The organism is Paenibacillus prosopidis (assembly GCF_003337375.1).
GTDB lineage: Bacteria > Bacillota > Bacilli > Paenibacillales > Paenibacillaceae > Pristimantibacillus > Pristimantibacillus prosopidis.
On sequence record NZ_QPJD01000009.1, the window covers coordinates 57672 to 115342 of the forward strand.

The window sequence follows — 57671 nt, forward strand, 5'->3', positions numbered from 1 at the left end:
GCCGGCAGTACGATGGAAAACTTCACGGTGCAGAATTCCGCTTTTCCGAACAAAGATACCAACGGAGTGAAGGGAGTAGGGCAAGCCCTAGCCTTGTTTGTATCAGGGGATAAGATGGTCTTCCGTAACATAAATCTGTATGGTTTTCAAGATACGCTATACGTGGAAAGAGGGCGGCAATACTTCCATAACCTGTATATTGAAGGGACCGTGGATTATATCTATGGTAACGGAATCGCCTATTTCGACCGATCCGAGATGAAGCATGTCGGCACGTTCGGCGGCTATACGACGGCGGCTTCACACGATCAGACGGCGGAAAACGGATATGTTTTTTATCAAGCGAAGAAAACAAGAGGAACCACCTCGCTCAAACCGTACATCCAGAAATACGGGCAGGCCGGAACGTATACCGGTGTTTGGGATGACGTATGGGATCTAGAGCTGCAGGGGGTCTCCAAGACGAACAGTACGGTATATCTGGGAAGACCTTGGCGGCCGTACGGGAATGTGAAATTCGTAGACACATGGATGGATGCGCATTTCTACTCTGTTGGCTGGCATAACTGGGGCAAGGTGGAGAATGAATCCACGGCGGTTTACGGAGAATTCGGAAGCACAGGGCCCGGGGCTAATGCCAAAGCCCGTGTGCCTTGGAGCAAGCAGATGACCGTAGAGGAAGCAAACGCCTTAACGGTGCAGCGGGTATTGGGCGGCACGGACGGCTGGGACCCTACGTTGACTGGAGTCTTCGCAAAACCAATTTCTGTACCGGGTGAACATAATGACTTCTAACTAGAGTGCACGGATCATTTGTACCGATCAAACAGGAAGGAAGTGTAATCAGTGAGAAGATTCATGAATGCGGCACTTTCGTTTCTTCTTCTTACAGCTATTCTGACACCTGCTCAGAGCATTGCTGCAGAAACCTCTATTAACGGATTGGCAGAGGAGGGGACTCCCGTTCAAGTGGAAAGCCCTTATAAGTTTAACTTTACTAATCAGGCAAAAACCGGATACCGGACTGTCGTGTATGATGTCTTTAACGGTGCGCCCTTGTATGACTCCTCGGTGGGCTATGGTTTTGTGAATCAAACCAGTGCTTTAAGGGAAGTGCATCCGGCTTCCATTACTTCCGATGGCACAGGCTTTTACATCAAAGAGCCTGGCTTCTATGCCGAACCGAAATACGAGAAAGATAATTATAATAACTACGGCATGGCTTTCCGTATTCAAGCTCCTCCCGGTGCCTATAGTATTTATGTGAAAACCACATCCGATGCTGCGGACACAACCGTATCCGTTTCGGGAATGCAGACCAGCCGCTTGTTAAAGGCCGGGTATTGGGATGCGGCTAAGCTGATACCTATGAAGTATACTATATCGGCAAAAGGCAAAGAGTGGATCTATACGTATGCAAACGGACGCAACTATCTGGACATTGAAATTGAGCCGAATAAAATCAATACCACGGTTGGTATTGAGGAAATTGTTTTGCAGCCTATTGCCCCGCGGATGCGAGCAGATGAAACGCTGCCGACTATGTATATACTCGGAGATTCAACCGTTAAATCTTACACCTTCGACGAAGCGCCAATGAGCGGCTGGGGCCAGATCATTGACTCTATGTTTCATCTGAACAAGGTGAATGTGATTAACTACTCCATGGGTGGACGCTCGTTTAAAAATGCGTATACGGAGGGCCGGCTAAACGATATTTTAATGACCGGAAGCATCGGTGATTATGTGTTTATTCAGTTCGGACATAATGACGAAAGTACCGATGAATTCAGGCGTTATGGCAGAGGGTCGACGGAAGCCATGTATGAAACCTATATAAAAGAGGTCTATCTGCCGGCCATCCAGGCTAGGGGCATGATACCGGTACTAGTAACGCCGATGTCTAGAGTGAAAGGGGATGCAAGTCCGGGTTATGTCTACACCAACTCTTTCAAAACCCGAAAGTTCCCTGATATTCTGAAACGGATTGCTGAGGAAAAAGGACTTACGCTTATCGATCTTAACTCCGAGAGTTTGAAATATTATAACGAAATCGGTGTTGAAGCGACGACATCCATCTTCATGTCCATTGAAGCGGGGGAAACCCCTGGTAAGACGAACGACGGAAGCTACGCCAACGGACACCCATCGAAGAAGATTGACGGGACTCACTATAAAGAAGCGCTGGCCAAACAATTCGCACGAATCATTGTTACCGAGCTCATGAAGAAGGAACTTGCCGGCGATCCTACTGCCGCGTCGATCGTGTCGTATCTGAAAGGGAATGTGAAGCAGGCAGCCTTAACAGGGGATTGGTCGAAGATTTTCCCTGAAATGGCTAATGACATCATAACCGCTGATGGGGCTTATTACCGCAATCAGATTGAGAAATTGCTTCAGCTGGGTGTGATGAACAAGGACCATCATGGAAACTTTCATCCCGTTGCGGCGATGACCGTTGATGAATTTATTCGAAGCCTTTCTGTGCTCATGGATTTGAAGAAAACCATTTTCGATGGATACCCGGATGGGGAGCTCTCCCGTGAAATGATGGGCGCCATTCTGGTTGATGCGTATCATGCGAAGTTCACCAGCAAGCCGAAATACATGACGGATTATAACGGCACATCGGTGGTACCTGGTGATCCGGGGTATGATCCGAATCTGGATTCGGGAGCCAGAGGGGCGATGTACTATCCTCTCGTTTCCTGGCAGCAGCTGACGGATACGGCGGATATCGCACCACATTTGGTTTCTAAAATAAAGGATGCCTATGAACTGGGGCTCATCCGATCCGAGAATGGCATTGCAAGAGGCAAAATGGTTAACGGAACAGAGTTGGAACCGAAAGTGTTAGTCACCCGAGAGAAAGCAGCCAAAGCATTATATTTTATGTGGGTGCTCGATCATCAGGTCAATATAGAAAATGATGTGTCTTCTATGAAATAGGTCTACTTTCAAAGCGTGGTTGGGATCTTCGGATCCTGACCACACTTTTTTTGCATGCAAAGCATCGCAAGGGCGGTGCGAGCATAATAAGCATCCATGCACACAGTGTCTTCGATGCTTGCTTTCTGCTGGCCGAGGCCATGAGGCGAAGCGTCCGTCCGTCTTTTGGCGCAAGGGAATTAATGTAACGAAAACCATGTTTAAAATAGACAGTGCTAACGCATGTACGAACATCAATTGGCGGGGTGGTTTTCCGAAGACGATCTCAAAGGATTGAGATGGTTTAATAAGAAAACGGAACGCGTCCATGTTAATATTCCTGATAATAAAAAACCGGCAGGAACGTTAGTGTTAACTAAACCTCATCATAGGATATAGCTGTTAATTGAACAAGATGAAGCACGTTTTACTTATACGTATGAATTTGTTTGGAGAAATTTATAGAAACGGATCCCCTAGCTTGGCATCGCTTCAACGATGGAGACCATTTGGTATTAAAAACAAAATTGATGTCAAAGTGAAACTTATGCAAACCGGAAAATATAAAGGCAGAGTGCTTCCTGAGTAGTAGATTCTTTATTCATTTTAGAATTCTACAAGCCGCGTGGATAGCGAAAATGAGTGAGGGGAAAATAAAAAACAATTGATGTCACACATTGAAGTCGCCAATTGTCTTATTAGTATCAAAACAACAGGAGGCACAGCACAACATTTGTGATTTTATTCACATTGATTTTTAATATAGGGGTTACCGACCGATTAAGATTATTAGCAGAATAAAGGAGGAACATTGATATGTTGGAAACAGCCGATCAGAATACAGAACAAGCTGAATTATCTGAATTAGAAAACAAAAAGACGGATGTATTGGAACAATTGTTAAAGCCCGAAATCCATGAGGCTTTAACAGCGTTGATAGATCAACTGCCAAAGCTTGTTGAAATGACCGCACTGCTTACGAAAACTTATGAATTTACTCAAAAGGTAGCAACAGACCGCGTGCTCATTCAGGATACTGTTGGCGCTATTATGGAAGTTATGATGCCTTTGGGAGAAAAAGCCAAGCATTTTGCCTCGATAGCTATTGAAGCGAATGATCGCGCGGAAAAGGAAGACAAGACGATCGGTCTGTTCGGGATGCTAAGATTGTTGAAGGATCCGGAACTTCAAAAGATACTTCGTTTCGGTCAAGCTTATTTGGAAATTCTGGGTGAAAGAAAAAAATAAGAATTACTTCTTCAGTAAAACTTCCAGGCATTAGAAAAGGAGGATGGACATGAGTAAACAAATTTTGATTTTAGGGGCAGGATATGGTGGATTACTGAGCGCGATTTCCGCACGTCATCATTTATCGGCGGAAGAAGCTACGATTACAGTTATTAATCGATTTGAATCGCATCAAATTATTACCGAGATGCATCGTTTGGCGGCAGGTAACATTGATGAAAAGGCAGTGGCATTGCCATTAGAGAAAATGTTTAAAGGTAAAGACATCAATTTGAAAATCGGTTCCGTCAGCCAAATCGACATTAACGGTCGCAAAGTCGTAATGGTAGATGGAGCTTCGTATTCTTACGATACCTTGGTGTTGTCCCTGGGCAGTGAATCGAACTATTTTGGCATTCCGGGACTTGAGCAATATAGCCTCAACTTAAAATCTGCAGCGGACGCGAAACGGATTTTAAGTCATATTAAGGAACGATTAAACATATACAGCAAAACGAAAAATATAGTGGACGCAACATTTGTTATTGGCGGCGGAGGTCTGACGGGCGTAGAGTTAATCGGTGAGCTTGTGGACGAACTTCCAGGTCTTTGCCGCAGGTATAGCGTTAACTTTGATGAGGTGAACTTGTATCTGGTGGAAGCAAGTACAACTATTCTTCCTATGTTCTCTTCTGATCTGAGCCAGCGTGCATTGACTAGTCTCGAGAAACGCGGAGTTAAATTCCTATTAGGGACGCCGATTACCGAAGTGAACGGTACAACAATATCCTTGAAAGAAGGCAGAACGATCGAGGCCGGTACTTTGGTATGGACGGGCGGAATTAAGGGCAACACTCTTGTGGAAAACTGTGGCATTGAAGTCAATCGCGGTCGCGCAACTGTAAACGAATTTATGCAATCGACTTCGCATCCTGACGTTTTCCTTGCCGGAGATTGCGCAATTTTATTCGGTCCGGAAGGCCGTCCTATCCCTCCGACTGCTCAACTTGCTTGGCAAATGGGAGAAATTGTCGGATACAACATTGCTTCTCAATTCAAAGGCGTTAAAATGGAGGTTTTCATTCCGGTATTCTCCGGAACGCTTGCTAGCTTGGGTCGAAAAGATGGAATCGGAGAGATCGGGGAAAACAAAATTGAATTGAAAGGTGTGTCGGCAACCTTAATGAAACATGCGAGTAATGCTCGTTATCTATCTCACATTAATGGTTTGTTTACACTTGCGTATTAGTCTTTATTCAATGGAAAAACCATCCATTTGTTGAGTGGCTTTTTGATATGCGTGTCCAGAGTGCGGCACGCATTAGAGAAAAAATTGCGACTCTCAGAAAGCGGATTAAAGGATATCCAGATAAAGCCCATTGAGGAAATTGAATATCTTTCAACGCGTTGATAAATTAAGATAACAATGACACATTCAGCCATTAAGTGACAGCTTTTGTCTGCTATTTTAGTCTCAATTATAGAACAGCAGATAATAGTGAAAGGTTATGCGTAGAACGCATGCATGGGTAATGTCCCGGCTGCGTTCTTTTTTATTTTCTAGCCGCACGACGAATCCATCTGCTCCCAGGAAGGAAGAGGCGATGTTCAGGAAGCGTAATTTGTATATCGGTCTGATGGCTGCCGTGCTATCGGCATTGCTCCTTTGGAAACCTATTTGAAAAATCTCTTTCTGAGCTTGATACCGAGTGGTACGCCGTATTCAGAAGGACAAAGTTCTGACTCCACACCAAGACAATGTACCAACGACGTAGAACGGTACCGTGCTTTGATTCTGAATAATTATCCGTTTGAAGTGAGAGAATGAACTTGAGAAATTGAAAATAGGAAAAGAGTGATTAGAATTGAATTCAGTCCCTCGGTTATGGGAGGAGCTTAGTGAATCATCGGATTTCGTTTGCTACGAACATCAAACGAACACTGCCCCTTTTTTCATCGGTTATTATAAATCTCTCACGGAGTCAAAAGTCTTGCACCAGCATATCCTGGGCTGCCTGAGCAACAATTCGGAAATATCCTTCGAGGATCTTTACCACTTGATCCCCGTAGCGGAAAAAGAAATATCCTTTGATTGGGACCAAATTCATAACAATATTTTGCGAGGAAATGTCGCTATTCAATATGGTCATGAAAGCCATCATTGTATTTTGGTCAATGCAGCCGCATCCAAGGGTCGCAGCGTAACGATACCCGAAATCGAGTTCACTGTGGAAGGACCGAAAGAAGCCTTTGTTGAATCATTGGACATCAATCTCAACTTGATTCGCAAGCGAGTTCCCTTTCCCGAGTTCCGTATAAAAGAGCTCACTATAGGGAGTATATCCAAGTCGAGAGTTGCGATTTGTTACATAAAGGGAGTAACGAACGAACAATATTTAAATACATGCATTCAGCGCATTGAGGATGTGCAATTCGATCAAGTTACGGATAACACTTTGCTTCAACAGATGATCGAAGATAATTCCAACTCCATCTTTCCACAGACGATCGGGACCGAAAGGCCTGATTACGTTGCCTGGGCCGTATCATCGGGGCAAATATGCGTTTTGAAGGACGGGTCCCCGACTGCGTTTTTTGCGCCGGTCAGCTTGGGGTCGTTTTTCATTACTTATGAAGATTATTATTTGCCATGGATTATTGCCTCAATATTACGGCTGATTCGCGTGTTCTCCGTACTGTTTTCCGTCTTTGCCTCACCATTATATGTTGCAGTTATGACCTATCACGGTCATGCCATTTCAAATGTTTTTTTGCCCACGATCGTTTCTTCGAGGATCAATGTACCTTTTCCTCCTGTCGTGGAAGTGCTCATTATGGAGCTTGTCATTGAATTGTTACGGGAAGCGGGCGCCAGATTGCCTACGAAAATCGGACAAACCATTGGTATAGTTGGGGGTATTGTACTCGGTACGGCCGCCGTTGAAGCCGCGCTTACAAGCAACTTTTTATTGATTATTGTGGCTTTATCGGCATTAGCTTCTTTCGCTACACCTATTTTTCGAATGAGCGCTACCATCCGAATTCTTCGTTTTCCATTTATCTTCGCAGCGCAATTATGGGGGTTACTGGGTATTTTTATCGGCACCCTTGCCTTGGTTGCGCATCTGCTGCGATTAACGTCTCTCGGAATGCCTTACCTGGTTCCTTTTTATCCTTTTCGCACTTCCGACTTATATGATACTGTAATTCGTCCTCCATATTCCAAATTTCATCATAGATTTAGCTTTTTCAGATCGCCAAAACCCGTAAGATTCGATAATGAAAACGCAAACGCTAAAAGAGACATAGACGAATGAATCAGCTTTGGGAGTGATATAAGATGAAGTCAATGGAACATCCGCGTTTTACCATATCGCCTTTTCTAGTTTTCGTATTGATTCTAACGATGCAGTTCGGACCCGAGTATATCGCCATGTCGAACAAGCCGATTCAATTGGCTGGCACAGATACTTGGATCTCTGTTATCCTTTGCGGTATCAGTTTCCACATCGTCATTTGGATGATGTATCGAATTCTCAACCGGAATGAGACGGATCTTATTCATATTCATCAACAATTTTTCGGGAAATGGGCGGGCGGGGGTCTTAACTTTATCTTTATTGTTTACTTCCTGCTCACTGCAAGTTATCAAATACGGCTATTCATCGAAATTATACAAGTATGGCTATTTCCTGATCTTGAAACATGGCCGTTGGCTTTGGCTTTGCTCCTGCTTGTTTATTACATCGTTGCAGGAGGTTTTCGAGTTATCGTGGGCATTTGTATGTTTAGCTTACTAAGGAATCTTACATTAATTACTTTGATTTTTACAGCAGATTATTTTCATTTTAACAATTTATCGCCTATTATGGATCATTCGCTGAACGATATCATCAGAGCAAGTAAGGAGTTTACATTTCCCTATTTAGGCGTGGAGACGCTCTTTTTCTGTTACACTTTCATTAAAACACCGAAAAAATCTCAAAAATGGGCCCATTTGGCTAATTTTGTTATGATACTATATTGTCTTATGGGTATTTTCATTTCATTGTTATTGTTCAAATCCGAACAATTATCAAATGAAATTTGGGCGCAATTAACCAAATATAAATTTGTTCATTTTCCTTTTATTGATCGATTTGAGTTTATCGGCGCTGTTTCACAGATATTATGGGTAATTCCTATCATATGCTTCTGTCTTTGGGCTTCAAGCCGAATGTTTAAATTCCTTTTCAATGTAAAACAATTGACAGTCCTGCCGATATTATTAATTCTGGTCTTTACCGCCGTATGTCTGATTCCAGGTCGTAGTCTTGTCGAGGCTGTTCAAATCATGTTATCTAAGATCGGATTTTACATTATTTATGCGTACATCCCATTTTTATTTATCCTCGACATTGTCAGATTGAAAGTGAGAAGAACAGTATGAATCGGTTATTTTTCTTACTATTGGTTACCTGTTTCCTGTTAACGGGGTGCGTAAAGCAACAAGTTTTGGACAAAGTTACCATTCCTATTGTCTGCGCCTACGACGAAGCACCAAACGATCAAATCGAATTAACGATCGCGGCGCCCAAGTTTCAAGCTGGTAAACCAGGTTCTGTCTCAACTATATTGTACTCAAAGGTTGGCCACACAAGTTGGAATATCATAGAATTAATGAACATGCGATTAAACAGGCCCATTAATCCAGGAAAATTTTCTGTGGCATTATTTGAAAAAAATTTGGCAGCAAAAGGGTTGGCAGACGTATTGGATGTAACTTTTCGTGACGCTCAATCTTCGCGAAGGAAGTATATGGCTGTTGTCGATGGAAAAACAAAGGAGATGTTGCAAGCGAATTTCAGTTCAAATGAGGAAAAAGGAATGTTTTTATTTAATTTACTCGATACGAACGTGCGGACCGGGCTTGTTCCCAGACAAAATCTTCACGAGTTCGAGTACTCCTTTTTGGGTAAAGGAATGGACCCTTTTTTACCTCTCCTTAAATTGCAAAACGATCAAGTTGTGATTTCCGGTTTAGCTTTATTTAAGGATGACAAGTATGTAATGTCACTGAATGAAAAGCAGATGCGGGTCATGAAACTTCTTCTGCAAAATGTAAAGCACGGTACTCTTGAAGCAAAGCTGGACAATGGATCTTACATCGCAGTAGTAAATGTCGGTTCAAAAGTGAATTATCTAGTCGGGAAAGATGCGAAAAGTCCAAAAGTCACGATTTACCTTATCCTAAACGGTGAAATTCTTGATTCAATGGGGATTCACTCTCCAAAACAAGAGCAGCAGAGAATAAAAGACCGTTTCGAAAAGGATCTTACCACAACTGGAATGGATCTTATTCAATTGTTTAAAAAAGAAGGGATCGACCCGCTCGGATTAGGGGATTTTGTTAGGAGTAAAACGCGAAATTGGAACGAAGAGGAATGGAAAAAAGAATATCGAACGTTGAACGTTAAATTGAACGTTAAGGTGAATCTAACGGAAACGGGAATCAGGAAATAAAGGTCTATTGCACACAGGCGCTATGGCAATATTCACAGTCAACCTAAAGCGAATATTGTAACTGATAAAGTAAGAAACCGACTATACTGACTTGCTTAGACTATGAAAAGACGACCCTATCACCTTGAACCACTTTAACGAAGCAAAAGTACCCGCTAAATATTTGACGATAATGTCGTAATTTCATTCGTGCTGCGCTTGATCACGAACGCAAAGCCGAATGGAGAGCTGTGGAGCGATCTGGAGAATTCGCTGGGCCGGCTTGATTTCTTTGAACTGGACCTTTATTTGTCCGAAGAGGACGATCGGAATGGACATAGCGTAGGAGGGAATGACAAAACTCGAAATTCCCGTAATGGCAACGATAATAACCATTGCTGCAGATTCACCCCTGTGCCTAAATATCTCTTGGATATTATGGACAAAGCGGGAAGCACTTATGCAAATTTTGGAATTAATAAGATGAATTATGTCACACATTTACATCGCCAATTGTCATATTAGTGTCAAAACAAAAACAACAAACAACTGGAGGAATAAAGAGGCTTTTCTTCTACTGATTAAAGAGATTCTCATTTCCGTTGCTTTCACCTGCTGCTATTAGGTATTTGGAGCTTGAACAATCATAACAGAAAAGGGATGAAGACATCTTGAAATCATTTGGAAATTGTCCGGTTTGTCTGGTAGGTATTGTTGAACCGGTTGGTTACGTCGAATTAAAGGAGGGACCGCTGGAATTCAAACTTGGTCAATTTCCACCGTCAAACAAAGCGACAATCACCGTCGGGATGTGTAGTCGGGAACCATGTCAGCACGTAGGTATGGGGGCAGTTCCGGAATCCCTTACTCAGGCCAAGATTTTATTGAGGGATCTGATACTATCGCTTGAAAAAAGAACACCGTAAAACAATCCATTCCCGATTTTGACAAGAACATTATCTTTCCCGACGGAGCTATTCTGTAGGTAAAATGATGAAGATCGCTTAGTCCGTCATTGAGCTCCCATGGAAGAACGCAATTACTTCCATAATCTGTGGTGTCGTGTGAGCGGCATGGATGGCTAACGGAGAACGATATTAAGCATCATCTTTCGATGGTGCTTTTCTTATGCTCACTTACGCTAACGGGAACATTAATTGAATGAAATGGTTTTTAAACACTTTATATCCAGCCCCACCACAAATCATATTCTTTGTCGATTTAGGCTATATTACAGAAGATGAAATCAAACGTTTAGGCACTGGTTCAGGGAGGGAATAGTCGAAAATCGAATACTGCAAAACGTGATGTCCTGAAATTGCAATTACTTCAGATTTCCCGCTTTTTACTACCCTGCTACCGGTTGAACTATCATTCTCAAATAGCCATAAAATAAAAACTTGTTTTATGTCACACATGGAAGTCGCCAATTGTCTTATTAGTGTCAAAAAAAAAAAGAAAAGTAAAGGAGATTAACTAAAATGGCAAAAGTATTGTATATTACAGCTCATCCGCATGATCACCAGAACTCTTATAGTTTAACTGTTGGAAAAGAATTTATAGATGCATATCGGGAAGCTAACCCCAACGATGAAGTACTGCATCTTGATCTCTATCGACTAAACATCCCACAAATTGATGCAGATGTATTTAGCGGATGGGGAAAATTAAGTTCTGGCACTGAATTTAACCAGTTGAACACAGAAGAAAAAGAGAAAGTAAGTCGTCTGGGTGAACTGGTAGACCAATTTGTTGAGGCGGATAAATATGTATTTGTCAATCCAATGTGGAATTTTTCTTTCCCACCAGTTATGAAAGCATACATTGATTCTATATGTGTTGCAGGAAAAACCTTCAAATATGTTCCGGATAAAGGTCCTGTTGGGTTACTTGGCGATAAAAAGGCTGTGCATATTCAAGCAGCTGGTAGCCATTATGCTCAAGGGGGTCCTTTTGCAGACTTTGAAATAGGTCATCGTCACTTAACTATGATTATGAAATTTTTAGGTGTTCCTTCATTTGAAGGCATCTTTATAGAAGGTGTCGCTGCAACGCCCGATCAAGCACCGGCAATTAAAGAGAAAGCAATTCAACAAGCTCGTGAATTAGCTCGAAAGTTTTAACAAGGACCTCCATAATTAATAAGGCAACCAGTTTTTCTATGGTTGCTTTTTTTTGCGTTTCAAAGTGGATCATGCCAATTGGAGCCAGCAGGAGGTGCGATGGGGGGCAAACTGACATTGCCCCGCGCACGGATCCATCGACGTTTTGGAATATAGTCCTCATAGTGGGAATATGCAGGTCCACGTCGGTATTGAATACCATAAATGAGACTGTTATACATGCTTACAACAACCTTGTTAGCCATTAATAGTGCGAGGAAGTCATTCCCGGAATGGTCAAATGGATTTGGATGTGAGAATCGGTACAAATTCTTGTCATTTATCGGAAGAAGAGTTTCTGACGTTCGACTGTAGGAGGACAAGAACATATATCTATAGAGATCCGCACGTGTGAACGCGGTGGCGAGTGGGCCTGTCGAAACTGCTTTCCTTCGAGAGCGAATGGGACTTACAGAAGAGCAAAGCAATAAGGTTAAGGAACAGGAGAGTCAGATGATCCCACTAGGCCGACGAGGTGAAACAGATGATGTAGCACGATGGATTGTGAACTTGGCCGACTCGGAATCGGGTTGTATCACGGGACAAATCATCGGAGTTGACGGCGGACTCGTAATATCTTGACTTATAGAAAGCGAATATTAAAAAGAAAAAGAGATTAATAATTAGAGGAAAAGGCAGCCACTAGTATTGGCTGTCTTTTCCTCTTCAAAGGGATTTTATGTTGAATAGATTTTCGTCTCTACTGATGAATTCAGATTTATTGAGATTTATGTCACACATTGACCTCGCCAATTGTCTTATCAGTGATAAAACCAAAAAACTGGAGGAATCAACCTAGATAATTATTTAATGAAATAGATCATTTCGAATTGTTTAATAATAAGTAGATAAAGGCGAGATTTTTCGAATGAAAGAAAGGCGGATATTATGCAAAGTTATACAATTGAACCATCAACTAATAACATTGAAGATTTGTATAAAACCTACAAGCCTCATTTATTTTCAATTGCTTACCGTATGCTTGGTTCTAGATCAGATGCAGAGGATATGGTTCAAGATTTGTTTATTAGCATACATGGATATCTAAATGACAATGTGAATAATATCAAATCGTACTTAAGCAAAATGATGATCAATCGATGTTTGAATGAATTAAAATCTGTACGAAAAAAAAGTATAAGCTACGTAGGTAATTGGCTTCCAGAACCTACAGTGCAATTCATCGATAATAGTCCGTTAGATAACGTTGAGCGTCATGATACGATTTCTTATGCCTTTCTAATTCTTATGGATAAACTTACGCCATTAGAGCGAGCTGTGTTTATTTTAAAAGAAGTCTTTGCATATGAACATAGTGAAATTGGCGAAATGTTCAACAAATCAGAAGTTAATTGCCGAAAGATCTTTAGTCGTGTCAAGAAAAAAGTGGATTTATCCTCCCCAAAAGATGAAATGCTATCATCGCATCTTCTAGAAGAAAAGGAATTGGTGAATCGCTTCATTTCTGCCATTTCGAATGGTAACATACAACCACTGGTGGACATGTTAACAGAGGATGTCATATTGATTGCCGATGGTGGAGGAAAAGTGTCCGCCGCAACCCATCCTATATATAGCAGAGAACGCGTACTCGAGATATTGAAGGCCCTTTCGTCCAGTCGATTTCCCGAATCAAAGGCACAACTGGTCGAGGTCAATGATCAACCAGGGATATTGTTAACAAAAGAAGGCACTCCAACCGGGGTCATTTGTTTTGAATGGGATGTCCAAACGATGACCATTCAACGAATTTACATTATAGTGAATCCAGATAAATTACAATGCTTAAACTGAAGGGGCTTGAACAAACAGAACAGAAAGGATGTAGACACCTTGAACTTAAGCAATTGTCCGGTTTGCCTGATAGGTGTTGTTGAGCCTTTTGGTTTCATCGAATTAAAGGAAGGACCGCTGGAATTTAAACTTAGTCGATTTCCACAGACAAAAAAAAGGCTATCACCATCGGGATGTGTACTCGGGAACCATGTCAGAATCTAGGAATGGGGGGCAACTCGGGAAACCCCTACTCTGGCCAAAAGTTTATTGAGAGATCTGATTCTATCACTGGAAAAAAGAACAATGTAAAAGCAAGAACGCGATTTCGTGCTCGCGAGACGGCCAAAAACGGCTAACCAATAACATCATCGTGAAGTTGAGGCCGAGCTGTCATCGGTTCATTTCGCCATATCAAGCCGGATGTTTTCATTAATTTATCAATGGTTCTCTTCTTTTTGTTTATTAGCAGCAGCCTCATTAAAAAACTATCGGATAATAAGAACATTATCCATTACAAGGGAAAATAATAAGAACGATTTATGTCACACATGGAAGTCGCCAATTGTCTTATTAGTGTCAAAAAAAATAGGAGGTACTTAGTTATGACACAACGTATCAATTATATGCAGCAATCACCAGAGCTTTTCAAAAAAATGATGGAATTCAGCAATGCCGAGAAGGAAAGCGCAATTGAAGAGAAGATCCTCGATCTCGTTCACATCAGGGCTTCACAAATGAATGGGTGCGCATTCTGTCTGGATATGCACGTCAAGCAGGCTAAGATTCATGGTGAGAGCGAGCTTCGCCTTTATCACATCTCGATTTGGCGGGAATCGAATCTGTTCACTCCGCGCGAACGGGCTGCGCTGGCGTGGACCGAGATCCTGACCAAACTTCCTGAGCAAGGTGTGCCCGACGAATTGTATGACCGTGTTCGCGGGCAGTTGTCTGAAAAAGAAATCTCGGACCTGACCTTCTCGGTCATGGCCATCAATGCTTGGAACCGCATAAACGTCGCTTTCAAGTATGTACCGGGTTCGGCTGATGCGGCGTTTGGATTAACTAAAGCAGGTTTGAGCTAATCAATTGCAAGTATAGTTCGCATGATCAAGGTCTTGGGGGCACTATATGGCTATATCACAGAACAAACTATCCAAGGCCTTTCACCCTTATCGAGAAATACATCAGAAGCCCCTTGTACGGGCTTCTTACTAGGAGGTTCAACAACAATGAGGCTTACTGGCGCTAAAGCGTGGCGAACTCGCCTTCATTCGAAGACAAGGCAGTTTTGGAGTTCTTCGAGACGGCAACTCAAAACCTACTTGCCGCTGAAGCAGCTGCTGGAGTAAAACATCACGTTGCTCTGTCGGTCGTTGGCACCGATCTACTTCTCCAAAGTGGTTATTTCCGCGCGAAGTTAAAGATGACAACGCGCTTTACTTCGGCGCAGAGCTGAACGATCAATCTCTCGTCCCAGGTGACAACACGCATATTACCTCGACGCGTTTCGAGGATTGGCTCAGCCGCTTTACGTCTCAGGTATAAGTCAACAAGGCATGGTCGACGCCATATTTTCAAATGCATGGTATCCCGGGCTAACGAATCCCTCTAGTAACACTGAACAAAGTGCTGCGTACAAGAAATGAAGCCAAGGGGTGGTTATTCCTTTATAGGCTCAAAGATTGGCAAAAAGCCGCGGTTAGTCACACGCGGCTTTTTTTATAGTAGATTATATCAATTATAGAAAACCCTTTACTTTGACTCAGGCGACACGTCAAAGGCCAGAAATTGAGTAACTTGTGATGAATTGAAGTTGTTATCGGAAACGAGTACAAGACTATCGTGTCCATTTTTGAGTTTAGGTCCCCATGTAATGCCTTCAATATTGTCTAGCTTAGGTAAGTTAAGTGAGTTTAGATTAAGAACTAACTTTTTGGATACCGGTTTAAATTGACCTAGTTTAAGAGATTCGAGGCTTTTTACATTTGTCGCCTCTTCGGTATCCACTTCATAAATCCGAATATAATTGGAATAACTGCCATCGGCGGCTTGTACACCAGATCGTTCAATAATAAGGAACTGATGGTCGTTAACGGCAAGCATTTCCGAGACACCATTGTCAGCATTTTTGCCTGATCCCGGTTGTGCAGGGATTGCGTCGATCGGATAAGCGTATTCGGCAGCAATGTCGCCGTTTCGATCGTACTTCGTGATGCGCGAATAAGAACCGGAATCGACTGTCGAAATGTCACCGTCTTGATAGAGCGACGCTTCCATGGAAGTAAAATAGTATTTTCCGTCAGGAGAGAAACTGCTTCCTTCCAGGGCAAGATTATTGCGGAAGCCTTTCTGTACATCAGCATTGCTTTGATCAATTTTAAAGGTCTCAGGGATTTGGAATGAAGACAGGTAGTCTCCGTTACGTTCAGCTTGATAGATGAATGGGTTAAAGGCAAGACTTCGGTCGCCTTCACTTGTATACCAGATCGAATCGTTTGTTGGATCAAAGCGAATGGATTCTAAATCGGGGACGACGCCTTTTTTATTTGCAGCATAATCGGTCTTGTTTGGATAAGTAGTGCCATCGGACTGTTTAAATTCAGTCATACCAGTAAGCTTGACAGATGAAAAGCTGTTTGTGTCATACTTCAGTTTCGCGGTATAAAAGCGGGCAGGGCTTTTGTCAGAGCGATCATCACTAATAATGATCCACTTATGTGTTTTGGGTTCGTAATCAATGCCGGAAAGTCCTCCAACAAGCGTCTCTTCATATACTTCATCGTTCGGAATTCTTTGCTCGCCAATAAATGTCAACTGCCCGACAGAGTGTTCTATTTCATGCTCGGCGTGCCAATTTGACTTTTCCTGGTCGTTAACAATCGCCTGATCGGCTGAAGCAACACCAAAATGAGTGGTAACCAATAGACTGATAACAGCACCTGTGGATATAAACTTTCCCAACTTCATGTCTTTCACCTTCTCCCGATTTTTAAAGAGCTCTAGAAACACTCTTATTATAGAAAAGGTGATAGATTTGGACAATACAAAATGGAAGACTTTACATAACTTTAACTGGGGATATGCCCCATACTCGTTCCTATTCACATGAACTCGGGTGAATAAAATATCTCTTGACTTGGAGTTAACTCCAAGTGAGATAATATCAGCTATATACAGGAAACAATCATCTGAGAGAACTTACATTTGAATCAATAATATGCTTGGAAAGTGGGGAAATCTAATGGAATATGTGAAACTAGGAAATACCGGTTTGGATGTTTCTAGGCTCTGTCTTGGCTGTATGAGCTTTGGTGTAGCCGAGAGGTGGACACATCCGTGGATACTTGATGAAGAGAATAGTCGTCCGATTATAAAAAGGGCGTTAGAACTTGGTATCAATTTTTTTGATACGGCGAATATTTATTCACTTGGATCAAGTGAGGAATTTGTTGGACGAGCATTGAAGGAATATGCCAACCGAGATGAAGTCGTCATCGCAACGAAAGTTCATTTCCGAATGCATCAAGGACCCAATGGTGCAGGTCTTTCCCGAAAAGCAATCATGAATGAAATTGATAAAAGCCTTAAAAGATTAGGTACAGATTATGTCGATCTGTACCAGATTCACCGCTGGGATTACAGTACGCCTATTGAAGAAACGATGGAAGCCTTGCATGATGTGGTGAAGGCAGGGAAAGCAAGATATATCGGTGCATCTGCCATGTACGCATGGCAGTTTCTTAAGGCGTTACATGTAGCGGAGAAAAATGGATGGACCCGGTTTGTATCTATGCAGAATCATCTCAACCTCATCTACCGTGAAGAGGAGAGAGAGATGATGCCGCTTTGCAGGGAGGAAAAAATCGGTGTTATTCCATATAGCCCGCTTGCATCAGGTAGATTGGCGCGTAATTGGTTGGAAACAACCCATCGTTCCCAGACCGATCAAGCTCAGAAATGGAAATACGATGCAACTGCAAATATGGACAGCTTGATTGTAGATCGGGTGGCCGCAATCGCAGAAAAACGCGGCGTTCCACGCGTGCAAATTGCCCTTGCCTGGTTGCTGCAGAAAGAAGCTGTGACAGCTCCTATAATCGGTGTTACGAAAATGGCCCATCTCGAAGAGGCGGTAGATGCTCTTTCGATTACGTTGTCACAGGAAGAAATTGCGTCGCTGGAAGAGCTGTATACTCCTCATCCCGTAGTTGGCCCACAGTAACTTTATGATTATCCGGAATAGTTCTCTTAGGATCATAGATTTTCATTACTTCCTCCTTGCGCAATCGTTTAGTTTGAAACGATTGCGCAAGGGGGTTTTTCTTATCAACGAGGCGTGTTTTCGATATTTCGTTATAAAGATTCACCTGTAACGATTTGATGCTGCAAAAGCAGCACATTCAAATGTTTATTGTGGTTTCCATCGATTTCTTCAAGCAAGCGATTCACGGCTGTTATTCCTATTTCGCTTACTGGGTATCGTACGGAGCATAATCTTGGAGAAATATATTTCAACGTATCGATATCATCGAAGCCCATAAGACCGACCTGTTCAGGAACTCTGATTTTGTTTTTCTTAAAATGATTAAGCACTTCTAGCGCATAGATATCCGCAGGGCAGACAATTGCTTTTTTGGGCTGGGATTCCAGATCGATTTGGCTAATGGCCTTGATGTAATCCGAATCCATGATGACAAGCGGTTCCTTTTTTCCCATCTCCGATAAACCTTCGCGGCATCCGGCTAATCTTTCTTCCAGTGTGTAAAGATTGACCTCGCCTCTGCGGGTCAATGGAGGGCAAATATAGATAATTTCTTCGTAACCTTGGCTTATGACATGTTTAACAGCGTCTTTCATTGACTCACGCTCGTTAATGCCTACATAGGTCCACCCGCCGGAAATACGATTTCCGATTGTAACGATGGGAATCTTTAAATCGAGCAATTCTTTTTCAAATTCATGTCCGGACTGTACACTGAACATGATAATCCCGTCTACTTGCCGGGTTTTGAAATGCTCGAGTGCTTTCCGCTCATTTTGAGGATCGTGATGCGTAAAAATAGGGAAAACGACATATCCTATTTCCCTGGCCTTGACTTCAATGGCGTTCATTAACTTCGCAAAGTATGGATTGCGGACATCGAATAAAATGACACCTAGCGTCATCGACCGGCCCTTGGCAAGACCCCGGGCTAAATGATTGGGCGTATAGTTTAACTCCTTCGCGACTTTAAGGATATATTCTTTCGTCTTCTTGCTAATGCCCGGCCTATCATTTAATGCACGGTCGACAGTCCCTTCGGAAACCTTGCATATCTGGGCGATATCTTTAATGGTGACTGACATATCAGGCTCCTTTTTGCACGAATGTTCGTGTACGCACACGATATAACTGCTAATTATTTTATAATATGACATCCGTAAAGGCAAGGACTTAGAAGCATTTCATTATTTTTATTGACATAAAAAGCTATTCGAGATATATTGCAAGTGTATTTAGAACCGTGTGCGCACACGGAAAATTATCTGATCATGGAGCGTGGAAGAAATGTCTAGGTTGGAGATTAATCCAAAGAGAGAACTTGGCAGGAGAGACAAGAAAATTTACGGTCACTTTCTGGAGCATTTTCATCGTCAAATCTATGGCGGAATTTTTGATCCGGAGTCCCCATTGTCGGGCAGCAGCGGCTATCGTCAGGACGTAATGGAAGCACTTAAACGAATCGAGGTTCCGATTGTACGCTGGCCAGGCGGCTGCTTTGTTTCTGCCTACCACTGGAAAGATGCAATAGGAAAGCAGCGTACACCTTACTTTGATAAGGCATGGCGGGTAGAGGAATCGAATAAGTTCGGCACGGACGAATTTATTGAATATTGCCGTTTGATTGGGGCAGAGCCTTATATTTGCACGAATGCCGGAACTGGGTCCCCGGAAGAAATGAGTGATTGGGTTGAATACTGCAACCTCCCTTCCGAGGGGAAATGGGCGAAGCTCCGTATTGAAAACGGTCATCCAGAGCCCTACAAAGTGAAATACTGGAGCATCGGCAATGAAAACTACGGCGACTGGGAAATGGGGGCCAAAAATCTTAGGGAATGGGGGCGTTTCGTAAAAGAATCGGCCAAAATGATGAAGCGGGTTGACCCGAACATCGAGCTGCTGGCAGCGAGCATTTCGGATTTGGATTGGAATCTGAATTTGCTGCGGGAAGCGGGAAATTATCTGGATTGGATTTCGATTCACGATTATTGGGATCATCTGGGCCAAGTCAACGATTTATCGAATTATGAATCTTGTATGGCTTATACCATGGAAATTGAGAAGCCGATTTTAAAGACGAAAAATATTCTCGGCTCGCTCGGCTATCTGGGCAGAATTCGTATTGCCTATGATGAATGGAATCTTCGGGGCTGGCATCATCCGCATATTAACTCCGGAACCGAGGATTATATCACTCCGAGGGATAAAAACGACATCAATTCCAGCTACACCATGGCGGATGCTGTGTTCACAGCCTGTTTCTTAAATCAGTGTCACAAACATAGCGATGTCGTCGGTATGGCGAATTTTGCCCCGACCGTCAATACAAGAGGAGCCATCTTTACGCATCAAGACGGGCTCGTCCTGAGATCCAGTTACTTTGTGTTTGAGCTCTATATCCGTCATCTGGGAGATATCGTCGTTGACTCTTGGCTTTCGGAAAATTCGGCTTTCGATGTGGAGACGGCCGGCAAGACAACAAGCGTCCCGCATGTAGATGCAGTGGCCACCAAACGGACGGGAAGCGAAGATTTGAGAATTGCATTGGTCAATCGCCATCCGGATCGGGCGGAATCCGTTTCCCTACATCTTGGCAGTGCAGTCCAATATTCGAACGCGGTCCTTTATAGTGTGGTCGGCGATTCGAAAGACGCATACAACGATATCGGCAAAGAGCAGGTTCGTGTTATCGAGCAGCCTTTGCATTGGAATACGCAATCTGATGTCAGGGTCGAAATTCAGCCCCATTCCGTGAACGTTTTGGTCATCAAGTAACGTTAACGCCGTTCACGCCCTCCGAGTTACGAATTCTATACCGCTAAAATGAGTGCTTACCAGTGGCTTTTTGATAAGTCAATGGTAAGCATTTTTATGTCTGTTTTCTCATCAATTATGGCACCACATAATATTCATTACGGCAGGACTGAGGTAAACCCCTTAATGGCAGAGTATACGAATTTAAGCATCTCCCATTTCAGTTCTTTGTTTAAGAGGGATACCGGAGAGTCACTCCACCAGTTGCTCAGTTTAAGCTTCAATCGTATGGCCGAACGGCTGAATCAGCTGGTAAACACGGTATACAATATAGAGCTTAAAGAAGTCCAGATGCAGCTGCTTCAGAAAGAAGCGACGATTCATGTGCTGCAAAGCGGGAAATTTGGCCTCGTTATACAGGTTTACAGCAAAGGTGGAGTAGTCGGGATCAGTCTTGCTGAGGAATTGGAACATCTAAAGAGATACCTCGAGATTATCCACATTCGATATACCAGGCATTTTGAAAGTAAGTTTTTTGTTGACGATAAATATTTGCACGCCCGCATTATCAAGCTTTCCATACAGCCAAGCGTATCCTCACTCGGGCTTACGAACGTGCACAATCGGTTGGTGCTTTATTACGGCAAAGGCTACGGAATCGATATCCATTCCTTCCCGAATCAGGGGACGGTCATTTCGGTAAAGATCCCGTTCATAAGAAAAGATAACATTTCGTGAGATTGTACAATTTTAGAGGCTTGAAGAAGCTATAAAATAAAGGTGTTATCGTAAATAACCAAAAGGGGAGTACTTTATGAGCTATTGAAAGTAGTTACCGTATTGTTCCTGTCTTTTTAAGAGAAATGTTAATCCTGGAAAACAAGAAAATCGGTCAACTCGCCTAACCGATATTTACGTACACCCCGGCGGCGTATGTGGCGATCCAATGCCACGAATGTTGTAATCAAAAACTTTAAAGCCTTTAGCAATAATAAGTATGGGGATGGGATAGATGTATTTGGCGGTAAAAATATTACCATCAATTACATATTTTACCTTACTCATGATGATTGTATCGCGATATACGGTGCGCGCGCAAATGCTGGAAAAGTCTGGTATGGAGATATCCAAAATGTTTCGGTAACGAACTCTATTCTCATGCCCGATCTTGCTCGTCCAGTCAATATGGGTACGCATGGTTTTCCATGGGCGCCTGGCGGCGGGCATACAATAGAAAATCTTAATTTCTCTAATCTGGACATCTGGTTACACAATCAAGCACACCGGATCCAATTCATTTCCGCTGATGGAAATCTGATTCAGAATGTTAAATTTGAAGACATTCGGGTCGATGATCACGTAGGAAACAGCTTATTCACTATGTCAGTTAAGAGTTGGGATTATGCCGTAGGGCGCGGAATTAACAATGTTCATTTCAAGAATGTCTCCTATATTGGGAGTGGTAATGCTTTGTTGGAAGGCTATGATTCCAACCGTAGGATTCAAAATATAACACTTGAAAATGTAACAAAAGACGGGTCTGCCGTTACGAATGCAAATATTTTTGCTAACAGTTATGTCAATAACGTTAACATTATTGCTCCCGGAGATCCTGTACCCGAAGTGGCGCCGCAATTTCCTTCACCTGCTCCAATCAATCTGGCGTTGAACAGGACCGCCAGTGCGTCTAGCTCGCAATCAAATAATCCGATTTCGAGCGGAAACGACAGCAGCACATCGACTCGTTGGAGTGCGGTTGATGGAAATGCCAATGGAACATTGAACCGATATCAGGCGAATTTTATAGTTTCCGTGTTAAAAATAAAGTGGCTGGCAGAGAATATTTGCACGCAACTACGGCGAATGAAGCAAAATGGAACACAGGATCTACGGATTCTACACGGTCTGGGTATTTGAGAAACAGTAAGTATGCGGAATGAAACCAGCAAGGACCGGAATCTCCAGAGGGGGGGTATTCCGGTCCTTGTTGGCGAATATCCCGATATGGTGAAAAGTCTTCTCAAATATCCGAAAGAACCAGTCGTATCAAGGCCTGAAATGTGTCTATTGTGGCATGTGCCCCATCGACGTATAGTGAAGGTAACCGGCCTGATCCAATTCGTTTATGGACGGGAGGAAGAATCTGCTTCCGTAACGTCAATAGAGAGAAGCGATGTAAGAATCCATTAAATATTTGTTTGCGATATCAGAATGTTTAAGTTCGTTAATGCGCTAAAGCCAACGAGCAACATTCTGATTCGCGGTAACTGTCATAAAACGCAGACAGTTAGCTGTCATAGAAGTTAGGCAATACTTATTAGATATAATGCCGAATAATGGGGGAGGTTCAAAATGCTTAAGGTATTGGTGGCAGAAGACGAGCCTTGGATCAGAGCGGCTATTGTAGAAATGGTAGAGGGTTTCGGTCATGATATTAAAGTTGTAGGCGACGCTACTAACGGCATAGAAGCATGGCACATGATTCAGCAATTGTGGCCGACTGTATTGATAACGGATATTATGATGCCGGTGATGGACGGTCTGGAACTGGTGCGGAATATCTCAGAGAATAAGATCCCGATGGCGGTCATTATCATCAGCGGATATGAAAATTTTCAATACGCGCAACAAGCAATCAGTTACGGGGTCAATAAATATCTGCTTAAGCCTGTAAAACGGGAAGAACTTCAAGACGCTATGTTCGAAGTGATGGGGAAATTGACGGAAATCGAGAAAATGAACCATTATTTGATTAATATCCAGACGTTTTTCGATACGATCAACGATATCGACCCTGCAGGGGGCATGAAACGTCTGTATCAGCTTGTTGACAATATCCGCACTATCAAACATGTAAACTACGGCGCTTATTTGAGCTTGCTCCGGATTGTGGAATCAAAGATCAGCTCCCTGTTGAACAGCATTGAAGCGGAGCATTCCTTGATGTCTCACTTTAGCGGGGTTCCGGATCAGGAAATTCGGCAGCATCTGGGCAAATTGGCGGAATCCTGGTTTCTTCACCCGGAACGCAATAAAAAGGAATTCAAACAAATCATTAAATCGGCATGTGATTTCATTCATGAGCATTACCAGGACGATCTTACACTGACACAAATGGCGGAGTATACGGGTTTAAGCATCTCCCATTTCAGTTCTCTCTTTAAGAGGTATACCGGTGAGTCGCTCATTGCTTATATTAACCAGGTGCGGGTTGAGAAGGCGAAAGAATTGCTGCGGAACTCAAACGATAAAATCTACCTGATCGCGGAAATGGTCGGGTTTTCAAGCCAGCCGTATTTTATACGGGTGTTTAAAAATGTGACGGGGATGTCCCCGAATGAATATCGAAAGAGTATGGGGATATGAATATGAAGCAGCGGTTCCAACGTTTGTCCTTAAGGCAGAAAATAGTCGCCAGCTTTATCAGTATCGCATTGGTCGCCGTATTATCCATGAACTATATCTCTCACTTCTACTACAGCCGGGCGACGCAGCAGGATTTTTATAATATCGCCGATACCACGACGGTAAGTCTGAATCATCAGTTGGAAATATATATTCAACAGATTGCAAGATCCACATACGCCATGAACGCGGGTGTACTGCAATATTCAAGCATACTGCGGCAGGAGAATGCGAGCTTGATTCAGGATTGGCTCAGAGGCGATGCGACGATGAGTCAGGAGAATCGTTACATGATCAGAGAAGTTCTCAACAAGTACATTGCGTTTAATTATCCCGAGATCGAGAACATCTATCTCATGTCGCAGGATCGGAGAGTTCTACAGGCGTCGGGCTCTTTCACGGATACCGGGCTGGCAAGACTTCTGTGGTACCAACGGCCCCTTAATAAAAACATGGAAATATTCCCGACGTTCTACGAGGACCATCGAACCATTCCGCTCATTGCTGTTGCCATTCCAATCTTTGACGTGAAAGACACGAGCTTATCGGGTCGGCTTGTATTGCATATGAAATTGACCGAAATCAAGAACATGATTGGAAATATGCGGATAGGCGATACCGGCTACATCCTTATGGTATCTCCGGACGGAAGAATCGTATACCACCCCGACGAGGACATGCTCGCTTCCCCAATCGAGGAAACCGAGCTTTCATGGCTTACGCTTAGCAAGCCAAACTCCCTTCAGACATGGCAGGGCAATCAGTATCTTGTTTCTTATAGCATTTCCGAACTGACCGGTTGGAAGACGATTGCGTTGGTGCCTCTGGGGGAGATGGCCACTGGTCTGCAAATCGCGCAGATATCCGCCGTCGTCGTGATGGTTTTTCTTATTCTGCTCATCATGATTTCGGTACCGTTCGCAGCAAATCGTATTACAAGGCCGATGATCGAACTGAAAAGAGCGATGGAAAAGCTGCAGACCGGCGATTTAACCGTACGAGCGCCCGTCACTCCGGGGAGCGACGAGATTCAATTGCTTAGTTTAAGCTTCAATCGTATGGCCGGACGGTTGAGTGAGCTCGTAAATACGGTATACAAAATGGAGCTTAAAGAAGCCCAGACGCAGCTGCTTCAGAAGGAAGCGACGATTCATGCGCTGCAAAATCAAATCAACCCGCACCTCTTGTATAACACGCTCGATATCATCAAGAGTATCGCTTATCTGGAGGGGGTCCCCAAGATTGAGAAGATGGCGGAGAATTTGGCTTCGTTTTACAGGTTTACGGCAAAGCTGGAGCAGTCGGAGATTAGTCTTGCAGAGGAATTGGATCAGCTGAAGCGATACCTGGAGATTATCCACATTCGGTTTACCAGGCATTTCGAAAGCAATGTTTATGTTGACGATAAATATAAGCATGCGCGCATCATTAAGCTCTCGATACAGCCAATCGTCGAGAATGCCGTGAAATATGCGGTTGAGCCCTGTAACGGGAAAGCCGCTGTCATGGTCAGCGCTTATCCCGAAGGCAATGATTTGATTATTGAGATTGCGGACAATGGAAAAGGGATCGATGCCATGATTTTGCAAAATCTGAAAGAGCGGCTGATGATGATTACCAAACAGCTAAATCATGGAGTGAAAGCGTCTGACTCACTCGGACTTACAAATGTGCACAGTCGGCTTGTGCTTTATTACGGCCAAAACTACGGAGTCGATATCCATTCCTTCCCGAATCAGGGAACGGTCGTCTCGGTGAGGATCCCGTTCATAAGAAAGGATAACATTTCGTGAGATTGTACAATTTTAGAGGTATGAGGAGGATCTATAATTAACAATGTAAACAAAAACAAACCATTAGGGGAGTGTTACAATGAAGTTTTTGAAAGTGGTTACATTGTTGTTACTGTCTCTCAGCCTGGTCGTCGGTTGTTCAACCGGCAACAGCGGCGGAAATGCAGCGACGGAAAACAACTCGAAAAACACGGGGGAAGCCCCACCGTCGGAACCGGTAAAAAATGAAAAGAAGATCCCGATTACGATCGCTACACAGTATTGGAGCGGCGGGAAATGGACGGATGATCATGCGACCATCAAGTATTTGAACGAGAAATTCAATGTCGACATCAAGCTGCAGCTCATTAACGGACCAGAATATAATGAAAAGTTTAAGGTTATGGCAGCCTCCGGCGATCTTCCGGACATTTACAGATCCTCCGAAGCCGAATTTCTGAATTGGTCATCCGAAGGCGCATTCGCAGATTTGAGCGGAGTATGGGCGAAATACCCGAATCTGAATAAGGCATTCCCGCTCGACAGCGAAGCGATGAAGCTGCTGAATCCGGAAGGGAAGCTATACGGGATCCCGAGTATCTCTTGGATAGCGCGGGACACGGTACAAATTCGCAAGGATTGGTTGGATAACCTTGGTATACCGCTTCCCACTGAAGATGAGTTTACGGTCGACAAATTTTATGAAATCGCTAAGACGTTTGCGACGCAGGACCCCGACCAAAACGGCGTTAACGGTGACACGATCGGCATGGTTCCGACCCCGCAGGTCCGGAATGCGTTCGGCATTGCAAGTGATTGGATGGAGAAAGACGGAAAGCTGATCTCGCGTCATACGCAAGTAGAGGAGTATAAGGCTTTTCTTGCCTTCATGAAGAAGGCTTACGACGAAAAAGTACTGGACCAAGACTTTGTGATTCGCAAAGGGAATGAAGTTGATGAAATGAAGAAAGGCAACAAGTTAGGGCTGTTCCACTATCATAACGCCTACCATATACTCCAAGAGGATATAAAGAAGGCCAACCCGGGCTCGAATCCGGAGCTTGTGCCAATGGCTCCGCCTGTCGGACCGACGGGTGTCCGAGGAAACACTGCCGAAAAGACGGGCATGCTAAAGGTGGTCATTAACGCGAAGGCGGATGAGGAGAAGATCGATCGAATTTTGCAAATTTTCGATTGGTGGGTCACCGATGAAGGCTCTTCGATCATGAAGAATGGCATTGAAGGCATCGACTACACGAAGAATGCCGACGGCACCTATCAAGTTACTGAGCAGTGGGAAGACAACCATCCACGCTATTTGAACAGCAACCTGTTTAAACGCCCTGGCACTGATTTTATTGTTTACCTCTGGTCAAGCCAGGAAGATATCGACCGTCATAATGCCTATGAGGAAATCGCAAAGAAATATATCTGGGAGGATCCGGCGTTTAGATTTACATACTACTCGGAAGCGTATAAGAAAAAATGGGCTGATTTGGACACCAAGTTCGAACAAGCAGTTATACAGATTATTGTTGGCGACAAGCCGATCGAATATATCGAACAAGCTTCCAAGGACTGGCTTGCAGGCGGCGGTGAACAAATTATAAAAGAAATCAACGAAGCAGCCAAGAAATAACGTCTCTCACGAGTTTGGTTAGAACAGGCCGCATCCTCACTTGCGGCCTGTTCTAATCTTGGCGCTTATGTTGCGACACAATAGAAGGGAGCTTGGAGATCATGAATCAATCCGCTAGACTTGCGGAGTCCGTTGGATCCAAAAGGATACCTTCAGCGAAAAAAAAAGAGGATTACCTGAAGCGCGCTTTCCCGTTTTATTTGATGATCTTCCCGGGGTTGTTGGTTTTCCTCGTTTTTAAATACGTGCCGATGTTCGGTGTGTTCATCGCATTTAAGAACTATTCGCCGTTCCGAGGCGTCTGGAAGAGCGAGTGGATCGGGCTCGAAAATTTCGTCCGCCTCTTTTCGGAAAACGACTTTTTGCTTTTGTTAAAAAACACATTGTACCTGAACCTGCTGGATACGTTCATCGCATTCCCTTTTACAATCCTGGTCGCGCTATTTCTCAATGAAGTGAGAAAAAAACATTTTAAAAACGCGATTCAAACTATATTATATGCGCCGCATTTTTTATCCTGGGTCGTTGTCGTCGGGATCACGATGTTGTTTCTCCGTACACAGGATGGCGGAGTGAACGTGCTCCTCAATGCTTTAGGGTTTGAAAGTATTAATTTTTTCTCAAATGCGGGGAGTTTCCGCTTCATTTGGTTATTCCATAATATATGGCAAGGTGCCGGTTGGGGCGCGATTATCTATCTGGCGGCGATTGCTTCAATCAATCCGTCATTGTATGAGGCCGCGACAATGGACGGCGCCAGCAGACTGCGTCAGATATGGCATATTACTTTGCCGTCGTTGAAAACAGTCATTGTGATTATGTTTATTTTGCGGCTCGGTAATTTTATCGACGTTGGCTTCGAGCATATTTTCCTACTGCAAAATCCGTTGAACCTCCATGTGTCGGACGTATTCGAAACGTATGTGTACCGCATAGGTCTCGTGCAGGGTGACTTCAGCTACTCGACCGCGGTCGGATTGTTTAAATCCGTCGTTGGACTCGTGATGATTGTCGCAGCCAATACGATCGCCAAACGGCTCGGAGAGGAGGGAGTCTACTAATGGAGAAACTTATGTCGAAGGGCGACCGGGTGTTTACGGTCTTAGTATACGCCTTCTTGATCGTCTTCACGCTGTTGATCCTGTTTCCATTGTTCTATGTCGTGTCAACTTCGTTCGCGCCGGAAGGGGACTATTACAGAGGCTTCTTCCTCATCCCAAGCTCCTGGACGCTCGAAGCCTATCAATATTTGCTGTACAACCCCAGTTTCGTCAGCGCGTTCAAGAGCTCAGTCGTCATTACCATCTTCGGAACCATCATCAGTATGACGTTGACTTCTTTGATGGCATATGGATTGTCGGAACGCTGGCTCAAAGGTCGATCGGTGATTAATTTTTTGATTCTGTTTACGATGCTGTTCTCCGGCGGTCTCATCCCAACTTACCTGGTCGTATCCGGGCTTCATCTTGTTGATACGTATTGGGCGCTTTGGTTGCCGGGAGCCGTAAGTGCGTTTAGCGTAATCGTCATACGCGGCTTCTTCACATCGCTTCCTTATGAACTTAAGGAATCTGCAAGGATCGACGGATGCGGGGAGTGGAGACTGTTTGCAGCCCTCATCCTCCCTTTGTCTAAGCCTGTGATTGCCACGTTTACCTTGTTTGGTATTGTGGGAAACTGGAATACCTATTTTTCGGCCGTGATCTATTTGAACGACGGTTCGAAATGGCCGCTGCAGGTATTTTTAAGACAGATGTTAATCCTTGAGGACGAAAAAATCGGTGAACTCGCCGAGGCGCTATTTACGTACACCCCGGCCGCGCGTATGGCGGCGATCCTGATTACGGCATTGCCATTACTGGTCATTTATCCGTTCCTGCAGAAATATTTCAACAAAGGCATGTTCATCGGATCGCTTAAGGGATGAGGATAAAAATATGATGAATAATGCTTATTTTTTCAACGGGGTACCGTGGTTTGATCAGAATGGGGAGACCGTCAATGCACACGGTGCTTGTGTGTTAAAGGAAGGAAATAAATACTATCTTTTTGGAGAATACAAAACGAACGATGTTAATAAGTTCGTGGGTTTTTCGTGTTATTCCTCTTATAACCTGTCGGATTGGCATTTTGAAGTCTTGGCATTGCCACCGCAGGAACAAGGGCTTCTTGGCCCTGATCGAATTGGAGAACGGGTAAAGGTATTAAAGAATCATAAAACCGGCACCTTTGTCATGTTGATGCATACGGATAATTTGAAATACACGGATCCGTGCATAGGTCTTGCAACTTGCGATTCGATTGACGGTACATTCGAGTTTCAAGGACCGCTGCTTTTCGAAGGGAAGCCCATTAGAATGTGGGATATGGGTACCTTCGTTGACGAGAATGGAACAGCTTATTTATTGCTTCACGAGGGCGACATTTATCGGTTAAGCGATGACAATCTGACCGCAGTGGAAAAGGTTGCGGAAAATATTGCGCCTGGCGGTGAATCACCGGCAATGTTCCACCATGGGGACAACTATTTTATGATGTTCTCCAATAAAACGAGTTGGGAAAGAAATGACAACTATTATTTCGTTTCGAACAACTTACATGGACCTTGGAATGAACAAGGATTATTTTGTCCGAAAGGCAGTTTAACCTATAATTCTCAGTGTTTCTTTGTCTTTTCATTAGAAGCAGATGGGAAAACAGTACCGCTCTATATGGGGGATCGTTGGTCATTTCCTCGTCAAGCTTCAAGTGCCACACAGGTTTGGTTGCCCATCACAGTAGTTAAAGAGGATAAATGTTCCATTCTTGAATATTGGCCGGTATGGGCGAGTGAATCGATCTCCCAGGTTTTTCTTGAAGGAATGGATAAACCTTTGCCATTTCGCTCAAACCAACGGGGAGATTCAGTAGATTATACCTTTGAAGGATCACAAATTATTGTTTATGGGATAAGTGATTGTCATGGCGGCTATGCGGAGTTTTCCATCTATGATGACACTGGCGAATTTATTCATCGCACAATTATTGATTTTTACAGTTTGGTACCGGATTCCAGTATGAAATACGTTTCCCCGAAACTCTCACATGGGAGCTATACGCTGAAAGTCGGAGTAATGGGCGAAAATGGGGTCTGGTTTAAAAAAGACGGCAAGCAATTCGGCAGTGATGATTACTTCGTAACACTTGAAAGTATTAAAGTCTGCACTTGAATGGTTGTGTCAATATATAAGATGTAGAACCAGAGTCAAAATGCAAAAAATCAGCAAAGGCTGTGATGGATATCATGTACAGAGTTGAGACAAAGATGATGGATGGCTGGGAGTTTACATTACAAAAGCCGGAAGACCCAAACTTCAAGCCCGTTAAGCTTCCTCACGATTGGGCCATTCATGCTCCAATCAATAGAGACATGAAGCAGGGAACAGATCAAGGATTTAGAGACCGATGGGGAATCGGGTGGTACAGACGAAATCTTGTACTCGAAGAGCTCAAAGCGGATACTGTTTACCAATTGCAATTTGACGGCGTTTATGAGAACAGTACGGTATGGGTGAATGGTCAAGAAGTTGGTGGTCAAAAGTACGGGTATTCAAGATTTACCCTGGAAATTACTGATTGCATTCATGAAGGGGACAATCAGATCCTGGTCAAGGTAGACAACACTTCTTTTCCCGCAGACAGATGGTATTCCGGGGCAGGGATATACAGAACCGTCAAGTTGCTTGAATGTTATAAGAATCATTTCAATCCGGAAGAGATTCAAGTGAAAACCGCCATTCAGGGCGATACGGGCGTCATTACCATAATGACCGGAGTCTCCTCTTTGGTAAAAGCATGTATTTCAGATGAAAATGTGCGTTATACAGGTGAATCTGAAGACGGAATGATCTGTATCGAAATACCAAATGTAAAGCTATGGAGTCCTGAACAGCCCCATTTATATCCATTGGAATTGTCCCTTTATGAAGGGGATGAAATCGTTGACACGGTTGAATTGAAAATTGGTGTCAGAGAAATCAAGATGGTTGCCGGTAAAGGGATGTTTATCAACGGCAGAATGATAAAGGTAAAGGGGCTGTGTATCCACCAAGACGCAGGCTGTCTGGGAATTGCCGTACCGCCGGAAATTTGGAGAGAGCGGCTTATCAAGTTTAAAGAAATTGGATGCAATGCCGTTCGACCGTCACACCATATCTTTGCATCGGAATTCCTGGATCTATGTGATGAATTAGGATTTCTTGTCTATGAGGAACCGTTTGACAAATGGACAGGAGGTGCCTACAGGAGATATTTCGAGACGGAATGGAAACGTGATCTGGAATGCATGGTGAAGAGGGACCGGAACCATCCGTGTATATTCATGTGGGGTGTGGGCAACGAGGTTGAAAATCAAGCGCAAGCATCGATGCTGAAGCTGCTCAAAATGCTAAAGGAACATTTGGTTACATTGGATGATACAAGACCGGTTACCTATGCCATGAACCCCCATTTTAAATACGAGAGCAAAGTGGACATGTCGAAAGTGATTGATATTCAAAAGTTCGTAAATGAAGTGGATGATATGGAAATTTATGATATAGACGAAAGAGTGGAGCGGGTCCGGAGGATTGCAGAGCATGTTGATGTGATATCTTGCAACTACCAAGAACCGTGGTATGCTGCCATCCACAAGGCCATTCCGGATAAATTAATACTAGGATCGGAAACATTCCAATATTTTAAGGGACATCCTGATCAGATGAAGAATTTCAGCGAGGAAGTTCCTTGGATGGATGTCGAAAAATATGATTATGTCATCGGCGGTATGCTTTGGACGGGGATTGATTATTTGGGCGAATCGATGGGATATCCATCCAAAGGACGGACGAATTCATTGTTCTGGACAAATAATGAGCGCAAGCCGATGTCTTATCTGTATCAAAGCTATTGGTCAGAGGAACCGATGGTATATATGGCAGTAATGGACAATTCATTGCAGGATGAGGGAATGAAGGATCACTGGGGTGCCCCAAGATACGCAAGTCATTGGAACTTTCCCCAGTTTAACAAGGCGGTCATTCCATATATGATCGCAACGAATTGTGAAGAAGTAACCATTGAGCTGAACGATAACCCGATTTATGTCAAAAAACCATGCTCCTATCCGAATCGAATGATCACAGGCTATATGCCGTATAAACCGGGAACAGTAACGGTAAGGGGCATAATTAACGGCAAAGAGGTATGCCAATATACGTTAAAAACAGCAGGAACTGCGGTCAGACTTGACTTTGATTATGAGGAAATCAATCTGGATGCAAATGAAGGTTATGAAAAATTATTCACCGTTCGGGCAAAGGACATGGAGGGAATCCCTGTATTCCACGAAAGTGCAAAGGTCGTCTTCAGCGTTACTGGACCGGCAGAAGTCGTTGCCGTTGATAATGGAGATCTCTCATCAAGTGAGCCATACGACAATAATGGGATGCATATGTATCGTGGATGTGTAAGTACGGTGATTCGGCTTACTGGTAAAAAAGGGCGAGTTGAATGTTTCGCGTTTTCAGAAGGAATGGATACAGCTCGACTAGTTATCAATGTGACTTAGTGCATTGCATTTTAGTATGTGTCATTTGGGAGGAATTTAAATTGGCGCTTATCATTGACCACAATACGACTTACCGCATTCCGAAGAATCCGGCTTCACCTATCCGACATGCTTGGGAAATGGTAAAGCGGGACCATGAACAGGTTCTTGGCGCTGTTCCAAGGCTCATCTCGGCGGAGGATGAGCCGGCTGACGTGGTCATCCGATATGCGGAGCCTGAAGACCGGTGCCCGGACAGGCCTGAGGCGTTTTGCTTCCGCTTCGTCAAGTACGGCGGCAAAACGGAGCTTCATATTGCTGCGGGCGACGATCTTGGTCTGGTCTACGGTATGCTAGAATACAGCGGAAAGCACCTCGGCGTCGATCCGTTCTGGTTCTGGGCGGACCTTCCACCCGAGCGGCGAATCAGCGTCGAGCTTCCTGAGGGCGATTACGATTCGCCGGAACCGTTCGTCCGGTTCCGCGGCTGGTTCGTCAACGACGAGGTATGCCTGATCGGGTGGAAGGAGGAGTACCCGCCGACCCGGGAGGTATGGCAGCCTGTCTTTGAAGCGCTTCTGCGCTGTGGAGGGAATATGGTCATTCCCGGCACCGACCTGCCGAGGCATGGTGTGCATGCCGATGTGGCTGCGGAGATGGGATTATGGATTACTCACCACCATGCAGAGCCATTAGGCGCAGAAATGTTTCTCAGAGCGTATGAAGGAAAGAAAGCGAGCTATCAAGAGAACCCGGAGCTGTTCGAGGCATTGTGGGAAGAAGCGATCGAGAAGCAGAAGGACCGCAACATTGTTTGGGTTCTATCCTTCCGCGGACAAGGAGACCAGCCTTTCTGGATAAACGATCCCGCATTTGACACGCCCGAGAAGCGCGGAGAAATGATCAGCCGAGTCATACGCAAACAATACGATATGGTTAACAGCAAGGTAGCCGATCCGCAGTATTGCGTGGCATTGTATGGGGAGATCTCGGAATTATATAAAGCAGGTCATGTCAATGTTCCGGACGATGTTATCAAGGTTTGGGCGGACAATGGATACGGCAAGATGGTGTCAAGGCGCCACGGTAACCTGAATCTGCGGGTGCCGGCTTTGCCCGAGCCGTATGAAAAAGGGAAGCACGGCATCTATTACCATGTAACGTTTCACGATCTTCAAGCCTCCAATCATTTAGCTTTGTTCCCGGCTCCTGTCGAGTTGATCAAAGGAGAGATCGAGGAGGCGTTTCGGGTCGGCGCAAAGGATTACGTCCTCATCAATAGCGGCAACATCCGGCCGCACGTCTATACGCTGGACTTGATACGGGAGCTGTGGACGCGGGGGGAGGCGGATACGGAAGAGCATCTTGGTTCGTTTGTCCGCCGGATGTTCTCCTCTGGTTCTCCGGAAATCGCCGAGATGTTTCGCGACTATGCACGGCGGACGATCCCGTATGGTCCGAAGGAAGACGATCGGGCGGGGGATGAGTTCTATCATCATCCGGCACGCATCATCGTCGGACACTGGCTTCAGGGGAAATCAGATCAACCTCATTCCGGCTTATATTGGACGACTGGGGAAGTCGGTTTTCCGGAGCAAGTCGAATGTTTTCGCCGATTGTGCGCAGATGCCATTCCGGGCTGGCGCGAGCTGAAGGAGCGGATTGAACGGCTGCTTCCGGAGCTGGCGGAACCGGACCGCCTTCGGCTGAAGGATCATTTGCTGCTGCACGTAGAGCTGCATCTATCCGGTTGCGAAGGCTTCGACGCGCTAGGGAAATCGTACTCAGCTTACCGTGAAGGAAACTATCCGCTGGCTTTTGTGTATGCTTCGCAAGCAATGTGGAATTATCGGAAGGGCCAGGTCGCACTGCAGGAAGCCGAGCATGGAAAGTGGACTCATTTCTTCCGGGCGGACTGGCTGACGAATATTGAGAGCACGGTGCAAAATATGGATACGCTTCGCCGCTGGCTTCGCATGCACGGCGACAGTCCCGATTTCTTTGCGTGGTACAAGCAGTTTCTGATGCCGGAAACGGAAAAATATATTTATTTGGAGAACACTCACCGCAATCCTCTTTCGGATGATGAGCTGGCCAAGAGGCTGGTGGATAAGTTCGGCGTCCCGGCTTGATGCGTTCGGAACAAAGTCTATTGGATATTCGCCGCGGTCAAAGAGTGATCGGGTGGCATGTAGTCATACTTATACTTTTATTAATAAACGGTGGTGGATCCATTGGAAAAACAAACGATTTACTTGGCTGGTGATTCGACAATGGCGGATTATCAGCCTCATTCGTACCCCATGCAAGGTTGGGGGAATAAGCTCCATTTATTTATTCCCGATTCCGTTCGGATTGTGAATAAGGCTGTGTGCGGGAGAAGCTCCAAGAGCTTTATCGAGGAAGGAAGGCTCGAAGAAATTTTACAAATGATCAAGCCGGGCGACTACTTGTTCATTCAATTTGGTCACAACGACAGTAAGGAAGATGCCGAAAGACATACAAGTCCTTGGAGCACGTACCATCGGTATTTACGGCAATATATCGACGGAGCGAGAGTGAAGGGGGCTCATCCCGTACTCATCTCGCCTCTTTGCCGCAGACATTTTGACGTTGATGGTCTTTTGATCAACACACACGGCGATTTTCCCCGATCCATGGAAGCGCTGGCCGTTCAGGAAAAAGTCCATTTCATCGATTTGTGCGGCCGAAGTGCCGTCGCATTCAAGGAAATGGGAGACGCCAAATCGAGAGAATGGCTGACCTGGCTGCGCCCGGACGAACATCCGAATTACCCCGAAGGGATCGAAGACAATACGCATTTGAATGAACAAGGTGCAGAAGCTGTCGCAAGAATGGTAGCCGATGCCATTCTGAAACTGAACCTGAATTTCGGTTGATAAGCTATAAAGCCGGTATTCTCCTATCTGAGAGGAATACCGGCTTTAATGATTCTTAGGAGTACAAATGAAGAAATTTCAATGCATACAGCAGCGCCCAATCCTGTTAGCCCAAGGATCTTTAAATTGGACCGGTGGTTCGTGCAAAAGGTATTTGAGACGGATTAGTAAGATGACTTGGAATGTTATGTGAATAAACCATCTTTCTATCCAAACAGAATGATTACAGTCTATCTTCCATTTTTGACGGGGACTATAACGGTCAGAGGTTTTATTAGTGAACAAGTGGTATGTCATTCTATTTCCAATATCTGTGAGGTGTGAAAAGACCATGTCCAATTCGAAAATAAACGCAACCTATCCAATCGATATTCTAAGGGGCGATTATCCCGATCCTACCATAGTCCGGGTAGGTCAAGATTATTACATGACACACTCGTCTTTCATGTATGCTCCAGGGCTTCTCGTATGGCATTCCCGCAATCTGACCGATTGGGTCCCCCTTTGCCATGCTCTCCAGACTTACGTCGGAGATATTTGGGCACCGGATCTGGTCTATGTGAACGGACTCTTTTACATTTACTTTCCCGCTAACGGAACGAATTATGTTATCTATGCAGAGAAAGCGGAAGGTCCTTGGTCCGATCCCATTGATCTGAGTGTAGACGGGATTGACCCGGGGCACTTGCTAGCCCCGGATGGGCAGCGGTACCTGTATATCAACTACGGAAGGGCTGTTTCCTTAGCCCCGGATGGCCTTTCCGCTACCGGCGATTTACAAACGGTTTATGAAGGGTGGCCAATCCCTGAGGAATGGGTTGTGGACGGGATGGCTCTCGAATCCCCAAAACTACTGGTCCGAGGAGATTATTATTATTTGATTTGCGCACAAGGCGGAACGGCTGGTCCTGCGACGAGCCATATGGCGGTTGCAGCCAGGAGCAAAAATCCTTTAGGGCCTTGGGAGAACTCTCCCAATAATCCTCTTGTGCATACTTGGTCGAAGGAAGAACGCTGGTGGTCAAAGGGGCATGGTACGTTAGTCGATACACCTGATGGAAAATGGTATTTCGTCTATCATGCCTATGAAAAGGATTATTACACGCTTGGAAGGCAAACCTTGCTGGACCTTATCGAGTGGACAGAAGACGACTGGCCGATCGTATCGCAGGTTCCGGACGGAGAGTTGAAGCCGGAGCAAGGAAATTCTCTGGAGCTTTCTGACGATTTCCAAGGTGATTCACTCGGTTGGCAGTGGCGATTTTACAAGGAACTGGATCCTGAACGTTATGAAGTAGGCGGGGGCGTCTTGAAGCTAAAGGCCAAAGGGAATTCACCGGCGGATTCAGGACCGCTCGTCGTCATTCCACCCGACCGGGCCTATGAAGCTGAAGTTGAGATTAAGGTCGGGCCTGAAGCTGAAGCAGGACTTGTGCTCTTTTATAACGACCGCTGTTATGCGGGGATCAGCTTTACGGAGCATAATATTCATCGACTGCGGCGAGGTATCAAAGGCTTTTCTATAAAAGGCCTGGGCTGCCGACTTCATTTGAAGCTTAGGAACGACCACCATACGGTGACGATGTTTTATAGTACCGATGGTATTGGGTGGAATCGGTTTCCTTCAACAATAGAAGTGTCAGGTTATAACCATAATACGTTTGGCGAATTTATTGGCCTTCGCCTAGGCATTTATGCGGCAGGTAACGGAGAGGCTGAATTTTCGCGATTTCGGTACCGTATGATTGAAGAGTGATTGGAAGGCCATTATACAAGGGAAGCCGAAGCTGGAAGGGTTGTCGGCAATCTATACGGAAAGCGATGATGAAGCGGAGACGCTGGAGATCGAGCTGAAGGACACCCTAATGGATCGAAGAGTGATTCTATCGTATTCTGTATTCGATCAGTGGAGTGCGATTACGCGCTCCGTCAAATTCGTGAACTTGGACCGACAAAAGGTGAAGCTGCTTCAGGCGGCGAGCATGAGCTTGGACTTCGACGACGCGGATTACGAAATGCTCCATCTCTCCGGAGCGTGGGCGAACGAGCGGAATATATACCGCAGACGCTGTTCAAAGGGAACCAGTCGATCGAAAGCAAACGGGGAGCAAGCAGCCCGCAGCATAACCCGTTTCTTGCGCTCTTGCGGAAGGATGTCGGTGAACAGTACGGGGAAGTATACGGAATCAATCTCGTTTATAGCGGAAACTTCTTTGCCAACGTGGAAGTCGATCAATACGATACGGCTCGCGTCACGATGGGGATTAACCCGTTTGACTTTTCCTGGCTGCTGGAGCCGGGCGAAGCTTTTCAAACGCCGGAAGCGGTAATGGTCTACTCCGGTGAGGGATTGGGCGGCATGTCCAGAATCTATCACAAACTTTATCGTACCCGCTTGTGCAGAGGGGTACACCGCGATATGGAGCGTCCTGTGCTGGTCAATAACTGGGAAGGGACGTATTTTGATTTCACCGCGGATAAAATCGAACAGATTGCCGCCAAAGAGAGCGAGATTGGTGTCGAGCTGCTTGTTTTGGATGATGGATGGTTCGGCAAACGGAATGATGACAAAAGCTCGCAAGGCGACTGGTTCGTCAATCGGGAGAAGCTTCCGGACGGACTAGATGATTTGGCCGGGCGGATCAATCAGCTTGGTTTGCAGTTCGGATTGTGGTTCGAGCCGGAAATGGTATCCGAAGACAGTGAACTGTACCGGGACCATCCTGATTGGTGCATTCATGTGAAAGACCGCCGCCGTACGACAAGCCGCAGCCAGCTTGTGTTGGATTTCTCCCGTAAGGAAGTATGCGACGCCATTGTTGAACAGCTTTCGGACATTCTGGGAAGTACACCGATTGTTTACGTGAAATGGGATATAAACCGGCATATGACCTAGATCGGTTCGGCAGCGCTTCCGCCTGAACGCCAACGCGAGACTTCGCACCGGTATATCCTTGGCTTTTACAACGTGCTGGAGCGCTTGACCTCGGCATTTCCTCATGTCCTATTCGAGAGCTGCTCCAGCGGAGGGCGATTCGATCCCAGCGTGTTGTACTAAATGCCTCAAACATGGGCCAGCGATAACACCGATGCCATAAGCAGCCTGAAAATTCAATACGGAACGAGTATCGTCTATCCGATCAACACGATAGGAGCTCACGTTACGGAATCGCCCAGTCATATGTTAAACCGGTCAGCATCGCTTGAGACGCGGGGAAATGTAGCTTACTGCGGTACTTTCGGATATGAACTGGACTTGACCATAATCACTGAAGAAGAAAAGGAGATAGCCAAAGAACAAGTCACATTTTATAAGGAAAATCGCAGATTGATTCAGTTCGGCGACTTCTATCGCTTGCTGAGCCCATTCGAGGGCAACGAAGCTGCATGGATGATCGTATCGGAAGACCGTTCGGAAGCGATTGTATCTTATTTCCATGTGCTGGCTCAGCCTAACTGCGGCTTCCGTTCGGTCCGATTGCAGGGACTCGAAGCGAATGCGGACTATGAACTGCTGGAAAGCGGCCAAGTATTTGGCGGAGACGAGTTAATGTCGGTTGGATTACGTGTACCGGTCCAATTAACCCGTAGGGATTTCACGAACAAAGTATGGCGCCTGCGGAAATTACCATGACGGTCTTTTGATCAACACACACGGCGATTTTCCTCGATCGATGGAAGCGCTAGCGGTTCAGGAAAAAGTTCCTTTCATCGATTTATGCGGCCGAAGTGCCGTCGCATTCAAGGAATTGGGAGACGCCAAATCGAGAGAATGGCTGACCTGGCTGCGCCCGGGCGAACATCCGAATTTCCCCGAAGGGATCGAAGACAATACGCATTTGAATTAAAACCTTATGCAACCCTCACTTTATAAGTTGAGGGGTGCTCTTTGTTGTACGTCCAGCTGGGCGTCACCGAGAACACCTACCGTTACACACGAACTGGATTCGAGGCACAGTTATTCGGATAAGTCACCAACACATGCCGAAATCCTAAGTCGCCAAAGTCTCTCCCTGTAAACTCTAGTGGTTGTGGAAAGAAAGATGTCGTCCTTATCTGGGAAGACCTGCGGGCGAAGTGAATCTACATGAATTTCGCGCAATCAAGATTTATTAGGTAGCGGAGCGAGTCGGCTTGCAGACTCCGGCTTACTTCACCTATCAATTCAAGAAGAACGAGCGCTGCACGCCTCAGGAATATCGGGACCGTTAGTACCGCTGACGATCAAATGATATTTCCATCATTTTGATAAGATAATCTTTAATATGTTCTGTGACGAGGATTATAATGAATACCTCGATGTTTTTCTATCCTTAGCTTAAAGAGAGGGGGATTCAGATGGCAATTGAAATCAAGGATATACTTTCCAAGAAAATTCTTAGCGAAGCCAAGGGCTACTTAGATATAGGATTTACGCATTCCTTAAACCCGTATAGTGGTTGTGCATTCGCTTGCGGATACTGCTATGTCAGAGAAATGCCGATTCAAAAGTTTAAAGAGATACCGTGGGGGGGATGGATAGAAATCAAAACAAATGCCGCTGAAAATTACCGGAATGAAATAATCAAACTGCGTAGAAAAAACGGACCGGTCAATATTTTTATGTCTTCGGCAACAGATCCTTACCAACCTATCGAACGCAAGGCTGAACTTACTCGGCGTTTATTGGAAGAAATGATTGAAAGCCCGCCGGATTTGCTTCAAATCCAGACTCGAAGCCCGCTCATAACAAGAGATCTTGATATATTACTGAAACTAAAGGAGAAATGCGAAATCCTTGTATCCATGACGATTGAAACAGATCGAGAGGATATCAAACAAATTTTTTCGCCGTATGCGCCGGGGATCAAATTGCGTGTAAAAGCGTTAAGAGACGTGCATGATGCCGGACTATTTACTCAGGCATCGATTTCTCCTGTATTACCGTTCACCCCAGATTTTCCTACTGTTTTGGAAGGTATTGCGGATCGAATTTGGATTGATACGCTAAACATAGGGGATGGTACAATGGGTAAACGTTCAGAACGGCTAGGAATGCCTCAATTGTTTGAAGCACATGGGCTATCGGAATGGTACCGGAAAGACATCCATGTAAGAGTTGAGAAGTATTTCAAAAAATTTTTCCCGAGTGAACGGATTCACGTATCTAAAAATGAGGCCTTCCCAGGAAATACTTTATCTGGACAGTAATTAGTGGTACATTCTCCTTCAGTATATTTGATTTTCAGTATAGGAAGTATATAGGATGGGTATTTGTTGAGAGTATGAGCTGGTTTTGGATGGGAGGGGAAAAAGAATGAAGCTTGGAAGCCATGTGACTATTAGAAACGGGTATCTAGCCGCGGCCCAGGAGGCAGTAAAGCTGGGGGGAAAGGCTTTTCAGTATTTTCCTAAAAACCCGCGCAGCCTGTCTGTGAAGTCTTATAACCTTAGTGATACAGATAACTGTGCTCGTTTTTGCCAAGAGAATGGACTTGTTTCCATAGCCCATACCCCTTATATGACTAATTTATCGATCGAAGATCCAGAGATGCAGCAAGTGATGATTCGTTCCATTTTAAACGATTTGGATATTACTGAAGCGTGTGGATCCATCGGTCTTGTCGTACATTTCGGGAAATATAAGGGTCCTGAACCTCTACAAGGATATAAATTAATGATCGATATGCTTAATAAAGTTCTTATGAATTGGAAGGGGAAATCCCTTCTACTTATTGAGAATAATGCTGGACAAGGGGTGAAAATGGGGATCATGTTAGAGGAGCTTGTCCAAATCCGTAAACTGACGAATTATCCCGAAAAAATAGGATATTGCTTTGATACGTGCCATGCATTCGCAAGCGGGTTATGGTCAGGGCATAATTGGACTACAGTCATGGAGAAGGGGATTAAGCTCGGGTACTTCACCAACCTTAAAGCTATTCATCTTAATGATTCAGCATTTCCAAGCAGCTCCTTCAGGGATCGGCATGCCAATGTAGGAATGGGATATATCGGCGAAAATAATATGAAGGAATTTTTGAACACTTCTGTAATAAGGGATCTACCGATCATCTTGGAGACACCGAGTTCTCAGGAATATTCTCATCGGGATGAGATTAAATACGTATATACACTTGCTAATAACTAAGCGGGACTGCGCGCAACGCAGTCCCGTTTTTTAATACGTATATATCATCATTTTGCCATCTTATATAGTTATTTATTTTTTGTAACATGCAGCTGGACGATTCATAAAGAAAAGAAACAAGCTTGGCAGCCTTCATCGGCACACCGAGCTTACTGCATGAATCCTACTTTTTTTGATTTGGTACTCTATATCATTTTACTTGGCAATAATAATATATCATGATATATTAATTCTTAATTGAGTAGCTTATCGGGGTTGTTACTAGAATGCATGACGCAAACATGGGAGGTCATTTCATGACAAACGAATCTTCATCGAAAGCCATGTACGAGCAAATATTCGATGCTCTTCGCGATCGGATCTTGGAGCGGAAATACGCCGTAGGGGACAGGGTTCCATCCGAAAAGGAACTCGGCGAAGAATATAACGTCAGCCGTATAACAAGCAAGAAAGCGCTGGAGCTGCTTGCCGGCGAGGGTTATATTATCCGCCAGCCCGGACGGGGCTCTTTCGTGGCCGATTTCAAGAACCACGGGACGAAATCGTCTTACGGCGGTTCAGCGGGCCATAAGAACCGATCAGCGAACGGCAAGCTGTTAATCGGGCTGGTCATTACGGATTTCGGTGACAGCTATGGTACGGAATTGATATACGGCATGGAGGAGGCCTCTCGGCAAAACGAATCCTATCTGGTATTGCGTCGTTCCTTCGGCATCCCTTCTTATGAAGAAGAATCGATTAAAGGATTGCTGGAGCTGGGGGTTGACGGTCTGATCATTTTCCCGGCTCAGGGAGAATTCTTCAATGCGGAAATATTGAAGCTGGTGATAAGCCAGTTTCCGCTCGTACTCGTCGACCGGTATTTAAAAGGGATTTCGGCAAGCTCGATCAGTACGGACAACTTGGGAGCAGCCAAAGTAGCGACGAACTACTTGTTCGAGCTTGGCCATAAGTCCATCGCCTTTTTGACGCCGCCGCCCGTGGATACGACAGCTATTGAAGACCGTATCGAAGGTTTTATTCAGGCTCATGCGGAGAAGGGCATCATGGTCGACAAGGACATCTGGCTGGAGGATATTACTTCTACGCTGCCGAATGCGCATACGGAAGAAAACCGGAAAAAAGATATTCAGAAAATCATTCGCCATCTGCAAAAAAATCCTCAGATTACGGCCATGTTCGCCACCGAGTACAATATTGGACAACTGGCGCTGGAAGCCGCGAGAACAATCGGCTTGTCGGTGCCGGGCGACATTTCCATCATCTGTTTCGACTGTCCGGAGACGGGCGGCCGGTACCCCCTCACCCATATGCGGCAGAACCAATCGGAGATGGGGCGGATCGCCTTCGAAAATGTGCTGAAGCTTAGGGAAGGGCAATCGGTGCCGAATAAAATGAAACTGGAAGCTTCTATGGTGCTCGGAGACTCGACGGGACCCGCCAGAGAAGTTCGCTAAGCAAGAAATGCGATTTCGCACACCTCGATTAATCAAATGCAGCCCTCGTTTAGAGAGGCTGCATTTGATGTTTATGCGCACGTTTCACGTAATACGTACTCTCAATCATTGCTTACAAATTAGTGTTCTAAACCAACTCCGATTAGTATACCATTTAACATATATATTTCGTTAAATACATATTGACATATCAAATGCATACCAATTATAATCAAGGCAATAAATGTAAGCGGTTTTAATTGCTGTGCCGAACTGAAAAAGGAGGTTGCCGAATTGACATCGCCAATAGAATACTCTGCTGCCATGCTGAGCTTCATGGAGCAGATGAACGAGCGTCTTCCGCAAAACAAGAATCTGATGGAGATGTTTAAGAATGGTTTCAGAAACACCTTGGATACGACCATCCAGCGAATGCCGGATGGAACCACCTTTGTAATCACTGGCGATATACCGGCAATGTGGCTGCGGGATTCGGCCGCTCAGGTTCGTCCATTTCTTGTCCTGTCACAAGCAGATCGAGATATGGCGGATATGATCGAAGGATTGGTCCGCCGTCAAATGAAATGTATTCTTGTGGATCCGTATGCCAATGCTTTTAACGCCTCGCCAAGCGGGAAGGGACACCATGATGATCTGACGGAGATGAATCCGTGGCTATGGGAACGAAAATACGAAATCGATTCGCTGTGCTATCCAATCCAGTTGAGTTATCTGCTTTGGAAAAATACCGGCAGGATTTCGCAGTTCGACGATACGTTTAAACAAGCCGTAAGACTCATTCTAAGCTTATGGGCCACAGAACAGCGCCATGAAACGGATTCGCCGTATACGTTCCAGCGACTGAATTGTCCGCCGACCGACACGCTGATCCGGGAAGGCAAAGGAAGCATTACCGGCTATACCGGTATGACCTGGTCCGGATTTCGTCCCAGTGATGACGCTTGCACATACGGGTATCTTGTACCTTCCAATATGTTTGCGGTCGTCGTGCTGTGCGATTTGGCGGAAATTGCAGACGAGGTGCTGCATGACGCTGCTCTTGCGGCTGACGCTAGAGCGCTGGGCGAGGAGATTGACCGTGGCATTCGGGAGTTCGGCATTTACGACCATCCCGTATATGGGAAGATTTATGCCTATGAAACGGACGGATTGGGAAATTTCAACCTCATGGACGATGCCAATGTACCAAGCCTGTTATCCATTCCGTATCTGGGCTATGCCGGCAGCGACGATCCGGTTTATCAAAATACGCGCCGATTTATTCTCGGCAAAGAGAACCCGTATTTTTTCCAAGGCACAGCTGCGGAAGGGATCGGCAGTCCGCATACGCCGGAACGGCACACTTGGCCTATCGCTCTTGCGATGCAGGGCCTGACAACTTCAGATCGGGCAGAGAAGGCGCGAATGCTTCATCTGCTCGAGACGACGACTGCCGATACCGGACTGATGCACGAAAGCTTTAACGTAGACGACCCGTTCAGGTATACGAGACCGTGGTTTTCTTGGGCGAACATGATGTTCTGCGAGCTGTTGATGGATTTCTGCGGCGTTCGGGTAAAGAAATAATTTAAAGCGTTTCGTTTTGGATGAATGGAATCAAGGGGGGATCTTAAAAAGGATGAGAAGCAAAAAGAAGCTTCGAGGTTGGGTCATTGGTTATCTGTTTATATTGCCTTCGATCATCGGCTTCAGCGTGTTTGTTGCCTATCCGCTGTTGTCGTCCGTTTATTACAGCTTGACGGAATGGAGCGGGTACGATAAGCCCCGGTTTGTCGGTTTCGCCAACTTCAACTATATGTTTAACGTAGATCCGGCATTTTGGCCATCGGTACGGGCGACATTCTACTTTGTATTGCTGAGCGTACCTTCATCGCTGATCCTCGGACTAGGTTTAGCCATGCTGCTAAACAGAAGCTTACCGGGTATTAAATGGTTTCGAACTATTTTTTATTTGCCTACGGTGGTTCCTTCGATTGCCACGCTTACGTTATGGCTGTTTATCTATCAACCGCAATACGGCTTGGCCAACTCCTTGCTACGTATGGCTGGTCTACCTGAGGGTACATGGCTTACGAGTGAAATGACAGCGCTTCCTTCGATCGTCCTGATCGGACTTTGGCAAGTGGGGGCGGGCATGATCATCTTTTTGAGCGGCCTGCAGTCGGTCCCCCAGGAACTATACGAAGCGGCGGAAGTCGACGGGGCGGCAAGATGGAGAGTGGCTTTGAACATAACCATTCCCATGATTACGCCCATCCTGTTTTTGCAGCTGATCCTCGGCATTATCGGCGCGTTCCAGGCATTTAACCAGGTTCAAGTGCTGACGGGCGGAGGGCCGAATTTCTCCACCTCCTTGTTAAACTTCAAAATCTATACCGACGCCTTTAACGGCCGAATGTTCGGCTATGCGATCGCCGAGGTTTGGGTGTTGTTCCTCATCATCATGATCTTCACGGCTGTTACTTACCGTTATTCCAATCGTTTCGTGTATTACGAAAGTGACAATTCCCGCTAAAGAGGTGAAAGGAAAAAATGACTGCTGAGCAGGGAATAGCGGCCGGGCCGCGCAAAGCAAAATATACCGGGCTCGACGCCGTTCGTTTCGTCGTACTGTCCGCGGGTGCTGTCGCCATGCTTTTTCCACTCTTATGGATGCTGACGATTGCATTGAAAAGCAACAATGAAGTGTTTGCAATGCCTCCCGAGTGGTTTCCAAAAGAAATGCAGTGGTCTAATTTTGTTACGGGGACGAAAGAGATCAACTTTTGGCAAACATTCGGCAACTCGATGTTTATCGCCGTTACATGCACGGTCGGGCAGGTTATCAGTTCGGTCTTGGTCGGTTACGGACTCGGCAGGCTGAATTTTCCGGGCAGAAGGTTATGGTTTTCACTCTTCGTCGGAAGCCTTATGCTTCCCGGATTTGTCGGAATGATCCCTATGTTTCACTTGTTCACTGGCCTCGGATGGTACGATTCATGGCTGCCGATCATTGTGCCGGCCTTTTTCGGAAACCCAACCTTCTCGTTCTTGTTCGTCCAATATTTGAAAACGATATCCGTTTCGTTTGACGAAGCGGCCAAAATCGATGGAGCCTCAGATTGGTATGTACTGACGAAAGTGTTGGTCCCGATGGCGATGCCGGTTATTGTGACGATGGTGATCTTTTCATTCCAAGGTGCTTGGAACCAGTATTTGGAGCCGCTTATTTACATCATTAGTCCGGAAAAATGGACCCTGTCTATTGCAATGGCTTCCTATAAGGGCACTTATGCGACGGCTTGGAACCTGTTCATGGCTGCAGATTTGATCTATATTCTTCCGATGCTGCTGATCTTCTTTTTCGGTCAAAAGTTTTTTATGCAAGGGCTCGGTTCCGTGAATTCCGCATCATTGAAATAAACCGGAAATAGTACGGCAATCCGCGAGGATGGTGATCGTACAACAAACGATGAAGGAAAGTAAGTATACTTTGGCATGAAAAACTATTCAACGGGAGGTCTTTCCATGATCAAGGATAAAGGGAAACGTACGTCTGGAATCGTAGTTTTGATGCTTGTATTAGGTCTATTGGCTGGATGCGGCGGCAACAACGTGAACTCGGGCTCGCCTGATACCAATTCTCCTTCTGCGCAAAATACGGAGCAGCCAAGCCAAGAAACGGTTGAAGTCACCCTGATCACGTGGGAATCCGCGGCAATGAATGAAAAGATTATGGCATCCATGAAGAAGTTTGAGGAAGAAAATCCGGAAATTAGAGTCAAGCTCATCCCAACTCCGCTCGACAATTACGGTGTCAAGATTAACGGAATGATTACCGCGAAACAAGCTCCCGATATTTTCATGACAGGGAACGACATGCTGCTCGACAACGGAGCCAAAGGACTTCTGTTCGATTGGACGGCGCACGCCGCAGCGGATCAAGAATTCATGGACGGTTTCTACAGCGGCGTTGTGGATAGCTGGCATCTGGACAATAAATTGATCGGTTTGCCTGGCCTTTTGAATACTTACAGCATTTTCTACAACAAAAAAGCGTTTCGGGATGCCGGTCTGCCGGAGCCGAAGATCGGTTGGACGTATGACGAGTTTTTCGCAGCAATGAAAGAGCTGTCGGGCAAGCAAGGCGGCTCTCAGCAGTTCGGCTATTATGCTTCTCCTGATCCTTTTCACATGTCGCTTTATTCAGTTTCCGCGGGAGGCGCTCCGTTCGCCGACGCAATCGTAAATCCTGCAAAAGTGGCAATCAGTCCTCAGTTTATCGAAGGCGTCGAAAAATATAAAGCCGCTATCGGAAACGGTTACATGAATCCGCCCACCTACGATTTATCCAACGTCATGAGTTCGTTTAAAGAAGGCAAAGTGCCGATGACCCTGCAAGGGCAATGGGTAGCCGATGATTTGATCCGTACGGCTCCGCAAGATTTGGAGTGGGGCGTCGTTCCGATGCCGGTTGTAAGCAGCCAGTCGGAAATTTACGACGCTGTGGGCTGGTGCAGCCCGGCTACGATCAAAAATCCGGACGCCGTCTGGAAAGTGCTCAAGTATCTGGATTCCAAAATGTACGAGGAAGTCCTGCCTCAAACCCCGGTGGCTCCTGCCGCTTACAAAGCGTCCGCCGCCAAGTATTTCGATGCCCTGAAAACAGCGGGCCATCCCGAAGTGGGCGAGACGATCGATCATATTCTGAAATCTCAAAGTATTCAACCGGTTCGTTTCTTGACGTCATGGGCCGGCAAAGCGTATCCGTTCATCGAAGCGTCGTGGAAAAAAGTGCTGATGGATAAAGCGCCGGTCAGCGATCTGAACGTTATGGCAGAGAAGATCAACAAGGTGATCGCAGCAGGTCAATAAATAACGGTACAGGAGAGGTTGATGCCGATCCGCTTTGATACGAATCGGCATCAACCTACATAAAAATCGAACATTGGAGGTATTGTTATGCCCCTGATAAAAACGGGTTTACGTAAGTTTTTGGTGCTTCCGCTCGCGTTTTCCTTGACTTTTACTTCTATTTCTGCGATTGGGTTAACAAAAGCGCATGCATTTAGTTCATCCGACGCAGACACGGCCATTAAGGCATTCAACGCAAAGTTCTGGGACAGCAATGCAAAGATGTTCTGGAAGAACTCGAACCACAGCAACCATCAGGACTTCTGGGTAGAAGCGGAGCTTTGGGAGATGGTGATGGATTCCTATTTGCATACATCCGATCCTGACTTAAAAGATCAGCTTCGAGCACAGATAGACGATATTTTCGACGGTACCGTGGCAAAGTACGGAGAGGATTGGACCAACAATCCTTTCAATGACGATATCATGTGGTGGGCGATGGGAGCTGCGAGAGCCTATGAAATAACCGGAAATTCAAGATATTTGGATAGGGCGAAATATCATTTTGACTTTGTGTACGATACGCAATGGGACGACAGCTTCGCAAACGGCGGCATTTGGTGGCTGAACAGCGACCAGATGACCAAAAATTCTTGCATTAATTTTCCGGCGGCTCAAGCGGCTGTTTATCTTTATAACATTACGCAGGACCAGCATTATTTGGATGCGGCTGTCCGTATTTTCAGATGGGGCAAAACGATGCTTACGGACGGGAACGGAAAGGTTTTTGACCGGATCGAGGTTGAGAACGGCGCTGTGCCGGATGCAACGCATTACAATCAGGGCACTTTCATAGGTGCGGCAGTAGGATTGTACAAAGCAACCGGAAACACGGCCTATCTCGATGATGCGGTGGAAGCGGCCGACTTCACCCAAAATCATTTGGTTGACGCAAGCGGCTTGTTGAATTACGAGGGGCCCAATGGAGATTTAAAGGGCGGAAAAACAATTTTAATGCGCAACTTGGGCTATCTGCAAAAAGTTCTGGATGAAAGAAGCGAAAGTAAATACACGGCGTTTAGCAGCGGCTTCGACAACTGGGTTGCTTTTAATACGGAAATGGCATGGAGCCATCGAAATTCCGACAATATCGTGGATGGAAACTGGTCGGGTCAGCTTCTGTCGGGAACGTTCGAATCCTGGTCGTCGGCCAGCGCCGTCCAAGCTTTATCCGTGATCCAGCCGCAGAATGTTGAACTCAATTATGCTGTCAAAGATCCCTACAATAAAATTGAAGCGGAACGCTATAATATCGGCACCGGATTTGTTTTGGAGGGCGCTCTGGAAGGATCGCTGCAATTGGGCGGCATTCAGCCCGGCTTCTACGCCGCATATAAAAATGTAGATTTCGGATCAGCCGGTGCTGCTGGCTTTATTGCGAGAGCGGCAAGCGGAACGGGCGGAGGGAATATCGAAATCAGACTGGATTCGTTAGATGGCCCTAAAGTCGGCACCTTAAACGTAGAAGGAACAGGCGGATGGAATAACTATACGGATGCCGTTACCTTACTTAAAGATGGTCAGGGAAATCCAAATAAGGTAACAGGAAAACATGATGTCTATCTTGTCTTCACGAAGAAGAACGATCAATATTTGTTTAATTTGAATTGGTTTAAATTTACGACCACGGACCCGACCGACACGGATGCCTACACAAGGCTGAAAGCAGGAAATTTTGACGAAAGCGCGGATGTGAATAAAAATGCGGACTGGGGATTTTTAGACGGGATTAAAAACAACGGTTATGCCCTGTATAAAGGAATTGACTTTGGAACCGGCGCATCCGGAATTAGCGTTCATGCAGCAAGCGGCAGTCAAGGCGGCACGATTGAAGTAAGGTTAGATCGTTTGGACGGACCGACTGCCGGCGTTATTGACATTCCGGCATTAGGTAATTGGGATGACTGGATAGATATCATGTCCAATATAGACGATAGCTTGGCTGTGGGCATTCATGATGTATATCTCATTTTCCAAGGAAAAAATGGAAGCGACTATCCCTGCAATTTGGATTGGTTCACCTTTTCAACGGTCAAAGGCAAAACAAGGGATGCTTATGCCAAGCTGGAGGCTGAAAACTACACAAGCGGTGTAGGCTTCGGCAGAGAAAACGGCGGAGGACAAACTTACCTGGCTGGAATATATGGACCTAATAACCCTTATGCCATGTACAATTACATTGACTTTGGAAGCGAAAGCCCGTCAAAATTTTATATCAATGCGGCAAGCGCCACAAGCGGGGGAACGGTTGAAGTCAGAATAGACAGTATGAATGGGCCGGTTATTGCATCCTCTACCGTAACAGGAACGGGCGGTTGGCAGAATTTCAAGGTTTTCTCTACGGATGTCACCACTCCCGTAACCGGAAAACACATTGTTTTCATATTGTTTAAAGGCGGAGACTGGCTATACAACTTTGACAAATTCACCTTCGGCGATCCGGACGTACTTACAGCACCTACTCCACCGCGCGAACCTGTAAACGATGGTATTCCTCCGGGGGAAGTGGAAAATGTTCAGGTTATTAGGGGAGACGACCATATGAAGCTGTACTGGGATGGCCCCTATGATATGGATGGCGACAAGGTGCAAATTTCTCTATTTAGTGATGGTGAACAGGTCGGAAACGCAATGGATGTGAATAGAGGGATTCAAACGGCTGTGATATCGGAACTTGAAGAAGATAAGAATTATTCCCTATTTATACGAACCGTAGATAGATGGGGAGCTGCATCGGATGGAATAATGATAGATGCTGCGGATTTGCCTTCATTTTCTCTGACTGCAAACGGAAATGATTTAGAAGAGGGCGATTCTTTTGAAGATTACATGGCGTTAAACTTCAAAGTTCGGAGCCATTTATCCGCAATAAAATCCGCAAAAATCACAATCGAGGGGAAAGAATATACGATTGTTCCGGGGGCCCAGCAGCAGGTGAACATCGATATGGCTGGAAGATTGGGGGACAAAATATCAACTGTGGAAATAGAGGATTATTGGGGTAACAAGCTTCAGAAGACATTCCAATTCCAGGTGACAACCAGTGTAAATTCCATGCAGCATTTAATCGCCCGGTTCACGGATTCTGGAGAATTAAACGGTCCGGTTATACCGCAGCTTACCAATGCTCTCGACCAGGTGCAGCATCAACTGGATAAAGAAAGTCAGGATCAAGCGATTAAACATATGCAGGAGTTTCAAAAGCACTTAAACCATGCAAGCTTGAGCAGAAACGTTAAAGATACCGCCACGATGATTCTGAATACGGATGCTGAATCGCTTATCAATAACTGGCAGGAGTAATAAAAGGAAAATGACGCCCACATCGGGCGTCTTTTTTCGGTATTATGCTCATGCTCCCGACGACCGGCCTCTTTGCCATATAACGAAAATTACTTAAACCCCGTATTAATTTATGACATCAATTCTGTCTGCCGTAGTTCGGTTCAACACAACCTGTTGAGAAAAAAGTCCCTAACTCAATTTATCAATAAGTACAAAGGAACCATTTACATTCCATGCAGAGGAGAATTACGATGTAGTTGTTCCATAAATCGACAAAAATTTAGTATAAAATTACATTTCGACAATTAGTTCCGACAATGGCAAACCTGGCGAAAGCCAGGGACGCAAAGCTATAGGGGCGTAACCGCGGTGTTTTTGAAGCCGAAAAGCCAGCCAGCTACCGAAGGACGGGGACGAAGGACCCTCCTGATTTCAGGATGGTCCTTTTTTCATAGAATCACAAGGAGGAAAGGAGTTGCACAATAAATACTCGGGCAGCGCATCGCCGATGCCGGGTATTGCGAGAAGGAGGGACTACAAAAAACATGATTTGAGAGGGAGAGAAAAAAATGATTGTTTCTTTATCCATTACTGTGAAACAAAAATGCGCATCAATTCTAGCTCTTACCCTACTGCTTCAGCTGCTTACGGGTATTGCGCCCGGAAACGGCATACCGGAAGCAACTGCGGAATCCAGCGTTACGGAAAGCACGTATAAAATGCTGCAATCCTATAATTTTCCCGACCGGAATGTGAGACATGCGGCTGATTTTTCCGTCAGAATTGACCCGAATGTCGATCCGGCGGAGGACGCGCAATGGAAAATCGTGCCCGGCCTGGCGAATGGCGACGGCTACGTCTCTTTTGAATCTGTAAACAAACCGGGTTATTATCTGGCGGATAACAATTTTATTGTTAAGCTGGAGAAGAATGATGAGTCCGACCGCTTTAAAGCAGCCGCGACCTTCAAGCAGGTTCCCGGTTTAGCGGAAAGCACTGCGGTTTCTTATCAGTCCTACAACGATCCTGACCGATACATCAAGCATTCGGGCTTCGTTCTGAGAATAGATCCGATCAGCACCCCGATCGGCAAAACGGACGCCACCTTTCAGGAGGTACCTGGTGGAGCGGCTCCGCAAAGCGATGAGGGCTTCGTGCATCCCGGAGGGCTGTTTAAAAAGTCCGATCTGGAGCGGATGAAGTACATGGTGGAGGCCGGAATCGATCCGTGGCTGACTTCATTCAAAGAGATGAAAGCCGATTACAAATCAAGTTATGATTATGGGGTGCGCGGAAACCCGAGTATGACTGTTGTTGCAAGGGGAGGAACCAATGGAGGCGTATTCGAATTGGATGTAAACGCCGCCTACCTGAATGCGTTGATGTGGGCCATTACAGGGGATAAGCGCCACGCCGACAAAGCGGTTCAAATCTTTAATACGTGGAGCAATTTGACCAATGTTGACCCCGAAGGCACGGGAGCGTTAAACGCCGGGCTATACGCCTGGAAGCTGGTGGAGGCGGCCGAAATCATCAAGAGCACGTATGACGGCTGGGCTCCTGCGGATCTGCAAAAGTTTAAAGATATGCTTGTTTATCCAGGCTACTCCAGTACGGGCGTTCCAGCTTCCGTTAGTTTTACAAATGGGACATTCTACTGGCGAATTTGGAATGGAGATCCAGCCCGGCACGGCAACCAGGACATGATCGCCTGGAGAGCGATGCTTACCATGGGCGTCTTTCTGGATAATCGGACGATGTACGAGAGGGCGCTGCGGTACTTCACAAGCCAGCCGCACAAGCCGGGCGATATGGCGTATGCTTCGGGTCCGTCTTATTCGGGAGCGCTAATAAGTGAAAAGACGTACTTCAATGAGCACAAGTACCGGGGTTCGGCAGGAACGATTCCCGACTTTGGTTATAATGGAACATTAGCCAATTATGTTTGGGAAAACGGACAAAACCAGGAAAGCTCGCGCGACCAGCAGCATGCTTTCTTCGGACTGGCGACAGCCGCCGGAATCGCCGAGGTGGCGTGGAATCAGGGCTACGACGTTTGGAATTCGCTCGATAACCGGCTGCTCAAAGGGTATGAATTCATGTCGAAATACAATACGTCCTACGTGGCTTCATTCCCGGATCAGCCGACGCCGTGGGAGCCGGATAATATCATCCAACGCTTTGACCGGACGGGCAGATGGTTTTCCAAACAAGTCAGCCCGTATTTTGAAGCCAATACGAATCTGAGCCGGGGGAGTTTTGCGGGAAGCAGACCCGTTTACGAACAGGCGGTCGCCCATTTTAAAGTCAGAATGGGAGTAGAGGACGAGGCGCTCTGGACGGAAAGAGGGAGAGACACCGCGATAGCTCTTTCAGGTTATGAGAAAGCCGGCAATAATACACTTGATCAGCCCGGTTGGGGCGCCCTGACCTTCCGCAGGCCGGCATTAATGGCCGGAGACCCGATCAGCGGCTTTGAGAACGGACTTCCCATTTACAGCATGAACGCACTGCCCCGAAATATCGAAGCGGAAAATTATGACCACTTTCCGATAGATGGCGAAGGACATACATACCATGACTTGACGACCGGCAACTCTGGCGGGAAATACCGTAATGACAGTGTGGACATTGGGTCCGATGGCGCCAGCGGGTATGCGCTGACGGATTTGGCGGGCGGAGAATGGATCACGTATTCCGTGTATGTGCCTGTTACGGGAACCTATAGGATTCATGTTCGGTATGCTGCTGCAGCGGAGGGAGGCGCCATCCGGTTTGCGTTTAACGGCTTGGATTCGACAAACGACGTTGCATTGCCAAGCACCGGAGGAGCAGTCGATTGGAAGACCTACACCGTGGATGACAATGTACCTCTGACGGCAGGCGTACAGGTCATGCGGGTGTTTATCGGGGGCGATTCGAAAGGCTTCAACCTGGATCGTATCACCGTAAGCCAGAATCCTCCTGCCGCGGACTACACGAAGGGCAGCTACTACCTGTACCAGAAGGAAGTGGAGCGGATCAAAGCGGAGATGGCCAAGCAGGGCGCTGAAAAAACGGATCTTGCAGCCCAGTTTGCCGCGGCGGAAGCAGCGTTGGTACCGTTAATTGACCTCTCTGTGGAGAAAGTTCAGATCGCGCAATCGATGGTTACCGCTTCGTCTATATCCTGGGATAACAAATTCAATGCCGCCCAGAACGGTTGGCTCGCTTTTGACGGTGATACGGCCACTTCTCCCGACACGAAGACCGGTGATGGTTGGGTTAGGGTCGATCTGGGAGCAGGGAACGAGCAATCAATTGGTAAAGTCAGGTTTTATCCGAAAACGGGGAATGTTGGCCGGATGAACGGAACGCTCATCCAAGGTTCCAATGACGGCACAAACTTTGTCACTCTGCATACCATTAGCGGCGTCAGTGAGCTCAAATGGTATACGGCATTGCTTAATACCGGCACGGCTTATCGTTATCTGCGCTATTTTACGCCTAACAACGGATACGCCAACGCGGGGGAGCTGGAATTCTACAAAAAGGTGAACGATAAGACGCTGCTCCCGTTGCTGCTTCAGGAAGCGGCCGCGGCCGGCACCGAGTTTTACTCGCAAGCGAGCGTAGCAGCGCTTCAGGTGAAAATGACGAATGCACAGTCGGTGTACGACAATGCTAATTCGACCCAGGAAGAGATCGATGTTGCAGCCGCAAGCTTGCTTGCGGCGCTCAAGTTAATTCCTCAGGAGAAAGTTCAGCTCACGCAATCGATGGTTGTCGCCTCGTCCATTTCCTGGGATAACAAATACAATGCCGCCCAGAACGGATTGCGCGCTTTTGACGGCGATACGGCCACTTCATCCGACACGAAGACGGGTAATGGATGGGTTAGGGTCGATCTGGGAGCGGGGAACGAACAGGCAATCGGCAGCGTGAAGTTTTTTCCGAGAGCGGGGTTTGCCGGCCGGATGAACGGAGCGCTCATCCAAGGCTCCAATGACGGCACAAATTTTGTTACCCTTCTTAGCATCAGCGGCGTAAGCGACTACAAATGGTATCGTGTATCGACCAATACCGATACGGCATATCGTTATCTGCGTTATTATACGTCGAACGGATACGCCAATGCGGCGGAATTGGAATTCTATAAGAGATAAACAATACGACGCGTGCTTGCTTCAGGATGCGGGCGTGATCGATACCGGGCTTTACGGGCAGCTAATGTTCAAATGTCCCAATTGTGGATTTAGTTCAGGAAATAATAGAGCGGAAGGCCAGCTGGTTATCCAGGCTGGCCTTTCCTATGGTCCAAAGAAGTATGAGCAGAGGAGATCCCGAGAAGAGCGTCGAAGTAGGCCTGAATATTTTCAACATATGTACTAACATTTTCCCGTTGATGAGGTAAAATGAAACAACTAAACTATATGGACAACAGAAGGGAAGAGCGCCCGATGTTCAAACGGATCCGCATGAAAATATTTATCGCCATGATACTGACGACCGCGCTTCCATTGTCTATCACGTCCGGCATCATCCTGTATCAGGTTTCTCAGGACGTCCAGAAGGATATCGAATTCGCCCGCAGCCGGATCAATCAAGACTTGAAAGGCCGCATCGGCGAATTTTCGCATGCGCTAAATGAAACCGCTTACCAAATTTATTCGAACCCGGACCTGATCGAGAGCATTGCGCTCAAAAAAGAATTTCTCACCGATAGCCGCACGTATGATACCGTCCGTGATATCCGCGAGTTTTTCCTCTCCGTATACAATCAGTCACCGGAGAAGGACATTCTCGGCATGTACCTCATACGGTCGAACGAAGACGTGCTCGGCAACTTTTTCCCGAAGCTGTATCCGGATATGGACGCCTCCTATTTCCGTTCGTTGCTGCAGGAATCCAAACGTGCTGGCGATAAGCCGAAGACACTGATCCGCTACCGCAGCTTGTACAATGAGCCGATCATTCAATTTCTGTATCCTGTCCGTTACCTGGGAAATCCGACCGGCCTGCTCGTCATCGATTTGAGGGAACAGGGGTTTAGGCAGCTTGTCGAATCGTACAATTCCTTCTACGACGGTCAAATCGTCATTACAGATTCCTCGGGTGATACGATATACCATACCGATTCGACCCAAGCCGGAGCAAAATATGTTTCAAAGCCAATCGACAGCCGCACAAATGCGATCGAAACGGAATTAGGCTCCTCCGGCTGGCGGCTTCATTACACGTTCGATATCAATCCGAAACAGATTTTGTACAGGAATATTGCTATTCTCATTATTATTGTAACCGCTCTTCTAGCTGTTAGCATTTCGCTCTTGCTCAGCTATAGCATGACGAAACCGATCATTCATATGCACCGCAAGATGGGAAGGATACAAATCGGCGATTACGATGCGAGGGTGGAAGTGAGTACAAGCGACGAAATCGGATTTCTGGGTAACCAGTTCAACCGGATGGCGGAGAAGATCCAGCAGATGATCGAACATGATCTGAAGCTTCGGCTCATGAATCAGGAGACGCAAATTAAAGCGCTGCAGGCGCAGATATCGCCGCATTTTCTGTTCAACACGCTGCAGATGATGTCGGGGATCGCGGAAGTGAACAACGTCCCGGACCTGAAGCTGATTTGCATGTCGTTAAGCAGCATGTACCGTTATAACATGAACATTCAGAACGAGAGGGTACGGATACGCGACGAGATTATGCATATCCGTAATTACCTCGTCATCATCAATAAGCGATTCCCCGGACACATCCGGATCCAGATCCAAATTGAACCGGAAGCGGCGGACATGCTTATACCGAAGCTGATTTTGCAGCCGATCGTGGAAAACGCGGTCGAGCATGGGCTTATCCCTAGCCCCGGCGAACGGAAGCTGCTCAAGCTGTCTGCTCGGGTAGACCGGGAGGATGGCTGCCTTTATTTATATGTATTGGATAACGGCAGCGGCATGGGAGAGTTGGAACAACGGGCCATTGCGGACATTTTGGGAAGAGAACAGCCTCTGGCGGAAGAGGACAGCCCGATCGGGCTATTCAAC

Annotated in this window: 39 protein-coding genes, 1 pseudogene and 1 riboswitch (2 of these 41 cut by a window edge); of the genes and pseudogenes, 37 read left to right on the forward strand and 3 right to left on the reverse strand. The window is 45.8% G+C overall.

Going from position 1 to position 57671, the window contains the following annotated elements:
* From DFP97_RS15220 to DFP97_RS15255, 7 genes are all read left to right on the forward strand, one after another.
* On the forward strand, positions 1–795 hold the final stretch of the coding sequence (locus DFP97_RS15220) for a pectinesterase family protein (protein ID WP_245976277.1). 2202 nt of this gene lie to the left of the window's left edge; 795 of the gene's 2997 nt are visible here — the last part of the coding sequence; its start codon lies beyond the left edge, outside the window; the stop codon is at positions 793–795.
* 51 nt (positions 796–846) lie between these two features.
* A complete protein-coding gene (locus tag DFP97_RS15225; protein ID WP_114381053.1) occupies positions 847–2949 on the forward strand; it encodes a GDSL-type esterase/lipase family protein in 2103 nt (700 codons plus the stop codon).
* A 795-nt stretch (positions 2950–3744) separates the two neighbouring features.
* Complete coding sequence (locus DFP97_RS15235) at positions 3745–4176, forward strand: DUF1641 domain-containing protein (RefSeq protein ID WP_114381055.1); 432 nt, start codon at positions 3745–3747, stop codon at positions 4174–4176.
* Positions 4177–4225: 49 nt separating this feature from the next.
* Positions 4226–5404, forward strand: coding sequence for an NAD(P)/FAD-dependent oxidoreductase (locus tag DFP97_RS15240; RefSeq protein WP_114381056.1), 1179 nt, complete (start codon positions 4226–4228; stop codon positions 5402–5404).
* A 616-nt stretch (positions 5405–6020) separates the two neighbouring features.
* A complete protein-coding gene (locus DFP97_RS15245; protein WP_114381057.1) occupies positions 6021–7472 on the forward strand; it encodes a spore germination protein in 1452 nt (483 codons plus the stop codon).
* A gap of 23 nt (positions 7473–7495) precedes the next feature.
* Positions 7496–8584 (forward strand): GerAB/ArcD/ProY family transporter, encoded by a 1089-nt coding sequence (locus DFP97_RS15250; protein WP_114381058.1) that lies wholly within the window; start codon positions 7496–7498, stop codon positions 8582–8584.
* Positions 8581–9657 carry a Ger(x)C family spore germination protein gene (locus DFP97_RS15255; protein ID WP_114381059.1) on the forward strand — a complete coding sequence of 359 codons (1077 nt, stop codon included), beginning with the start codon at positions 8581–8583 and terminating at the stop codon, positions 9655–9657. The genes DFP97_RS15250 and DFP97_RS15255 overlap by 4 nt, the downstream gene beginning before the upstream one ends.
* A 183-nt stretch (positions 9658–9840) precedes the next feature.
* Here the strand turns inward: DFP97_RS15255 and DFP97_RS15260 are convergent, their stop codons facing one another.
* Positions 9841–10032, reverse strand: coding sequence for a spore germination protein (locus DFP97_RS15260; protein ID WP_245976279.1), 192 nt, complete (start codon positions 10030–10032; stop codon positions 9841–9843).
* Positions 10033–11117: 1085 nt separating this feature from the next.
* Here DFP97_RS15260 and DFP97_RS15265 point away from each other — a divergent pair.
* The 4 genes from DFP97_RS15265 to DFP97_RS15280 all read left to right on the forward strand — a co-directional run bounded on the left by DFP97_RS15265 (position 11118) and on the right by DFP97_RS15280 (position 14656).
* The gene (locus DFP97_RS15265) at positions 11118–11759 is read left to right on the forward strand and encodes an FMN-dependent NADH-azoreductase (protein ID WP_114381060.1); all 642 of its coding nucleotides are present in this window, start codon (positions 11118–11120) and stop codon (positions 11757–11759) included.
* Between the two features lie 390 nt (positions 11760–12149).
* The gene (locus DFP97_RS15270; RefSeq protein ID WP_114381061.1) at positions 12150–12380 is read left to right on the forward strand and encodes an SDR family oxidoreductase; all 231 of its coding nucleotides are present in this window, start codon (positions 12150–12152) and stop codon (positions 12378–12380) included.
* Positions 12381–12686: 306 nt separating this feature from the next.
* Positions 12687–13592: an RNA polymerase sigma-70 factor gene (locus DFP97_RS15275; protein ID WP_114381062.1), complete on the forward strand. Its 906-nt coding sequence runs from the start codon at positions 12687–12689 to the stop codon at positions 13590–13592.
* Between the two features lie 584 nt (positions 13593–14176).
* Positions 14177–14656 carry a carboxymuconolactone decarboxylase family protein gene (locus tag DFP97_RS15280; RefSeq protein ID WP_114381063.1) on the forward strand — a complete coding sequence of 160 codons (480 nt, stop codon included), beginning with the start codon at positions 14177–14179 and terminating at the stop codon, positions 14654–14656.
* A gap of 670 nt (positions 14657–15326) precedes the next feature.
* Here the strand turns inward: DFP97_RS15280 and DFP97_RS15290 are convergent.
* Positions 15327–16541 carry an esterase-like activity of phytase family protein gene (locus tag DFP97_RS15290; RefSeq protein WP_114381064.1) on the reverse strand — a complete coding sequence of 405 codons (1215 nt, stop codon included), beginning with the start codon at positions 16539–16541 and terminating at the stop codon, positions 15327–15329.
* A gap of 274 nt (positions 16542–16815) precedes the next feature.
* Here DFP97_RS15290 and DFP97_RS15295 point away from each other — a divergent pair, with 274 nt between their 5' ends.
* A complete protein-coding gene (locus tag DFP97_RS15295; protein ID WP_114381065.1) occupies positions 16816–17796 on the forward strand; it encodes an aldo/keto reductase in 981 nt (326 codons plus the stop codon).
* 131 nt (positions 17797–17927) lie between these two features.
* Here DFP97_RS15295 and DFP97_RS15300 read toward each other — a convergent pair whose 3' ends face one another.
* Positions 17928–18920: a LacI family DNA-binding transcriptional regulator gene (locus DFP97_RS15300; RefSeq protein WP_181873539.1), complete on the reverse strand. Its 993-nt coding sequence runs from the start codon at positions 18918–18920 to the stop codon at positions 17928–17930.
* A gap of 202 nt (positions 18921–19122) precedes the next feature.
* Here DFP97_RS15300 and DFP97_RS15305 point away from each other — a divergent pair, with 202 nt between their 5' ends.
* The 25 genes and pseudogenes from DFP97_RS15305 to DFP97_RS15430 all read left to right on the forward strand — a co-directional run.
* Positions 19123–20610 (forward strand): alpha-L-arabinofuranosidase C-terminal domain-containing protein, encoded by a 1488-nt coding sequence (locus DFP97_RS15305; protein ID WP_114381067.1) that lies wholly within the window; start codon positions 19123–19125, stop codon positions 20608–20610.
* A 165-nt stretch (positions 20611–20775) separates the two neighbouring features.
* The gene (locus tag DFP97_RS15310) at positions 20776–21327 is read left to right on the forward strand and encodes a hypothetical protein (protein WP_114381068.1); all 552 of its coding nucleotides are present in this window, start codon (positions 20776–20778) and stop codon (positions 21325–21327) included.
* Between the two features lie 195 nt (positions 21328–21522).
* A complete protein-coding gene (locus tag DFP97_RS15315) occupies positions 21523–22506 on the forward strand; it encodes a glycosyl hydrolase family 28 protein (RefSeq protein ID WP_114381069.1) in 984 nt (327 codons plus the stop codon).
* Positions 22507–22941: 435 nt separating this feature from the next.
* Positions 22942–23955 (forward strand): response regulator transcription factor, encoded by a 1014-nt coding sequence (locus tag DFP97_RS15320; RefSeq protein ID WP_114381070.1) that lies wholly within the window; start codon positions 22942–22944, stop codon positions 23953–23955.
* Positions 23952–25787, forward strand: a complete 1836-nt coding sequence (locus tag DFP97_RS15325) for a sensor histidine kinase (protein ID WP_114381071.1) — start codon at positions 23952–23954, stop codon at positions 25785–25787. The genes DFP97_RS15320 and DFP97_RS15325 overlap by 4 nt, the downstream gene beginning before the upstream one ends.
* A gap of 79 nt (positions 25788–25866) precedes the next feature.
* Entirely contained in the window at positions 25867–27405 is a 1539-nt protein-coding gene (locus DFP97_RS15330; RefSeq protein WP_114381072.1) for an extracellular solute-binding protein, read from the forward strand.
* A gap of 101 nt (positions 27406–27506) precedes the next feature.
* Positions 27507–28466 (forward strand): ABC transporter permease, encoded by a 960-nt coding sequence (locus DFP97_RS15335; protein WP_114381073.1) that lies wholly within the window; start codon positions 27507–27509, stop codon positions 28464–28466.
* Positions 28466–29332, forward strand: coding sequence for a carbohydrate ABC transporter permease (locus DFP97_RS15340; protein ID WP_245976281.1), 867 nt, complete (start codon positions 28466–28468; stop codon positions 29330–29332). The genes DFP97_RS15335 and DFP97_RS15340 overlap by 1 nt, the downstream gene beginning before the upstream one ends.
* A 10-nt stretch (positions 29333–29342) precedes the next feature.
* Positions 29343–30614 carry a family 43 glycosylhydrolase gene (locus DFP97_RS15345; RefSeq protein ID WP_220271164.1) on the forward strand — a complete coding sequence of 424 codons (1272 nt, stop codon included), beginning with the start codon at positions 29343–29345 and terminating at the stop codon, positions 30612–30614.
* Between the two features lie 74 nt (positions 30615–30688).
* A complete protein-coding gene (locus DFP97_RS15350; RefSeq protein WP_114381074.1) occupies positions 30689–32992 on the forward strand; it encodes a glycoside hydrolase family 2 TIM barrel-domain containing protein in 2304 nt (767 codons plus the stop codon).
* 41 nt (positions 32993–33033) lie between these two features.
* Positions 33034–35103: a glycosyl hydrolase 115 family protein gene (locus tag DFP97_RS15355; RefSeq protein WP_245976283.1), complete on the forward strand. Its 2070-nt coding sequence runs from the start codon at positions 33034–33036 to the stop codon at positions 35101–35103.
* Positions 35104–35205: 102 nt separating this feature from the next.
* Complete coding sequence (locus DFP97_RS15360; RefSeq protein WP_114381076.1) at positions 35206–35871, forward strand: rhamnogalacturonan acetylesterase; 666 nt, start codon at positions 35206–35208, stop codon at positions 35869–35871.
* Positions 35872–36202: 331 nt separating this feature from the next.
* Positions 36203–37627, forward strand: a complete 1425-nt coding sequence (locus DFP97_RS15365) for a family 43 glycosylhydrolase (protein ID WP_114381077.1) — start codon at positions 36203–36205, stop codon at positions 37625–37627.
* 10 nt (positions 37628–37637) lie between these two features.
* Positions 37638–39505: pseudogene (locus DFP97_RS15370) on the forward strand (alpha-galactosidase); the annotation flags it as partial.
* Between the two features lie 40 nt (positions 39506–39545).
* Complete coding sequence (locus tag DFP97_RS30765) at positions 39546–39719, forward strand: SGNH/GDSL hydrolase family protein (RefSeq protein ID WP_181873540.1); 174 nt, start codon at positions 39546–39548, stop codon at positions 39717–39719.
* Positions 39720–40209: 490 nt separating this feature from the next.
* Positions 40210–41061, forward strand: a complete 852-nt coding sequence (locus tag DFP97_RS15375) for an SPL family radical SAM protein (RefSeq protein WP_114381078.1) — start codon at positions 40210–40212, stop codon at positions 41059–41061.
* 106 nt (positions 41062–41167) lie between these two features.
* Positions 41168–42001 carry a deoxyribonuclease IV gene (locus DFP97_RS15380; protein WP_114381079.1) on the forward strand — a complete coding sequence of 278 codons (834 nt, stop codon included), beginning with the start codon at positions 41168–41170 and terminating at the stop codon, positions 41999–42001.
* 296 nt (positions 42002–42297) lie between these two features.
* Positions 42298–43458 (forward strand): GntR family transcriptional regulator, encoded by a 1161-nt coding sequence (locus DFP97_RS15385; protein WP_114381080.1) that lies wholly within the window; start codon positions 42298–42300, stop codon positions 43456–43458.
* Positions 43459–43782: 324 nt separating this feature from the next.
* Positions 43783–45024 carry a glycoside hydrolase family 125 protein gene (locus DFP97_RS15390; RefSeq protein WP_245976303.1) on the forward strand — a complete coding sequence of 414 codons (1242 nt, stop codon included), beginning with the start codon at positions 43783–43785 and terminating at the stop codon, positions 45022–45024.
* Positions 45025–45076: 52 nt separating this feature from the next.
* A complete protein-coding gene (locus tag DFP97_RS15395) occupies positions 45077–45973 on the forward strand; it encodes a carbohydrate ABC transporter permease (RefSeq protein WP_114381081.1) in 897 nt (298 codons plus the stop codon).
* A 17-nt stretch (positions 45974–45990) separates the two neighbouring features.
* Complete coding sequence (locus DFP97_RS15400) at positions 45991–46860, forward strand: carbohydrate ABC transporter permease (protein WP_114381082.1); 870 nt, start codon at positions 45991–45993, stop codon at positions 46858–46860.
* A gap of 105 nt (positions 46861–46965) precedes the next feature.
* The gene (locus tag DFP97_RS15405) at positions 46966–48312 is read left to right on the forward strand and encodes an ABC transporter substrate-binding protein (protein ID WP_114381083.1); all 1347 of its coding nucleotides are present in this window, start codon (positions 46966–46968) and stop codon (positions 48310–48312) included.
* 87 nt (positions 48313–48399) lie between these two features.
* The gene (locus DFP97_RS31930; protein WP_114381084.1) at positions 48400–51654 is read left to right on the forward strand and encodes a carbohydrate-binding protein; all 3255 of its coding nucleotides are present in this window, start codon (positions 48400–48402) and stop codon (positions 51652–51654) included.
* A gap of 291 nt (positions 51655–51945) precedes the next feature.
* Positions 51946–52041, forward strand: a riboswitch (cyclic di-GMP riboswitch).
* Between the two features lie 164 nt (positions 52042–52205).
* Complete coding sequence (locus tag DFP97_RS31190; protein WP_220271165.1) at positions 52206–55781, forward strand: AbfB domain-containing protein; 3576 nt, start codon at positions 52206–52208, stop codon at positions 55779–55781.
* Between the two features lie 249 nt (positions 55782–56030).
* On the forward strand, positions 56031–57671 hold the 5' portion of the coding sequence (locus DFP97_RS15430; RefSeq protein WP_114381085.1) for a cache domain-containing sensor histidine kinase. It continues 123 nt past the right edge of the window; only the first 1641 of its 1764 coding nucleotides appear in the window; its start codon is at positions 56031–56033; its stop codon lies off the right edge, out of view.

Coding starts and splice junctions, on each gene's coding strand:
- DFP97_RS15235 (WP_114381055.1), top strand. CDS start 3,745: ATGTTGGAAACAGCCGATCAGAATACAGAACAAGCTGAATTATCTGAA.
- DFP97_RS15240 (WP_114381056.1), top strand. CDS start 4,226: ATGAGTAAACAAATTTTGATTTTAGGGGCAGGATATGGTGGATTACTG.
- DFP97_RS15250 (WP_114381058.1), top strand. CDS start 7,496: ATGAAGTCAATGGAACATCCGCGTTTTACCATATCGCCTTTTCTAGTT.
- DFP97_RS15255 (WP_114381059.1), top strand. CDS start 8,581: ATGAATCGGTTATTTTTCTTACTATTGGTTACCTGTTTCCTGTTAACG.
- DFP97_RS15260 (WP_245976279.1), bottom strand. CDS start 10,032: ATGGTTATTATCGTTGCCATTACGGGAATTTCGAGTTTTGTCATTCCC.
- DFP97_RS15265 (WP_114381060.1), top strand. CDS start 11,118: ATGGCAAAAGTATTGTATATTACAGCTCATCCGCATGATCACCAGAAC.
- DFP97_RS15275 (WP_114381062.1), top strand. CDS start 12,687: ATGCAAAGTTATACAATTGAACCATCAACTAATAACATTGAAGATTTG.
- DFP97_RS15280 (WP_114381063.1), top strand. CDS start 14,177: ATGACACAACGTATCAATTATATGCAGCAATCACCAGAGCTTTTCAAA.
- DFP97_RS15290 (WP_114381064.1), bottom strand. CDS start 16,541: ATGAAGTTGGGAAAGTTTATATCCACAGGTGCTGTTATCAGTCTATTG.
- DFP97_RS15295 (WP_114381065.1), top strand. CDS start 16,816: ATGGAATATGTGAAACTAGGAAATACCGGTTTGGATGTTTCTAGGCTC.
- DFP97_RS15300 (WP_181873539.1), bottom strand. CDS start 18,920: ATGTCAGTCACCATTAAAGATATCGCCCAGATATGCAAGGTTTCCGAA.
- DFP97_RS15305 (WP_114381067.1), top strand. CDS start 19,123: ATGTCTAGGTTGGAGATTAATCCAAAGAGAGAACTTGGCAGGAGAGAC.
- DFP97_RS15310 (WP_114381068.1), top strand. CDS start 20,776: ATGGCAGAGTATACGAATTTAAGCATCTCCCATTTCAGTTCTTTGTTT.
- DFP97_RS15315 (WP_114381069.1), top strand. CDS start 21,523: ATGTGGCGATCCAATGCCACGAATGTTGTAATCAAAAACTTTAAAGCC.
- DFP97_RS15320 (WP_114381070.1), top strand. CDS start 22,942: ATGCTTAAGGTATTGGTGGCAGAAGACGAGCCTTGGATCAGAGCGGCT.
- DFP97_RS15325 (WP_114381071.1), top strand. CDS start 23,952: ATGAATATGAAGCAGCGGTTCCAACGTTTGTCCTTAAGGCAGAAAATA.
- DFP97_RS15330 (WP_114381072.1), top strand. CDS start 25,867: ATGAAGTTTTTGAAAGTGGTTACATTGTTGTTACTGTCTCTCAGCCTG.
- DFP97_RS15335 (WP_114381073.1), top strand. CDS start 27,507: ATGAATCAATCCGCTAGACTTGCGGAGTCCGTTGGATCCAAAAGGATA.
- DFP97_RS15340 (WP_245976281.1), top strand. CDS start 28,466: ATGGAGAAACTTATGTCGAAGGGCGACCGGGTGTTTACGGTCTTAGTA.
- DFP97_RS15345 (WP_220271164.1), top strand. CDS start 29,343: ATGATGAATAATGCTTATTTTTTCAACGGGGTACCGTGGTTTGATCAG.
- DFP97_RS15350 (WP_114381074.1), top strand. CDS start 30,689: ATGTACAGAGTTGAGACAAAGATGATGGATGGCTGGGAGTTTACATTA.
- DFP97_RS15365 (WP_114381077.1), top strand. CDS start 36,203: ATGTCCAATTCGAAAATAAACGCAACCTATCCAATCGATATTCTAAGG.
- DFP97_RS30765 (WP_181873540.1), top strand. CDS start 39,546: ATGGAAGCGCTAGCGGTTCAGGAAAAAGTTCCTTTCATCGATTTATGC.
- DFP97_RS15375 (WP_114381078.1), top strand. CDS start 40,210: ATGGCAATTGAAATCAAGGATATACTTTCCAAGAAAATTCTTAGCGAA.
- DFP97_RS15380 (WP_114381079.1), top strand. CDS start 41,168: ATGAAGCTTGGAAGCCATGTGACTATTAGAAACGGGTATCTAGCCGCG.
- DFP97_RS15385 (WP_114381080.1), top strand. CDS start 42,298: ATGACAAACGAATCTTCATCGAAAGCCATGTACGAGCAAATATTCGAT.
- DFP97_RS15390 (WP_245976303.1), top strand. CDS start 43,783: ATGAACGAGCGTCTTCCGCAAAACAAGAATCTGATGGAGATGTTTAAG.
- DFP97_RS15395 (WP_114381081.1), top strand. CDS start 45,077: ATGAGAAGCAAAAAGAAGCTTCGAGGTTGGGTCATTGGTTATCTGTTT.
- DFP97_RS15400 (WP_114381082.1), top strand. CDS start 45,991: ATGACTGCTGAGCAGGGAATAGCGGCCGGGCCGCGCAAAGCAAAATAT.
- DFP97_RS15405 (WP_114381083.1), top strand. CDS start 46,966: ATGATCAAGGATAAAGGGAAACGTACGTCTGGAATCGTAGTTTTGATG.
- DFP97_RS31930 (WP_114381084.1), top strand. CDS start 48,400: ATGCCCCTGATAAAAACGGGTTTACGTAAGTTTTTGGTGCTTCCGCTC.
- DFP97_RS31190 (WP_220271165.1), top strand. CDS start 52,206: ATGATTGTTTCTTTATCCATTACTGTGAAACAAAAATGCGCATCAATT.